The sequence below is a fragment of the Brevibacillus porteri genome, assembly GCF_003013475.1.
GTDB lineage: Bacteria > Bacillota > Bacilli > Brevibacillales > Brevibacillaceae > Brevibacillus > Brevibacillus porteri.
Window position 1 is genome coordinate 1 of the sequence record NZ_PXZO01000073.1, and the last position, 55034, is coordinate 55034.

70 protein-coding genes and 2 pseudogenes are annotated in these 55034 nt (G+C 45.7%); 20 read left to right on the top strand and 52 right to left on the bottom strand.

Going from position 1 to position 55034, the window contains the following annotated elements; all coding sequences use genetic code 11:
• Positions 1-69: 69 nt before the first annotated feature.
• On the bottom strand, positions 70-807 hold the full coding sequence (locus C7R92_RS30790) for a gamma-glutamyl-gamma-aminobutyrate hydrolase family protein (RefSeq protein ID WP_106836761.1): 738 nt from the start codon (positions 805-807) through the stop codon (positions 70-72).
• 27 nt (positions 808-834) lie between these two features.
• Positions 835-2460 carry a peptide ABC transporter substrate-binding protein gene (locus C7R92_RS30795; RefSeq protein WP_106836815.1) on the bottom strand — a complete coding sequence of 542 codons (1626 nt, stop codon included), beginning with the start codon at positions 2458-2460 and terminating at the stop codon, positions 835-837.
• A gap of 111 nt (positions 2461-2571) precedes the next feature.
• Between C7R92_RS30795 and C7R92_RS30800 the strand changes: the two genes are divergently transcribed.
• On the top strand, positions 2572-3384 hold the full coding sequence (locus tag C7R92_RS30800; RefSeq protein WP_106836762.1) for a serine hydrolase: 813 nt from the start codon (positions 2572-2574) through the stop codon (positions 3382-3384).
• Positions 3385-3491: 107 nt separating this feature from the next.
• Here the strand turns inward: C7R92_RS30800 and C7R92_RS30805 are convergent, their stop codons facing one another.
• From C7R92_RS30805 to C7R92_RS30820, 4 genes are all read right to left on the bottom strand, one after another.
• Entirely contained in the window at positions 3492-4787 is a 1296-nt protein-coding gene (locus C7R92_RS30805) for a phytoene desaturase family protein (protein WP_017247658.1), read from the bottom strand.
• 280 nt (positions 4788-5067) lie between these two features.
• Complete coding sequence (locus C7R92_RS30810; RefSeq protein ID WP_106836763.1) at positions 5068-6198, bottom strand: virulence factor; 1131 nt, start codon at positions 6196-6198, stop codon at positions 5068-5070.
• Between the two features lie 102 nt (positions 6199-6300).
• Positions 6301-7161 (bottom strand): GNAT family N-acetyltransferase, encoded by an 861-nt coding sequence (locus C7R92_RS30815; protein ID WP_106836764.1) that lies wholly within the window; start codon positions 7159-7161, stop codon positions 6301-6303.
• A gap of 22 nt (positions 7162-7183) precedes the next feature.
• A complete protein-coding gene (locus tag C7R92_RS30820) occupies positions 7184-7942 on the bottom strand; it encodes a DUF4931 domain-containing protein (RefSeq protein ID WP_106836765.1) in 759 nt (252 codons plus the stop codon).
• A gap of 201 nt (positions 7943-8143) precedes the next feature.
• Between C7R92_RS30820 and C7R92_RS30825 the strand changes: the two genes are divergently transcribed.
• Positions 8144-8389, top strand: a complete 246-nt coding sequence (locus tag C7R92_RS30825; RefSeq protein WP_007727802.1) for a hypothetical protein — start codon at positions 8144-8146, stop codon at positions 8387-8389.
• 68 nt (positions 8390-8457) lie between these two features.
• On the top strand, positions 8458-8838 hold the full coding sequence (locus tag C7R92_RS30830; RefSeq protein WP_170831621.1) for a L,D-transpeptidase: 381 nt from the start codon (positions 8458-8460) through the stop codon (positions 8836-8838).
• A gap of 47 nt (positions 8839-8885) precedes the next feature.
• On the opposite strand, the gene C7R92_RS30835 is transcribed toward C7R92_RS30830, so the two are convergent.
• The 4 genes from C7R92_RS30835 to C7R92_RS30850 all read right to left on the bottom strand — a co-directional run bounded on the left by C7R92_RS30835 (position 8886) and on the right by C7R92_RS30850 (position 12958).
• Entirely contained in the window at positions 8886-9107 is a 222-nt protein-coding gene (locus tag C7R92_RS30835) for a hypothetical protein (RefSeq protein ID WP_069850378.1), read from the bottom strand.
• A gap of 90 nt (positions 9108-9197) precedes the next feature.
• A complete protein-coding gene (locus C7R92_RS30840; protein WP_106836766.1) occupies positions 9198-11114 on the bottom strand; it encodes an ABC transporter ATP-binding protein in 1917 nt (638 codons plus the stop codon).
• Positions 11115-11385: 271 nt separating this feature from the next.
• Positions 11386-12099, bottom strand: a complete 714-nt coding sequence (locus C7R92_RS30845) for an NAD-dependent deacylase (RefSeq protein WP_106836767.1) — start codon at positions 12097-12099, stop codon at positions 11386-11388.
• 103 nt (positions 12100-12202) lie between these two features.
• Positions 12203-12958, bottom strand: a complete 756-nt coding sequence (locus C7R92_RS30850; protein WP_069850384.1) for a cupin domain-containing protein — start codon at positions 12956-12958, stop codon at positions 12203-12205.
• Positions 12959-13134: 176 nt separating this feature from the next.
• Here C7R92_RS30850 and C7R92_RS30855 point away from each other — a divergent pair, with 176 nt between their 5' ends.
• From C7R92_RS30855 to C7R92_RS30880, 6 genes are all read left to right on the top strand, one after another.
• Positions 13135-13920, top strand: a complete 786-nt coding sequence (locus C7R92_RS30855; RefSeq protein ID WP_106836768.1) for a metallophosphoesterase family protein — start codon at positions 13135-13137, stop codon at positions 13918-13920.
• Positions 13921-14091: 171 nt separating this feature from the next.
• Positions 14092-14520, top strand: coding sequence for a disulfide oxidoreductase (locus C7R92_RS30860; RefSeq protein WP_047072664.1), 429 nt, complete (start codon positions 14092-14094; stop codon positions 14518-14520).
• Positions 14521-14523: 3 nt separating this feature from the next.
• Complete coding sequence (locus C7R92_RS30865) at positions 14524-14994, top strand: thioredoxin family protein (RefSeq protein WP_106836769.1); 471 nt, start codon at positions 14524-14526, stop codon at positions 14992-14994.
• 177 nt (positions 14995-15171) lie between these two features.
• A complete protein-coding gene (gene ctaG / locus C7R92_RS30870; protein WP_106836770.1) occupies positions 15172-16041 on the top strand; it encodes a cytochrome c oxidase assembly factor CtaG in 870 nt (289 codons plus the stop codon).
• A gap of 34 nt (positions 16042-16075) precedes the next feature.
• A complete protein-coding gene (locus C7R92_RS30875) occupies positions 16076-16687 on the top strand; it encodes an SCO family protein (protein ID WP_106836771.1) in 612 nt (203 codons plus the stop codon).
• Positions 16688-16693: 6 nt separating this feature from the next.
• Positions 16694-17467: a FixH family protein gene (locus C7R92_RS30880; RefSeq protein WP_106836772.1), complete on the top strand. Its 774-nt coding sequence runs from the start codon at positions 16694-16696 to the stop codon at positions 17465-17467.
• Positions 17468-17526: 59 nt separating this feature from the next.
• Here the strand turns inward: C7R92_RS30880 and C7R92_RS30885 are convergent, their stop codons facing one another.
• Entirely contained in the window at positions 17527-17859 is a 333-nt protein-coding gene (locus C7R92_RS30885; RefSeq protein WP_106836773.1) for a transporter, read from the bottom strand.
• A 148-nt stretch (positions 17860-18007) separates the two neighbouring features.
• A complete protein-coding gene (locus C7R92_RS30890; RefSeq protein ID WP_412679008.1) occupies positions 18008-19174 on the bottom strand; it encodes a UDP-N-acetylmuramoyl-tripeptide--D-alanyl-D-alanine ligase in 1167 nt (388 codons plus the stop codon).
• Positions 19175-19323: 149 nt separating this feature from the next.
• On the opposite strand from C7R92_RS30890, the gene C7R92_RS30895 reads away from it, so the two are divergent.
• Both C7R92_RS30895 and C7R92_RS30900 read left to right on the top strand, forming a co-directional pair.
• Positions 19324-20391, top strand: a complete 1068-nt coding sequence (locus C7R92_RS30895; RefSeq protein ID WP_106836775.1) for a CapA family protein — start codon at positions 19324-19326, stop codon at positions 20389-20391.
• A 151-nt stretch (positions 20392-20542) separates the two neighbouring features.
• Positions 20543-21511 carry a GNAT family N-acetyltransferase gene (locus C7R92_RS30900; RefSeq protein WP_106836776.1) on the top strand — a complete coding sequence of 323 codons (969 nt, stop codon included), beginning with the start codon at positions 20543-20545 and terminating at the stop codon, positions 21509-21511.
• A 69-nt stretch (positions 21512-21580) separates the two neighbouring features.
• Here C7R92_RS30900 and C7R92_RS30905 read toward each other — a convergent pair whose 3' ends face one another.
• The 5 genes from C7R92_RS30905 to C7R92_RS30925 all read right to left on the bottom strand — a co-directional run bounded on the left by C7R92_RS30905 (position 21581) and on the right by C7R92_RS30925 (position 24456).
• Positions 21581-22084, bottom strand: a complete 504-nt coding sequence (locus tag C7R92_RS30905; RefSeq protein WP_106836777.1) for a CarD family transcriptional regulator — start codon at positions 22082-22084, stop codon at positions 21581-21583.
• A gap of 102 nt (positions 22085-22186) precedes the next feature.
• Positions 22187-22654 carry a DMT family transporter gene (locus tag C7R92_RS30910; protein WP_069850402.1) on the bottom strand — a complete coding sequence of 156 codons (468 nt, stop codon included), beginning with the start codon at positions 22652-22654 and terminating at the stop codon, positions 22187-22189.
• 21 nt (positions 22655-22675) lie between these two features.
• A complete protein-coding gene (locus tag C7R92_RS30915; protein WP_106836778.1) occupies positions 22676-23374 on the bottom strand; it encodes a Crp/Fnr family transcriptional regulator in 699 nt (232 codons plus the stop codon).
• Positions 23375-23397: 23 nt separating this feature from the next.
• Positions 23398-23823 carry a DMT family transporter gene (locus C7R92_RS30920; protein WP_069850407.1) on the bottom strand — a complete coding sequence of 142 codons (426 nt, stop codon included), beginning with the start codon at positions 23821-23823 and terminating at the stop codon, positions 23398-23400.
• 138 nt (positions 23824-23961) lie between these two features.
• Positions 23962-24456, bottom strand: a complete 495-nt coding sequence (locus tag C7R92_RS30925; protein ID WP_106836779.1) for a DUF1648 domain-containing protein — start codon at positions 24454-24456, stop codon at positions 23962-23964.
• A 314-nt stretch (positions 24457-24770) separates the two neighbouring features.
• On the opposite strand from C7R92_RS30925, the gene C7R92_RS30930 reads away from it, so the two are divergent.
• The 6 genes from C7R92_RS30930 (at position 24771) to C7R92_RS33040 (ending at position 27823) form a co-directional block, all read left to right on the top strand.
• Entirely contained in the window at positions 24771-24959 is a 189-nt protein-coding gene (locus C7R92_RS30930) for a hypothetical protein (RefSeq protein ID WP_017247634.1), read from the top strand.
• Between the two features lie 210 nt (positions 24960-25169).
• Positions 25170-25961, top strand: coding sequence for a DUF2935 domain-containing protein (locus tag C7R92_RS30935; RefSeq protein WP_106836780.1), 792 nt, complete (start codon positions 25170-25172; stop codon positions 25959-25961).
• 92 nt (positions 25962-26053) lie between these two features.
• The gene (locus C7R92_RS30940; protein WP_106836781.1) at positions 26054-26260 is read left to right on the top strand and encodes a hypothetical protein; all 207 of its coding nucleotides are present in this window, start codon (positions 26054-26056) and stop codon (positions 26258-26260) included.
• Between the two features lie 240 nt (positions 26261-26500).
• Positions 26501-26761 carry a hypothetical protein gene (locus tag C7R92_RS30945; RefSeq protein WP_106836782.1) on the top strand — a complete coding sequence of 87 codons (261 nt, stop codon included), beginning with the start codon at positions 26501-26503 and terminating at the stop codon, positions 26759-26761.
• A gap of 192 nt (positions 26762-26953) precedes the next feature.
• Positions 26954-27106: a hypothetical protein gene (locus C7R92_RS32160; RefSeq protein ID WP_158265786.1), complete on the top strand. Its 153-nt coding sequence runs from the start codon at positions 26954-26956 to the stop codon at positions 27104-27106.
• Between the two features lie 384 nt (positions 27107-27490).
• Positions 27491-27823, top strand: a complete 333-nt coding sequence (locus C7R92_RS33040; protein ID WP_244195877.1) for a hypothetical protein — start codon at positions 27491-27493, stop codon at positions 27821-27823.
• Here C7R92_RS33040 and C7R92_RS32165 read toward each other — a convergent pair.
• The 4 genes and pseudogenes from C7R92_RS32165 to C7R92_RS30965 all read right to left on the bottom strand — a co-directional run.
• Positions 27824-27997: pseudogene (locus C7R92_RS32165) on the bottom strand (glycoside hydrolase domain-containing protein); the annotation flags it as partial.
• Between the two features lie 54 nt (positions 27998-28051).
• On the bottom strand, positions 28052-28219 hold the full coding sequence (locus C7R92_RS30955; protein ID WP_106836783.1) for an XkdX family protein: 168 nt from the start codon (positions 28217-28219) through the stop codon (positions 28052-28054).
• A gap of 130 nt (positions 28220-28349) precedes the next feature.
• A pseudogene (locus C7R92_RS30960) lies at positions 28350-28640 on the bottom strand (sigma-70 family RNA polymerase sigma factor); the annotation flags it as partial.
• A gap of 175 nt (positions 28641-28815) precedes the next feature.
• Positions 28816-29589, bottom strand: a complete 774-nt coding sequence (locus C7R92_RS30965; protein WP_106836784.1) for a M23 family metallopeptidase — start codon at positions 29587-29589, stop codon at positions 28816-28818.
• A 115-nt stretch (positions 29590-29704) separates the two neighbouring features.
• On the opposite strand from C7R92_RS30965, the gene C7R92_RS30970 reads away from it, so the two are divergent.
• Both C7R92_RS30970 and C7R92_RS33045 read left to right on the top strand, forming a co-directional pair.
• Positions 29705-30397, top strand: coding sequence for a hypothetical protein (locus tag C7R92_RS30970; protein WP_106783910.1), 693 nt, complete (start codon positions 29705-29707; stop codon positions 30395-30397).
• Between the two features lie 300 nt (positions 30398-30697).
• A complete protein-coding gene (locus C7R92_RS33045) occupies positions 30698-31816 on the top strand; it encodes a fibronectin type III domain-containing protein (RefSeq protein ID WP_244195880.1) in 1119 nt (372 codons plus the stop codon).
• 58 nt (positions 31817-31874) lie between these two features.
• On the opposite strand, the gene C7R92_RS30980 is transcribed toward C7R92_RS33045, so the two are convergent.
• Complete coding sequence (locus C7R92_RS30980; protein WP_106836785.1) at positions 31875-32699, bottom strand: ATP-dependent DNA ligase; 825 nt, start codon at positions 32697-32699, stop codon at positions 31875-31877.
• A gap of 393 nt (positions 32700-33092) precedes the next feature.
• Here C7R92_RS30980 and C7R92_RS30985 point away from each other — a divergent pair, with 393 nt between their 5' ends.
• Entirely contained in the window at positions 33093-33833 is a 741-nt protein-coding gene (locus C7R92_RS30985) for a hypothetical protein (protein WP_106836786.1), read from the top strand.
• Between the two features lie 62 nt (positions 33834-33895).
• Here C7R92_RS30985 and C7R92_RS30990 read toward each other — a convergent pair whose 3' ends face one another.
• The 30 genes from C7R92_RS30990 to C7R92_RS31125 all read right to left on the bottom strand — a co-directional run bounded on the left by C7R92_RS30990 (position 33896) and on the right by C7R92_RS31125 (position 55032).
• Positions 33896-34402, bottom strand: coding sequence for a cell wall hydrolase (locus C7R92_RS30990; protein WP_063231077.1), 507 nt, complete (start codon positions 34400-34402; stop codon positions 33896-33898).
• A gap of 123 nt (positions 34403-34525) precedes the next feature.
• On the bottom strand, positions 34526-34741 hold the full coding sequence (locus C7R92_RS32525) for a helix-turn-helix domain-containing protein (RefSeq protein WP_146147644.1): 216 nt from the start codon (positions 34739-34741) through the stop codon (positions 34526-34528).
• Positions 34684-35016 (bottom strand): RNA polymerase sigma factor, encoded by a 333-nt coding sequence (locus C7R92_RS33480; protein WP_106836787.1) that lies wholly within the window; start codon positions 35014-35016, stop codon positions 34684-34686. Before C7R92_RS33480 ends, C7R92_RS32525 begins: the two co-directional genes overlap by 58 nt.
• A 289-nt stretch (positions 35017-35305) precedes the next feature.
• Positions 35306-36454, bottom strand: coding sequence for an RCC1 domain-containing protein (locus tag C7R92_RS31000; RefSeq protein ID WP_106836788.1), 1149 nt, complete (start codon positions 36452-36454; stop codon positions 35306-35308).
• A gap of 397 nt (positions 36455-36851) precedes the next feature.
• The gene (locus tag C7R92_RS32170) at positions 36852-36998 is read right to left on the bottom strand and encodes a hypothetical protein (RefSeq protein ID WP_158265787.1); all 147 of its coding nucleotides are present in this window, start codon (positions 36996-36998) and stop codon (positions 36852-36854) included.
• Between the two features lie 5 nt (positions 36999-37003).
• Positions 37004-37810 carry an N-acetylmuramoyl-L-alanine amidase gene (locus C7R92_RS31005; protein WP_106836789.1) on the bottom strand — a complete coding sequence of 269 codons (807 nt, stop codon included), beginning with the start codon at positions 37808-37810 and terminating at the stop codon, positions 37004-37006.
• Positions 37811-37812: 2 nt separating this feature from the next.
• On the bottom strand, positions 37813-38271 hold the full coding sequence (locus C7R92_RS31010) for a phage holin family protein (protein WP_106836790.1): 459 nt from the start codon (positions 38269-38271) through the stop codon (positions 37813-37815).
• Between the two features lie 97 nt (positions 38272-38368).
• On the bottom strand, positions 38369-38506 hold the full coding sequence (locus tag C7R92_RS31015) for an XkdX family protein (RefSeq protein ID WP_106836791.1): 138 nt from the start codon (positions 38504-38506) through the stop codon (positions 38369-38371).
• Complete coding sequence (locus tag C7R92_RS31020; protein ID WP_106836792.1) at positions 38506-38700, bottom strand: XkdW family protein; 195 nt, start codon at positions 38698-38700, stop codon at positions 38506-38508. Before C7R92_RS31020 ends, C7R92_RS31015 begins: the two co-directional genes overlap by 1 nt.
• Positions 38700-40886: a hypothetical protein gene (locus tag C7R92_RS33050; protein ID WP_244195881.1), complete on the bottom strand. Its 2187-nt coding sequence runs from the start codon at positions 40884-40886 to the stop codon at positions 38700-38702. Before C7R92_RS33050 ends, C7R92_RS31020 begins: the two co-directional genes overlap by 1 nt.
• 126 nt (positions 40887-41012) lie before the next feature.
• The gene (locus C7R92_RS31030; RefSeq protein WP_106836793.1) at positions 41013-41486 is read right to left on the bottom strand and encodes a VOC family protein; all 474 of its coding nucleotides are present in this window, start codon (positions 41484-41486) and stop codon (positions 41013-41015) included.
• Positions 41487-41620: 134 nt separating this feature from the next.
• Positions 41621-41893, bottom strand: a complete 273-nt coding sequence (locus C7R92_RS31035; RefSeq protein ID WP_106836794.1) for a hypothetical protein — start codon at positions 41891-41893, stop codon at positions 41621-41623.
• Positions 41894-42211 carry a hypothetical protein gene (locus C7R92_RS31040; protein WP_106836795.1) on the bottom strand — a complete coding sequence of 106 codons (318 nt, stop codon included), beginning with the start codon at positions 42209-42211 and terminating at the stop codon, positions 41894-41896. It lies immediately after the preceding gene.
• Entirely contained in the window at positions 42208-42780 is a 573-nt protein-coding gene (locus tag C7R92_RS31045; protein WP_106836796.1) for a putative phage tail protein, read from the bottom strand. Before C7R92_RS31045 ends, C7R92_RS31040 begins: the two co-directional genes overlap by 4 nt.
• Positions 42777-43592 carry a baseplate J/gp47 family protein gene (locus C7R92_RS31050; protein WP_106836797.1) on the bottom strand — a complete coding sequence of 272 codons (816 nt, stop codon included), beginning with the start codon at positions 43590-43592 and terminating at the stop codon, positions 42777-42779. The genes C7R92_RS31045 and C7R92_RS31050 overlap by 4 nt, the downstream gene beginning before the upstream one ends.
• Entirely contained in the window at positions 43580-44014 is a 435-nt protein-coding gene (locus C7R92_RS31055) for a DUF2634 domain-containing protein (protein WP_106836798.1), read from the bottom strand. The genes C7R92_RS31050 and C7R92_RS31055 overlap by 13 nt, the downstream gene beginning before the upstream one ends.
• The gene (locus C7R92_RS31060) at positions 44014-44262 is read right to left on the bottom strand and encodes a hypothetical protein (RefSeq protein WP_106836799.1); all 249 of its coding nucleotides are present in this window, start codon (positions 44260-44262) and stop codon (positions 44014-44016) included. Before C7R92_RS31060 ends, C7R92_RS31055 begins: the two co-directional genes overlap by 1 nt.
• Before the next feature lies 1 nt (position 44263).
• Positions 44264-45217 (bottom strand): XkdQ/YqbQ family protein, encoded by a 954-nt coding sequence (locus tag C7R92_RS31065; RefSeq protein WP_106836800.1) that lies wholly within the window; start codon positions 45215-45217, stop codon positions 44264-44266.
• A gap of 21 nt (positions 45218-45238) precedes the next feature.
• The gene (locus C7R92_RS31070; RefSeq protein ID WP_106836801.1) at positions 45239-45811 is read right to left on the bottom strand and encodes a hypothetical protein; all 573 of its coding nucleotides are present in this window, start codon (positions 45809-45811) and stop codon (positions 45239-45241) included.
• Positions 45808-49497 carry a hypothetical protein gene (locus C7R92_RS31075; RefSeq protein ID WP_106836802.1) on the bottom strand — a complete coding sequence of 1230 codons (3690 nt, stop codon included), beginning with the start codon at positions 49495-49497 and terminating at the stop codon, positions 45808-45810. Before C7R92_RS31075 ends, C7R92_RS31070 begins: the two co-directional genes overlap by 4 nt.
• A gap of 330 nt (positions 49498-49827) precedes the next feature.
• Entirely contained in the window at positions 49828-50217 is a 390-nt protein-coding gene (locus C7R92_RS31080; RefSeq protein ID WP_106836803.1) for a phage tail assembly chaperone, read from the bottom strand.
• Between the two features lie 30 nt (positions 50218-50247).
• Positions 50248-50697 carry a hypothetical protein gene (locus C7R92_RS31085; RefSeq protein WP_106836804.1) on the bottom strand — a complete coding sequence of 150 codons (450 nt, stop codon included), beginning with the start codon at positions 50695-50697 and terminating at the stop codon, positions 50248-50250.
• A 2-nt stretch (positions 50698-50699) separates the two neighbouring features.
• On the bottom strand, positions 50700-52037 hold the full coding sequence (locus C7R92_RS31090; RefSeq protein WP_106836805.1) for a phage tail sheath subtilisin-like domain-containing protein: 1338 nt from the start codon (positions 52035-52037) through the stop codon (positions 50700-50702).
• Positions 52038-52039: 2 nt separating this feature from the next.
• Positions 52040-52243, bottom strand: coding sequence for a hypothetical protein (locus tag C7R92_RS31095; protein WP_106836806.1), 204 nt, complete (start codon positions 52241-52243; stop codon positions 52040-52042).
• Positions 52240-52707 (bottom strand): hypothetical protein, encoded by a 468-nt coding sequence (locus C7R92_RS31100; protein WP_106836807.1) that lies wholly within the window; start codon positions 52705-52707, stop codon positions 52240-52242. The genes C7R92_RS31095 and C7R92_RS31100 overlap by 4 nt, the downstream gene beginning before the upstream one ends.
• Positions 52707-53189 carry an HK97 gp10 family phage protein gene (locus tag C7R92_RS31105; protein ID WP_106836808.1) on the bottom strand — a complete coding sequence of 161 codons (483 nt, stop codon included), beginning with the start codon at positions 53187-53189 and terminating at the stop codon, positions 52707-52709. Before C7R92_RS31105 ends, C7R92_RS31100 begins: the two co-directional genes overlap by 1 nt.
• Entirely contained in the window at positions 53189-53515 is a 327-nt protein-coding gene (locus C7R92_RS31110) for a hypothetical protein (protein WP_106836809.1), read from the bottom strand. The genes C7R92_RS31105 and C7R92_RS31110 overlap by 1 nt, the downstream gene beginning before the upstream one ends.
• The gene (locus C7R92_RS31115; protein ID WP_106836810.1) at positions 53512-53892 is read right to left on the bottom strand and encodes a DUF3199 family protein; all 381 of its coding nucleotides are present in this window, start codon (positions 53890-53892) and stop codon (positions 53512-53514) included. The genes C7R92_RS31110 and C7R92_RS31115 overlap by 4 nt, the downstream gene beginning before the upstream one ends.
• The gene (locus tag C7R92_RS31120) at positions 53858-54097 is read right to left on the bottom strand and encodes a hypothetical protein (protein WP_106836811.1); all 240 of its coding nucleotides are present in this window, start codon (positions 54095-54097) and stop codon (positions 53858-53860) included. The genes C7R92_RS31115 and C7R92_RS31120 overlap by 35 nt, the downstream gene beginning before the upstream one ends.
• Positions 54097-55032 (bottom strand): major capsid protein, encoded by a 936-nt coding sequence (locus C7R92_RS31125; protein ID WP_106836812.1) that lies wholly within the window; start codon positions 55030-55032, stop codon positions 54097-54099. The genes C7R92_RS31120 and C7R92_RS31125 overlap by 1 nt, the downstream gene beginning before the upstream one ends.
• Positions 55033-55034 lie beyond the last annotated feature (2 nt).

Below are 55034 nucleotides of genomic sequence, written 5' to 3' on the forward strand. Positions count from 1 at the left end.
TCGCCCATGCTGGGCGCACTGCAAAAAACCGCTCTGGGCAACCCCAGAACGGTTTCTCTCATTTCTATTCTATTTAGTCGCTTGCAGCTTCAACTGCTTTACCCGGGCAACAAATGCCTGGGCAATCTTCAACATGTCGTCGTCGTGTGCCCACATCCGTTCTGGATGCCACTGTACACCTACATGTAGCCCGTCGAGGCTTTCCATCGCCTCAATCACACCATCAGCCGCGCATCCTGTGACTTTGAAGCCCGGTGCTATGTCTTTGACTGCTTGGTGGTGGGAGGTGTTCACGAGCACCTCTGTCTTTCCGAGGGCATCCGCTACAAAGCCAGGCTGCAGCGTAATCTTATGCGCCCCGTATTGCCGTGAACCCTTCTGCGCATGCTGTAATGCTCCTGGTACTTGACTCGGGATATCTTGAATGAGGGTGCCGCCACACGCCACATTCAAAATTTGCATCCCGCGACAAATGCCCAGGATTGGCTTTTTCAGCTCCAGCGCAATCTTGATAATCTCAAGCTCTGTGATGTCTCTTTCGTAATTGATATCGCCCAGCCCTTGCAGCGGGTCTTCGCCGTACAAATGCGGCGACGGATCTTCACCACCGGACAAAATCAAGCCGTCCAGGGATTCGATCATCTCACGAAACGGAGCTTCCTGAATCGTCAGCAGTGGCAAGATCAGTGGAGTACCGCCACTGCGCGCAATTCCGTTCACATAGCCTGAACCTACATAGAAAAACTGGTCGAGATCGTTCTTCGGAAAATACATTTTCGTACATGCCACACCAATGATCGGACGCACGCCAGTCACTCCTTCATACACTCATGATTACTTTTGATTGGAAGCGTACTTGAAGTCGATGAACCCGAGTGCATCTACCACCACATCTTTTACGCTATCCTGCTTCACCCACGCATAGGTGAAATAGTAGATTGGCAACGCAGGCATTTCATCCATGACGATTTGTTCAGCTTTCTTGAGGATTTCCTTACGCTTCGCTACATCCCCTTCTTTGGCAGATTGCGCGAGCAAATCGAGGAACTCCTTGTTTTCCCATTTGGATGTATTCAGTCCACCCTTGAAGACTTCCAGGAAGTTAATCGGATCGTTGAAATCGCCAATCCAGCTTCCACGACCGATTGTGAAGTTTCCTTGCTTCATGTCCTCGCGGTGAACCTTGTTCTCTTTGTTAACCAGTTTGACTTCGATGCCAAATGCTTTGCGCCATTGATCCTGAATGACTGTCGCAATACGTGAATTGACCTCTGACGTATTGTATGCAATCGTGATCGGTGGCAACTCTTTGATCCCCGCTTCTTGCATGCCTTCTGCCAAGAGCTTCTTCGCGGTCTCTACATTGCCGTCTTTGATGTATCCCTCTGGTGTGAGTGCCATGGTTGGTGGGAGAATCCCCGTCGCTGGCGTGCTCTTGTATGGTACGACATTATCGGAGATTTCCTGACGATTGACTGCCGTAGCAAACGCCTGACGAATCTTTTTGTTGTCAAACGGCTTTTGCGTCGTATTGAAAATGTACCAGTACGTACCGGCTGTCGCTTGAGCTTGCATCTTTCCAGATTCTTTCAGAGCATCCAGCGCATCCAGTGGCAAATCGCCCAGTGGTGAGCCTGCCCAATCCAGGTCACCTTTTTCAAACATCGACAGCTCCGTATTGGCATCCTCGATCATGTTCAAGGTCAGCGTGGACAATTTGACAGCGTCCTTATCCCAGTAAGAATCGCTCTTCTCGAATTCGATCTTTGATTTGTGCTCCCAATTTTTCAAGGTGAATGGCCCGTTTGTCATGTACGTCTCTGGCTTAGAAGCCCACTCTTTGTTGCCCTCAACCGCTTTTTTGTTAACCGGGAAATAGGTGACAGATGCAACCAGTTCCGGGAAAAACGGCGCAGGGTTTTCCAGTGTAACAACCAATGTCTTGTCGTCGGTTGCCTTCACACCGACATCTTCGGCTTTTGCCTTGTTGGCGTTAAAGGCTTGCCCATTTTTCAAATAGTACATCTGGTACGCGTAACCGGATGCGGTTTTCGGGTCAAGAACCCGTTTCCATGCGTACTCGAAGTCATGAGCGGTAACCGGATCTCCATTGGTCCATTTGGAGTCCCGCAGATGGAAGGTGTACGTGAGACCATCAGCGGAAACCTCGTACTTCTCTGCGACCGCCTCTTTCAGCTCGCCTTTTTCATTCAAGCGCAGGAGGCCATCAAATGCTGCACGGGCAACAGACATCGAAGGGATATCTTCTGCCAGTCCAGGGTCGATCGTGCTTGGCTCACCAGAATTCAGGTTGACCTGCATCGTTTGAGGGGCGCTACTCTGCTCCTGCTTTGCACCTGTCGTCTCCCCCGTGGTGCTTGCTTGCGGTGTTCCACAACCAGCGAACGCTAAACTGGTTAATAGAACAGCACAAAATGATAGTTTCTTCCACTTTTGCAACAGCAAAACCCCCATCTTAGGAATAATTCTTCTTGATTGTTAGGAGCATGACTAAATAATATTATCTTGAGAAAATTTTGTCTACATCGAAACAAAAGGAGATGGGTCTACATGTTATCCAGTCTTTTTGCCCAAATATCCAGCCTGATCAAGGACGCTGGAGGGGAATGGGGAATCTTTTTCGAAGATTTGCGAACCGGTGAAACCTTATCCATCAACGAAGATCAACGCTTTTATGCAGCCAGTGTGATCAAAGTCCCGATCATGACAGCTGTTTTTGCAGAGGCGTACGCAGGCAAGTTTGCCTTAGAGGACAAAATCAAGCTGCGTGCAGAGGATCTCGTTGGCGGTGCAGGTGTTCTTCAGCATATGACTCCCGGCACTGAATTTACGATTCGCGATCTGGTTACCCTGATGATCATCCAAAGCGACAATACAGCAACGAACATAATGATTGATCTCGTCGGAACAGAGAGCATTCGCAACGCGATGCAAAAAACAGAAATGACAAACAGTCACTTCTACAATAAGCTCATGGTCATCCCAGCCGAATTAGAAGGATACAATGAGGTGACGGCAAAAGACATGGGAAGCCACCTCCGATACTTGGCAACAGGAAAAGTGATCTCCTACGACAGCTGTTTGAAAATGGTCGCCATCTTGAAGACTCAGCAGCACCGTGACCGCATCCCTTTCCTTTTGCCTGACCCAGACGGTGATGTGATCGGGATGATTCCGAAATGGGAAATCGCCAACAAGACTGGCTCTGTGACCAAAATCACGCATGATGTCGGCATCCTCTACATCGGTTCTCATGCTGTCACCTTGTCCATTTTAAACAAGGGACTCGAGCAAAAGGATGCTGCCGACGTCATGGCGCAAATCGGCAATCTCGTTTATCACGTATATAGTCAGAAAGCATAATCCATGTGGCCTGCCATCTCCATTGGCGGGCTTTTTTCTATGTAACTTTGCATGAGAAAAAACAAGCAGGCATTCCTTTCTCCAAGGAACACCCGCTCGTCATCGACTTATTCTTTTTCCAAAATCAGCTTGGCAACGTTCATCGCGCTAGAGAAAGACAGCTCAGACAGCTGACCTTGTCCTTCACACCAGTCACCCGCGAAGAACAGGTTGCGGTAATCTGGCATGAAAATCGGCATTGGCTTCTGATTCATGGTCCACTTGATCTCCTGTACGACTGCACGAGCAGAAACGCGCGGCACAACCAGTTGCTCACGCCAGCCTGGGAAATGCTTGTCATACAGGTTTTCAATCTCTTGTTTGCGGATTTCGGCCGCTTCCTTGTTCCCTACTTCATCCTGACGCATGTAAGCAGTCGCCTGCAGCAGCTGCCCGCCTTCAGGTACACAAGTACGGTCATAATACGAAATATCGGTAATGAAAATATTGTTTGCTTTTTCGTAGATGTACGAGTACGGTACGTCAATTCGCTCTTTCAAGCCAATGTCATACACCATAACAACCGTTGGCTCGTATTCAGCATGCTGTGCAACCGCATGCTCCAGGCGCGTCTCCGCAAAGACCTTCGCCATCTCCTTCGGCGGAATACAGCAAATAAATTCATCCGCCGTAAATTCGCCCTCCGGTGTCACCACTCCAACCACACGATCATTCTCTACTTGGAACTTCTCTACTTTGGTTTTGATCAGAATCGTACCTTGATTTGCTTCAATGATACGTACGAATTCATTGATCAACGCTTGCCAACCACCACCGATATACGCTACCGGTTTATTCGTTGTAAACAAACGACTGTAGTACGCAAAGAATACGTCAGAAGGAATCTTTTCAGGCTCACGTGTGAAGAAGTTAGAAGATGCAAGCGTCAACATCATTTCTCGCACTTCTTCGTTGACTTGCTTTTTCTCCATCCACTTTTGAATCGACATATGTGGATGGCCTTTCTCCATTTTTAGCATCGTTTTCAAAATCTCAAACGTGAACAATACTTTGTCCATGCCTTTTAAGAGCTTCGTTTGGAAAAGTCCTTGTACATTCGCCGGAACTGCAGTCAGATCGCTACCAATATCGTACTTGGCTTTCGTCGGATTGAAATCCTGCCAATCGATGTTCAGACCCAATTCTTTTTCAAACGTTCTCAAAACGGAGCTGTCGCGAGCATAAATGGCGTGGGCACCGAAGTTGAAGTTAAATCCTTTGATCTTCAGTGTAACGGCACGTCCACCCAATTGACCGCGTTCCAAAACTGCAACTTTTTTGCCTTTCGACGACAGGTAGGCGGCACTGGAAAGACCAGCAAGTCCCCCACCTACAATAACAACGTCATAGTGATTGGTTGTCATACACAATCTCCCCTACGCACTAGCGATGTTGAATACATAAGCTAAACCCTATCCTAGTCTAAGGGATGGATAAGGTGGAAGTCAACTATTATTGGACTGTGTCTATTTTTATACTGACTTATACCAATATTTACCTAATGAACCAACTTGTTTACCGCTCTTCTTGAAGCAGTATGCCCCGCTATTCGCCGTATATCCAGCCAATGAAAACACGACAAAAAAGCCCTCTATAGCAGTTATCCGCTTGATAGAGGGCTCTTGCGCCATTGCAAGCAGCGAATTAATCGTTTCGGCGAGTCATTTGCTGCCAAACGGTACCACTAGCCGCCTCGCCGCTTTCAATGCGCTGCACGGCCATTTGGACTTGCAAGCTGACCTCGAACTCGGGATCATTCTGTGCGGCACGCAAAGCGTCCAAGGCGGTTTCATCCCCCACCTCAAACAAGTAGCGAGCAGCGCGCCAGCGTACCAGCTTGTTTTTATCCTTCAACGCTTCACACATCGGTAGAATCGCGCGCGTGTCTCCTAAGTCAGACAAGGTATCGCCCGCTGTGCGTCGTACAGAGACGGAATCATCCCGGAGCGCTTCAAACAACAGCGGGAAAACATCATCGCCGCCGATCATGCCCAGATATACAACCGCCAGCCTGCGAATCGACGGTTTGCCATCACGAAGCGCTTTTTCCAAAACAGGCAAATCCTCTTCGCTAGGCTCCATTCGATCCAGCACTTCATATCTTTTTTGCCAATCCGGATCATCGAGCATCTCCAGCGTAACGACTTTCTTTTCACGCACGACTGGCTCTGGGGTTTCCCCGGGACCAAGCGCCATGGCCTGTTCCACGATTTCTTCTACACGACTCTCCGGATAGGAGGCATCGACTTCCAATGCGACCTCTTCACCAATCTCACGCAAATCGCCGTAACGCACGCCATGCTCGACCCATTTTCGCTCCATGATAAGGTTGGGCGACGCAGAGCCTGCACGCACGGCTGCCTGTCCAAAACGCTCTGGCAGGGCTGCACGAATCTGTTCTGTTCCCATGGTCACCTTGACCTGCATCGGTACACCGCGGAACATTTGAACGTACACTTGCGCCTCTCCAAATGCCCCCGCTTCCTCCGCAGACAGGTCAGGAACAGCCGCTCCTCCACCTGCTTGCAAAACCTCGCGGGCGACTGTCAAAATACGCTGCCAGTCTGCATTAGATTTTCGCTCCAGCGCGAGAAAATCTGCCGTATGAAAAATGGAGGTAACCCCTTCGATCTCCAAGAGCTTGTTCATGAGTTCTGGTGCTTTACTCGCATCTTTCTTTGTATAGACATGTTGGACCCCATCCGGCAAACGCTCGTCTACATTCAGCTTCATGACGTTTGGACTCGGCGTCGGTTCGATGGACAACAGTTTCATATTGAGTCACTCCTTTTTACAGCACACTTGCTTTCTCTTCTATCGTAGCATGTATCCTGATACGTTTTCCAACCCGAGAGATAGGGAAAAGCAGTTTGCCCACTACAACGCCAGCTTGTAGTAATCATTGGCCGACTTTACGAAAAAGCCGCATGATTCATACAGTCCCAAAGCATTGCTGTTTTCACAGGCTACCTCCAGTGATACGTTCTGGTATCCTTCTTTCCCCAGCATCTCGATCGTTTGTGCCAATGCCTGGCGTCCATATCCTTTCCCTTGGTAATCCGGGTGGACACAAAACCCATAAATAAACGCCTTGCCCTCATCCTTGTTCACGCTTATTTTGCCAATGGCCTTATCATCGACAATCATCAAATGTGTGGTGGCCTTGGGATCACCCGCCATGTTTTCGGCCATTTCCCTCGCGCGTTCTTCCTCCATTTGAAAACCATGGACGTTCAGCCAAATCAACGTTTCGTAGTCACTGGCGATCTCCGGTCGAAGCAGCACCTTTCCAGAAACCGTTGCTCTTTGCTTCTCTCCCAAATCCATCCAATATTCCGAGAATTGATATTCCCCACCGATTCGCTCCATAGATGACTTACCGTTTTCTGAATCTCGCTGAACGATAAACAACTGCGCCGGAATGCCTCTTCGTCTGCATGCATCTGCGGCTTGTGCTTGCAACGCTGTGAATATGCCTTTTCTTCTGTAGGCTGGGTGGACCATGCCGCTCACTTCTGCCTCACCGCCATGAAACACGTAGAGCCCCAGAAAGCCAACCAGCTTTCCATCTGCATAACATACAAAATCTTCTTCATGCTCTCCCGAACGCTTTTCCAGCATACTCGGGTTTACTTTGAGATCAATCCCATCCTGCTCATTGCAAATCCCAACCAATTCTTTAATTTGTGCCAGTTCCTCTGAGGTGAGTGTTTTTCTTGCCGTGATCGTATACGTCATAGCGTAAGCACCCTTTCTATGATTAGAAGTATCGGCGTTGCAATTCAGCGACCATATCTTCCAAATTATTGGCGACCTGCGGAATAGAATAGCCTACGTAAAGAGGCGAGGTAACAAACCGGGGAACCACTTTGGCGATCAGCTTTTCTCCCCAATGGTAGAAGAAAAAATTGTAGCTTTGGTTGCGCGGATTGACATGAGTCAGTATCCAATGTGCTAAAATTTGTAAGTAGTCTGCCATTTTCGCCAATCGATCAAAGTCCGATAGAATGACGTTGTATTCAAAAAAACCTGCACGGGGATGCGTAGACAGATTGCATTCAATCCCTGCCTCTTGATCGATTGTCATGCCATTAAAATCACTGTCTTTTACCTGATCCAGATAGTTATAGTCATTTAATCCGACGATCTGCATGTGCGGATGACGGATGCTCCCTCCGGAATACGGGCCGTGGTTTTTGAAAAACAGAACGGAACGATAAGAGTTGCTTTGCTCCATTTCCAGCCACTTCTCTACCCCGAATGCCAGCAATGCTCGTACATGCTCTTTGGAATAGACAGACCAATCCCCTTGGCATTCATCCGTCTCAATCAAAACAGTCTGATGTGTCTCCTCCAGAACAGGGAATTTGTTCATGAGCCAAATCATGGAGCCCCGCTGCTCCAAAACGTCTGTGAGACTGTTTCGATCACAAAAAGGACAGGCCGTTTCTGTGTTGTTTACACTCACTGGCTTTTTTCTGCCTATTTGCATGTTAAAGTGCAAGTGCGTCTGCTTCATTCCCAAGTCCCTCCAGTTTGTGCTACTTCCACTTTACACGCATTTCCTGGGAAAATCATGACGTTTTTTGCCCAGACGACACTTTTGAAACCTCAATTGGACTGCCTATTTTTCAATGTCTGTGGCGTTTGTTTCTTTTTTTATCTCAAATGTTTTACATACAATGGAAAGCAGTGAAACCTGGAAAGGTGTTGGAATTGGATGGAAAAATCATTTTATTATCCTGTTAGCTGGAGCGAGGCCCAACATTACAAAACGTTGCTTGATCAAGAAGGAGTCCCTTATGAAATTCAATCCCCGCTCGATTTGCCTGTCTTGGAAGAAGGTAAGCTGGCCATCGTCTTTCCTTCCATTCCTTTACGGATGTACGTCTGGGTGCGAACCTTGTTCTATCGTGACGGCCTTCGCTATCCGGATACGTTTTCGTTAGATTTCAAACTACATTAATCATGAGAGGAAAGGGACCGGTATCGTCGGTTTTCATAACATAGTAAGAGCGGCATTTCGTATCGTTTATGGGGGAGGTGAAGAAGCTGCCGTCCTACAACATCCGTATCTCGATTGCGAGGCTACGTCTCGATCTGTTCGATGGGAACCGACTCATCCGTTCTTATCCTGTTGCCTTGGGCAAAATTGCCACATCGACGCCACGAGGGGATTTTACCATCATCAACAAAGTCCCCTATCCGAATTCCTATCCGGGAGGTCCTCTGAGTGTATTCGGAACCATCTGGATGGGACTAAGTAAGCCACACTACGGCATTCACGGCACGAACGATCCTTCCTCAATCGGCAAGTATGTATCTCACGGCTGTATTCGCATGTACAATGAGGACGTGAATGCTCTGGCAAAAATCGTGCCCATTGGTACGCCCGTTCGAATCAGACAGCAATAAATAAACATGCAAAGACCCGCCTCTCTTAAACCAAGGGCGGGTCTTCTTTACATAAGATGAGTCTTTTTCGTTCTTTCTGCTTCCGTTTCATCCGCTTCCAAGAATATAAGATATCTTCTTGCTTGCTTGTACATGATCGATAACGTCATTTCCCTGATCTTGTTCATGATCACTTCTTTATCCTCTGGATGCACTTCGGAAGAGAGCTGTTGTTCTTGTAGCTCTAGGTAAGACATCACCCATTCCGGGTCTAACTTATAGGCAGGCAACGACAGCGACTCCTCTACTCTAGTAATCTACTCTAGTCTACAGGTGGAAGCGTCGCATTCCCAGCCCTCAATTACTGGCTACGCCACTAATTATTTCCCTTGCTCCAATTCCTCTACCAATGCAGATAATTCCGCCCAACGCTCAATGGTTGCTTCCAGCTCTGCCGCCACTTGCTGTTCTTCAGCATAGAGCTTTTCGATTTTGCCGTAATCGCTGCCAGACGCTGCAATCTCTTGTTTTAGCTTGACGCTGCGCTCTTCCAAAGCCGCGATCTTTCCTTCAATCGCATCCCATTCCTTCTGATCCTTGTAGGATAGCTTGCGCGTGCGGTTGTTGCCGCGATTAGCCCCGCTGTTGCTTTGCACCTTTTCTGCCTGCTGATCCGCTTCTTGCACCTGTGTTGCTTTTTCCTGACGTCTATCTTCCAGGTACTCGGAATAGTTGCCGTAGTACTGACGAATGTTTCCTTGCCCCTCAAAAGCAAACAAATGGTCAACTGTACGATCGAGGAAATAGCGGTCATGCGATACCGTAATGACTGCGCCTGGGAATTGCTCGAGATAGTCCTCCAAAATACTGAGCGTTTGAATATCCAAATCATTCGTAGGCTCATCTAAAAATAGCACATTCGGCTCTCCCATCAGTGTACGGAGCAGGTAGAGACGACGACGTTCTCCACCAGACAGGCGGGAAATCGGTGTCCATTGCATATGCGGCGAAAACAGGAATCGCTCCAGCATTTGCGAAGCCGTGATCGACTCGCCATTGCTCGTCTGAATGACCTCTGCTGCTTCCTTTACATATTCGATGACGCGCAGCTTTTCGTCCATCTCGACGCTATCCTGCGTGTAGTAGGCGATTTTAACGGTCGTCCCGATTTCCAATGAACCACTATCCGGTTGAATTCTTCCTGCGAGCATGTTCAAAAGTGTCGTTTTTCCACTTCCGTTTGGCCCGATAATTCCCACACGATCACCCGGCAGGACAATATAGCTGAAATCGTTGATCAGTTTTCGCTCACCGTACGCTTTATTGATATTTGTAAGCTCGATCACCTTTTTGCCGAGACGACTGGCCCCGAGTGCCATTTCCATCTTGGCGGCAGGTCCATCTACGGCTTTATCTCGTAACTCCTCAGCCCGTTGCACACGCGCCTTTTGTTTGGTCGTTCGCGCTTTTGCTCCACGACGTAGCCATGCCAGCTCGCGGCGAAGCAGATTTTGCCGCTTGCTTTCTACGGCCGCTTCATTTTCTTCACGCTCTGCCTTTTTCTCTAAGAACATCGCGTAGTTGCCTTCATAGCTGTACAGCTTGCCGCGATCCAGTTCAAACGTGCGGTTCGTCACGCGATCCAAGAAGTAGCGATCATGGGTGACGAGCAGCAAAGCACCCTTGTAGCGTGACAAATACTCTTCCAGCCACTCGACTGTCTCATTGTCAATATGGTTCGTAGGCTCATCCAAAATGAGCAGGTCTGCTGGTTGGATCAAAGCTCGTGCCATTGCTACCCGCTTTTTTTGTCCACCAGAGAGCTCTCCTACCTTTTGCGAGAAATTGTGCAGGCCAAGCTTGGTCAGGATCATTTTGGCTTGTGTATTGCTCTCCCACGCATCAGCCGCATCCATCCTGTTTTGAACAGCAAACAATCGCGCCTGCTTTTTCTCGTCGTCAGGCGACTCTTGAACAGCCTCTAGCGCTGTTTCATAATCACGCAAAAGCTGAATGAGTGGAGAATCGCCGTAAAATACTTGTTCCAGTACGGAGGAGTTTTCGTCGAAATCGGGATTTTGCGGCAAATACTCCACATGGAAATGATTCGCATGAATAATTTTCCCGCTATCCGCTGTATCCAAGCCCGCCACGATTTTCAAGAGCGAGGATTTTCCCGTACCATTTACACCGATCAGACCAATGCGCTCTTGCTCGGCAATATGAAAGGAAATGTTATCAAACAATACTTTTTCTCCATAGCCTTTGGAGAGGTTTTCTACTGATAATATTTGCATGAACGTCACCTGTACTTTTCTATTTGCGTATCGAGAAGCCATATGAATCTTACACTCGATGGTATCATGTTTTTCGCGCAAGCTCTAGGGTGATTCAATGGATTGCACAAATATTGGAATACAATCTCATTAATGGTAAAATATTGAATATAAAGTAATAATGACACATGTACAAAAATAAAATAGGAAGCGTCACCAGCAATCAGGCATGTCAACAAGCCCAAACAGAAGAGGCGTACTCTTTTCATTGAGCACACCTGCTTTTACTCTCCTAACGACGTCCTACTCTTTGCAGCACGCTGCCAATCCGTTCATTTTGGATGACCTCATCTGCCCACGCATCCAATGGGGTTGGTTCCTGATTGACAATGACCAGCTTGGCTCCTCTTTCTTTTGCATGCTGCGGAAACCAATTGGCAGGACTCACCGTAAGCGAAGAACCTAATACGATGAACAAATCGGCTTGTTCCGTCCACGAGATGGCCTGATCGACTTGTGATTGCGGCAAAGATTCGCCAAACAGGACAACACCCGGACGCAAAAATCCTCCGCATGCGCAAATCGTCCCTTGATCCTCCAGATAACGTGTATTGGCATACTCGGTCCCGCAGGCAAGACAGCGGATTTTCGCAAGGGAGCCATGGAGTTCGGCTACAGCCAAGCTTCCCGCCTCTTGATGAAAGCCATCTACATTTTGTGTAATGACCCCATGAACCAATCCACGCCGCTCCCATTCAGCTAAGCACTCGTGTCCGGTGTGTGGCTTGCAAGACAGTAGACCTTGAATGCGCATCTGATAAAATTCCACAAACGCTTCCCGATTTTCCATCATTGCGCGTGTACTCGCGAGTTGCATCGGATCTTTGCCTCGCCACAGCCCAGACTGTGAACGAAAATCAGGCAAGCCACTCTCTGTCGACATGCCTGCTCCGGTGAATACAACGGTAAAGGAAGATGTCCGCAACCAGTGTGCCAGATGATCCATCATGGTTCTCCCCTTCATCTTTGAAAATGTTCTTCTCCTGATTGTAATAGAAGAATGCCGAATTTGGGAGACCTGCCCATCAAGGCACTATCTGTCTTGCCATTCAATAGGATGGATAAACGGGTTGTGGCGTATATCCGGTATGGTAGGGATTCGTGCCATATTGTGGATAACCGGTCGGCTGTTGATAGACTGGGTGCTGTCCATACCCACCCTGCTGCACATAGTTGGCATCGTAATAACCGTAACTGTCTGGCAACTGACTCGAGTAGCCATAGTACGGGTACTGGCTTGAGGCAGCTCTATCTGGCAACTGCCCCTGCTGCTGACATCCTACCGGCGGGCCAATCACGACTGTTTTGGTAAGAGGCGCAAATGTTTCTTTTACCTTTGCTTCATCTAAACAATACGTATGTGCCCACACACTTGCTGGAGTCAACCGCAAAATATCGGAGCCAAAGATCACCTCAGGAGTTGGCGCATCAAAAATAGCCAGTAAGTGCGTATCGTCAGTCAAGGCCATTTCATAGTGCCACCAGCCCAGCGGGATATTGGCAACTTGTCTCGGTTTAATATTATAGTTGAGCAATTGATTGGTAAAAGGATTGATTAGGGACACAATGGCCTCACCAGCGATGCAATACACCAGCTCCGATGCATTTTGATGGATGTGTGGCTCGACAACATTTCCGGTTGTCAGGAAAATATCCAGCAACGAACTGTTACCTAATGTATTTAACTGTGCGATTCCCAGGGAATCGATGAAGTTCTGATCGTCCTTTTTAAAAAACAGATTATTTCTCATATCGTACGTAAACTGAGTATTTGGCGATGTATAGTCGCGATAGGAAGTAGCCATCGTCGTTTGATCCTCCCACCGTATGGGTATTTGACTCATTCTGTATCTCTATTCCCGTTCACAAAATATGTGCACCCATCTATTCCATCGAGAAAGAGACACACCTTTCACCCTCCCCTTTACACAAACATATCCTACTAAAAGGCATAACGGGTACTCGAGGAGGGTGATCTTGTTTGGCTACTTATTTGGTCTCGGACATACATGGTCAGAATCAAGCTTTTCAAAAGGCGCTGCGGGACGTTTCCTTCTCTCCCCAAGCTGGTGATCGTCTATACGTATTGGGGGACATGGTCGATCGAGGACCTGAATCAAAGGAAGTATTGCTCGATCTACTCGCTCTTCGGCAGGCGTATCCGAACCAAATCTATCTCATAAAAGGGAACCACGAGCAAATGCTCGAGGATTGGCTGTCCGGCAACGGCAATCCGGAGCTATACCTGCGCTACAATGGCGGCGATGCCACCATACGTTCTTTCTTAGGGAATCACCCGCTGCGGCGAGCTTTTCTTGACCGGATGCCTTCTTTGCAGGAACAAGAAGAAGCGCGGCAATTCATCCTTTCTCGCTATCCAACCATTTTGCCAGCCTTGTCGTCTCTTCCTTTATATATCGAGCTGCCAGCCGATCCGCGAACAGGAGCTCCAGCCGCACTTTTGGTACACGCAGGCATTCGACCCGGCATCCCCTTGCAGGAACAAGATCCGCAAGATTTACTATGGATTCGCGAGCCTTTTTACCTTTATTATGATGGAGAACTCCCTGTCATCTTTGGCCACACCCCTGTTCCAGGATTACCTCAATACTCAGGCAGCGGTCCTTGGCGCAGAGACAACATAATCGGCATTGATGGTGGCGCAGGATATTGGCGAGGCGTCATGCTCGTCGAATGGCCTTCTCTTCAATCCATTTTCGTACCGATTCGGGATAGGCAATCCTCTCCACAAGTACGGGTCTACTGATCGTGCTAGGGAAAACCGGGAGCTTTCGCACTGGTGCTCCTACCTGCTGCAAGCGCATCGGGTAGTGCATCCAGTATGATGCGAGAGACAAGCCCATTCGTTCAACAAATTATTACTTTTTATAATCTACTTTCGATTTGTAATATGTTAAGATATGGACGAGGTGTTTATATGAAACGTCAGCAAATCGTGGAACAAGCCATGTTTGCCGCTTGGGGAGTGTCCCTGATCGCAACAGGAGGTAGTTTGTTTTTTTCAGAGGTATTAAAGTACATACCATGTGACCTGTGCTGGTACCAGCGAATCTTGATGTACCCGCTCGTCATCTTACTCGGGGTGGCCTCCGCGAAGAAAGATGACAAGATCGCTTCGTACGCCTTGATTCTCTCCATCATAGGAGGACTCACATCGCTGTATCATTACTCGATTCAAAAAATACCTGCCCTGCAAGATCTGGGTAGCGCTTGCGGCATTGTGCCATGCAACACGGACTATATTAACTGGCTAGGCTTTATCACTATTCCGTTCCTTGCTCTCATTGCCTTCACATTGATCAGCATCCTGCTTGTCATCGTTATGAAAAATGCAAAGGAGAAATGATTCATGAAGAAAGTCATCTTTCTATCCATCCTTGTGGCTGCGCTCCTGATCGGTGCGATCGTGTATGCTGACATTTCGAACCGTCAGCTTGCGGAAGGAAACCCTTACGGTAAAGCCAATTTGCACCCCGCTACTCTCGAACAATTGAGTGACCCGCTGTACGATAATCTCATTATGCCTAATGAGCTCAAAGGTAAGCTCAATAATCAGGAGGACGCGTTTGTTTACTTTTACAGCCCGGTTTGTGAGCATTGTAAAGCAACTACCCCCGTCCTTGTACCGATCGTGAAAAGCTTGGACATCGATATGAAAAAGCTCAATTTGCTAGAGTTTAACGCCAGCTATGGTGATTACAACATCGAATTCACCCCGACCCTCGTTCATTACAAAGGCGGCAAGGAAGTAGCTCGACTCGTCGGTGGTCGCGAAGCAAGCGAATGGAAAACATGGTTGGAAGAACAGAAAAAATCATAACATTTGGTAGCCTCCCTCGATTCTTTGCGGGAGGCTCTTTTCATATTGGACATACGTGACAAATATGTGAAGATTTCTGTTCCCTTGGAAGAAATAGCCCGAACGAGTCATTAGGCTTTTCCAGTTATTTGCCTATAATGAGTACTGGGGATAATCCTTGAAAACGGAGGTAATCGAATGACCCTCACTTATTTCACTGAAACCTTTGGCTTTCGGGCTACATGGAATCCAGAGCTGATTCTTCTGACCTTTTTGATCGGTCTGGCTTATTTCTCACTGACCGGACCACTACGCCAAACTTTTCAAGATTCCACACCTGTTACACGAAAGCAACAGACTTTTTTCACTCTCGGCTTACTTGGTTTTTACTTTAGTATGGGGAGTCCTTTGAACGTAGCTGGGCATTTTTTATTTAGCGCCCACATGCTGCAGCAATCGTTACTCTATCTCGTAATGCCCTTGCTGCTCTTGGCAGGGACCCCGTCATGGTTGATCCGCGGCCTGTTCTATCGCCGGGGGCTCAAGCTTTTCATGCGAATAGCGAGTCACCCGATACCTGCTATTCTCATGTTCAATGCCCTGTTCTCGTTTTACCATATGCCTGTTATTTTAGACTTGGCAATGAACAACCTAGCCCTACATAATTTGATTCATTTACTGCTGCTGGTGACTGCGATATTGATGTGGATGCCTGTTGTCGCACCGATACCGGAAATTCACCGCCTGTCGGAACTGCAAAAACTTGCCTACATCTTTGCTAACGGTGTTTTGATTACGCCTGCATGTGCACTGATTATTTTTTCAGCCACACCGTTGTATGCGACATATGTAGACGGTCCTTCCATGCTCTGCGCGCCATTCTTTTCCACGCCGATCGACAAATCGATGTTTGCCGTTCCACTGCTCCCTCTGGAGGATCAACGGCTGGGCGGAATTGTGATGAAGCTCATGCAAGAGCTGACGTACGGAGTCGTCCTGGCTTACATCTTCTCTACCTGGTATCGAAAAGAAAAGAATCAGGAAGAGGACGGACTCATGACGCCATAGCCAAAAAGAATCAGAAAGGAGGCGCCACACACAAGTGAATATCGCCCCTGCTACCGCTATCCGAATCCGTCGGTTGCTCTTGTTGTTGCCCGTCCTTGTCCTTGTTGCTCTTGTCGCTTCTTGGGTTTGGTTCGGGCCCAAAAACACCCAGGCGAAATTACCTGATGTAACTCTGCAAACCATCGATGGACAATCCTATTCGCTAGCACCACAAAAGAAAACGTTTCGCTTGGTGGAGTTGATTTATACCCGTTGCCCGGATATTTGTCCCACGACAACGGTAAAAATGGTTCAGCTGCAAAAACGCTTGCTCGAAGCAAACTTGATGGGGCAAGACGTTGAATTTTTGACCATCACGATTGATCCGCAAAACGACACCCCTGAGGTCATGGGCTACTATGCCAAGCAGTTGGGCATTCAAGACCAAGGCTGGACCCTGCTTCGGGGTGATGACGAAACGATCAAAACGGTTACAAATTCGCTTGGCTTTTTTGCCAGTAAGATGGATGATGGATTCATCTCTCATACATCGAGTACGTATCTCGTGGATGATAACAATGCCGTTATTCAAAAATTCGGCATGGGTGACGATTTCGATCCCGAACAAATTTATCAGGAACTGTTGAAATTGAAGAAGGAAGGGTAATCCAACATGAAACGTACGATGATTCTGCTCTTATCCATGCTCATGCTCCTTTTAGCCGCTTGTGGAAAAGAGAACGAGCAACAAGCCTTGCTACCCGGATCTCCCGTCGAGGCTGCCTTTACATTGGAACCAAAGGAGCTAGTAGCGGGCGACACCGTTACCTTCTCCGTTACAGTTACACAAGATGGCCAACCCGTGGATGATGCCAAGGAAGTGAAGTTCGAATGGTGGAAAGATGGGCAAGAAAAGCATGAAACGATCCCAGCTTCGCTGCAAGGAGACGGTGTTTACACGGCCCAACAAACCATTAGCGAGCCAGGTTCTTATTTTGTCTACTACCATGTAACGGCACGTGATTTCCACAATATGCAGAAGACCCCATTTACCGTAAACAGCAAGGCTGGTGAGACGCCTGGGGTGACGCCATCTGCGCCGCAAGCTGACGCAGGTCAGGCACACGATCATGGGGCGGCAGGTCACGCGAATGGTGAAACAGTTGATTATCATTTCTCCCCAGCCGACAATATTCAAGTAGCATCACCTGCTGCTCTCACTGTTCATCTGATGAAGGACAACAAAGCTTTGGACAAAGCGACAGTCAAATTCGAGTTCTGGCTGGGAAATGACGAGAAGCACAGCTTCGTCGATGCAACGGAAACTGCGGCTGGCCAGTATGAAGGCAACGTACAGTTCCCGACAGCCGGAGATTATACAGTGAAGGTCCATGTGGAAAAAGGAGATATTCATGATCACAAGGATTTCTCACTCTCCATAAAATAAGTCCTTCAAAATAAAAAGGCCATTCCCTGGGAGAATGGCCTTTTTGCTCGTAAATGAAGTTAGCAGGTAAAATAAGCGATTCGATCCAAGTCTGTCCCGTAATACTCCCATCGATATCCTGTCCAGCGGTATCCAGATACAGAGTGACGACCGACATGAACGGGGTAAAACCAGAAAGAGCGACCATTTCGCAGCCAAACGTATGTGTAACGATATAAACAGGGATAGAATCCGCCAGCATCAATCCGACGTGTTCCCCCATAGCCTCTTGCTCCCGGTGCACTTGGCGTTCTGCTCGGTGGAGGGCCCGGTGGTGGAGGGGGGAAACCTCCGGGGGAGCCTGGAGAGCCTGGGGAACCATCTCGGCCGCCAGGTGGAAATTCATATGACATGACGTGTCACCTCCTACTAGTCTCCCTATAGGAAATGCAGCAAACACACAGATGGTATGTGCGTTTGCCCGCCGTCATTCACCTATTTTTTCCGCAATAGCCTGTATAGTAATCCCTTGTCCGCCACCCCGCAGGCGTCCCCACTCTTTCATCCATTCCGATTGCTTTGATTGGCTGTTACTCTGCACAAAAATTGTACAGTCTCTCCCATTTTCAATCGATTCGATCCTTTTACGAGGAAGGCTGTATTTGGCTTCAGCTGTTTTGCTAGACGACGATGCAAGCCTGCCTTACTCAAGCAATGCCTGACTCGATTTGCCGGAAAACCGGAGAGAATCGCTGCTCTGGCAATATTCCTAGCACTTCTTCCCAGCGTATATAAGTAGTCTACATTTTTTTGACTCAAATATTTCCCGACATCCTCATGACCCTTCACATCGTATTGGCCCATTTCCAGCATACTGGCGAGCACCGCGATCTTGGTGGTATGCCCTGCCTGGCTTAATACATCAATCGCTGCCTTGGCTGCATCTGGATTCGAGCTGTAGGTATCATCCAGCACCTGAATGTTATTCGCGAGTCGATAGCTGGTTAGGCGTTTTGGCTGTCCGCGAAACAGACTTAATCCGCGACGAATATCATCGACGGGAATCCCCATCGTATGGGCGACTGCTATAGCAGCCAATGCATTGTACAAATTATGCTCGCCGGGAATAGGGACAAAAAATGACTCCTTTTCTCCACGCAAAGAACAGTCGAACCGAAACCCATTGCCCTCTATTTTCGTTCGCCCCGCCTTATAGTCCGACTCCTGCTCCTTGCCAAATGTCACGATTTTTCCCGTGAACGAACCCAGGTAAGGCTGTTGAACAAACTCGCGAGAATAGGGACAGTCCCCATTCAGAAAAATGGTTCCTGTGGGTTTCATATGACGAATTAACTCCGTTTTTGCTAATGCCAGCTTCCTAGCATCACCTCCGAAATTTCCGATATGAGCCGTGCCAATATTCGTGATGACTCCCATCGACGGCTGTATGATTTTGCAATGCTGTCGCAAATGACCACTTCGATAAATACCATACTCAAGCACTACGGCTTTGTGCTCGTCCCGAATTCTTTTGGTATGCGCTCTTGTATTTCCTAGGAAGTTCTTGTTGTACATCGATTTATATGTGGGCATGCGTAGATTCAGGATGGTATAGATCATTTCCTTTGTCGTGGTCTTCCCTGCACTTCCCGTCACAGCGATAACTGGCTTGTCGAGAATCAGTGTCTTTACCGGTACAGCAGCTCTTCTCTTCTTTTTCACGGGTATCACCCCTTTGCCTCGTTCTTCTCGATCAGCTTTCCTATTGTATGAACGGCATAGACAGCCTGTATAGACCATTATCTATGAAAACGTTCCGCTCCTATCCAAATCAGACGGACGACTTCTGGAATAGAGTAGGAGGGGAGGTGAAGCACATGAAAAAGAAGGCCACCATCGCCGCTGTAGGCGACATCCTGATGTGGAAAGAGCAGGTGGCAACTGCCAGACTGCCTGGTACAGATCAATTCTCTTTTACGGATATGTTTCACCCCGTGACACCGATTCTCTCAGCGGCAGATCTCACGATTGGCAATTTAGAAACCACCTTTTCCGGGAAAACACAGCCCTATCAAATCGGTTCGGCACGAACCGGTTACCCTCGCTTCAACTGTCCAGATGAATTGGCTCGAGACTTGAAAACATCTGGCTTTGACGTATTGACTACAGTGAATAACCACTGTCTGGATGGCGGAGTAACCGGACTATGCCGAACCCTTGATGTTTTGGATCGATACAAGCTTGCTCATACCGGAACCTATCGAAGCCCCGAGGAGGCAAATACCTTCCTGATCAAGGAGGTAAACGGCATTCGCATCGCTATGCTTGCTTACACGTACGGGACAAACAAGCAGGTGATCCCCGCTCATACGCCATGGATCGTCCGACTACTTCATCTTGACACGATATTATCCGACCTGAGAAAGGTCCGTCCTCACGTTGATGTTGTGATCATCTCCCTCCACTTTGGGATTGAATTCCGCTATACACCGACGACTCGCCAGCGACAGCTCGTACAAAGCCTGCTCGACAACGGTGCTGATGTCATCCTCGGAGCTCACCCACATGTTCTGCAGCCTGTTGTCACCCCGAGTATCATGACTGCTCACGGAACAAAGAGACAAACACTAGTCGCGTATTCTTTGGGCAATTTCACATCAGAGAAAATGCTCTCGTTTGATCAATCTCAGTGTGGAGCTATTCTGCGATTTACTGTCGAGAAGGATGAAAGGAATCAGATTTCACTCGAGCAAATTTCAGTCATCCCGACGTTTTCGCAACGATATGTAAGTCAAGGGCGCATTTGCTTTCGTGTCATCCCCATGCGTTCCTATTTGAAAAGCCCTGATCTGTATGTACGACCCCTGCTGAGAAAAAAGCTCCTGTTGCTGTGGAATCGCGCCATCCGTATTATAGGCAGGTCGCGGGGCGTATTGATTGAATAACACCGGAACAAACGAGGGAGCGGGTAGTTTGCTCCCTGCCCTTCCTCTTTTCCTACATAGCCCACGATTGACGATTCACAGAACATTTTGGTAAAATTCACTTGTAACTAACAAAATTAATTTAGATGGTTACAAAGGAGAGATGACTTGCATGATCACCGTTCGCCGTATCCACCCGGAAGATTTACCTGCATTTCTTGCCTTCCCGGATCACCCTGCTTCCGTTCGGGATGATATCGCTCTTTACCTCGACAAAATGTTCACACAAGGAGCCATGCGTCAGGACTGGTGCTTCGTTCTGGAGGTACAGGGTAAGATCGCTGGTCGTCTTGCCTTCTGGACATTGCCTGGCAGTAAACAAGCGACCGATTTGGTATTGTGGGAGCTTCCATGGAAAGAAGCAGAATGTCCTTCGCTCGGAGCTCATTTCTTACGCGAAGTCTACACACTCATGGCAGGGAATCTTTCGGAGAAAATCGGCTATATTCTGGATTCACCTTCCTCCTCTCCCCAATGGCAAACGGATCACCAAGAGCGAAGAAATGTTCTGGAAGCGCTCGGTTTTCGAATTAGCCGGGAAACAAACCGCTTCGAATGGCATGCACCGATTGAGGCAACTGCTATACCGTCAGACGGAACGCATGATCTGATCGTCTACCGCAGTCTTCCTGAGGTTGGTGAGGCTGCATTTGTGGATGCCATCATGCGCGTCTCGCAATTCACCCATGATCAACAAATTACAGAGGAGCGCTTGGAAAAAGGCCCTCAAGCCCAAGCACAGGAAATGTTCCAAGATTTGCAACAAATGAAATACGAACCGGAATGGTGGCAGCTCGCCTATACAGAAAAAAATGAGCTTATTGGTTTCTTGATGCCTACGGTCAGCCCCACCTTTGCTACAATTGGATACATCGGTGTTCTCCCCGAGCAGAGAGGACACGGCTATATTGATCGATTGCTGAAGCAGACCACTGACGTTCTTGTACAAGCCGGAGAAACATACATCCGCGCAGATACCGATGTCAAAAACACGCCAATGGCTAAAGCCTTTTTACGGGCTGGATACCACCAATTTGCCAGTCGCCAAGAATTTTCTCTAGATTCTGGCTTGTTGCTGTAATGGACATACAAAAAAGGGGGGCGATTGTAGTAACAATCACTCCCCTTGCTTACCTCATATGAACAAAATTTATGGCACAATCTCAGACATTTCTTCTGGGCATACAGCTTTCTTTAGCATCTCTGTTGCCCGATCGGTATTTACGTCTTTTACCAGTTCAATCTCACTAATGAGGAGCTGCTGCGCATTATCCAGCATCACTTTGTCACTCGTTCCCAATACTTTTTCTTTACTCATACCAACCAAATCACGAATGACCTCAGATTGCTCGTAAATATCGCCACTCTTCATTTTCTCTGTATGAAGCTTGTAGCGCTGCGCTGCATTCAAGGTGGTGTCGCGTTGCCCCTCTCGCATGGCGGCCAAAACATTCTTCAGAATGTCGGCTTCGACCACCTTTCGAATACCAAGAGCGGACATCTTTTCAACCGGGACCATGATGTTTAACTCTTTCAGCAGCATGTTGAGCACATAATAGAGGTGTTTTTCACCCAGAAATTCTTTCTCCTCCATCGCCTCGATTACGCCTGCCCCGTGCATCGGATAAAAAACCTTGTCTCCAACTTGAAACATACGTCCACCTCCTTCAAAGCAATCTAAATCCATTATAGCACAAATATTGAATTTGAAATTTTTTATTTTATCATGACGTTTAAAATTAAGTCAACAAAAAAATTACTTCTTACTAATTGAGCAATTCTGTTGCCATTCGCCGCCTAGTTTAAATACGATCACACCTCCGACAATGACCAGAACCCCTAACAATTGCGTAAAAGTAATCGGCACTTGAACCAGCCCTAACCAGCCGATTGAATCCGACCATAAAGCGAAGCCAAGCTGGGCAGTGAGAACGATGGAGATGGCATACGTTGGGCCAAGCAGTCTCATCCCTTGCACCAGACAAAAGACCACCCCAACGCCGATCATGCCACTGAACCAGTACCACGGCTGCATAGATGGAAGTGAAAACAACTGAGTTCCTTCGAAAAGGAGACCCATCGTCAAAGAAGACAGAAATCCCATCCCAAGCACAAGTGTCGTCGTAGACCATGTTCCTGCCTGTTCACTTACTTTCCTGTTGAAAATATTTTGCAGGCTGACCAACAAGCCAGCCAGTAACGCGAAGAATAGCCCGACTACCATGATTTTGACACTCCTGTCTCATTATTCGTTCGGAGTCTCGCTCGCCAGTTTAGCTAAACCTTCCCGATCCTTGATCAGAAGGAATCCATTGGCACGCTCAATCAGTCCCTCCTTGCAGAACTGCTGGATGACCCGATTCAAATGTCTGTAGCTCGTTCCAATCATATTCGCTGCATCCAAGAGATTGCTCGTACTGATCTGTTCTTTGTTGGCAGGATTCCACTCTTCTATCGAAACGGACAACAAATAACGAGCGAAACGTACTTCTACTGGGTACAGAAGGTTGATACTTAATGAGTTGGACTTTACACAAAATTTATGCGTAATGATTTGCAGTAAAAATTGCAGGAGTGGAGCGTAGTCTGTTCCGTATTTTTTCAACCAGCGATAATGAATTCCGATCATCAGAACAGTCGAGGCCGCTTCCACCGAATTTAGATAAGGAATTCCCCTTACATACTCAATATCTCCGATCACTTCAAGCGGTTTTTTAAAGGAAAGGATCAGGGTTTTCCCTTCGGGGGAAGTCGTAAAAATCTTTACTTTTCCCTGCACCAAAACGTACAGATGACAGGCTGATTCGCCTTGAGCACAAATGAGCTCCCCTTGATCAAATTGATACAAGGACAAATGCGACAGAAAAGGCTCATGAAAAACAGACGCTAACTGATGGGCATGGAGATAATCTTGCAAAAGCTCACGATTTTCGATTTCCTTCATTCCTCTGTTTCACCCTCTCGTCATCAGGCCCTCAGTATCAGTACCCCCAGAATCATCATCCCGATCCCGATAAAATGCGGTAGCCTCATCTTTTGTTTATCAACACCGAACCACCCATTACTGTCAATGAGAAAAGTCAGGCTAAGCTGCGCAATCAAGAGGGCTGAAATCGTCATGGTTACCCCGATATGGTGGATAGCAGTAACGTTGCTAAAAATGATAAACGCGGCGAATGCCCCACCTGTCAAATATAACGGTTTCACTCGCCTGTATGCCTGCCATTTTCCATCTCGAAAAATCAACAGAAGTAAAAAAGCCGTGAGGAAGCCCGTTAACTGCGTAAGTGTCGCGGTTTGCCAAGTACCAATATCTTGACTGATTCTTGAATTCGCTACACCTTGCAAGGTAATGAAAACACCGCCCAATATAGCAAAAATAATTCCTTTCATCCTCTCACCTCACACTGATCTGTTCCTAATTAAAAAGGATCGCAAGGTGGATAGGGAAGGACATATGTCCTCATGATTTTCGTTGCAAAAAACAAAGGAGAGGACCTTCCCGTTAGAAGGACCTCTCGCTCATTCTTCTCATTGAATCTTCTTTTGTTTCACGATTCCTATCACAAGCAGAACGATCATCCCAATGATGGTGATCGGCAGAAACCACTTCCCAAAGCCGCCTCCCCATCCTAGAGCAATGGAAACCGACTCCAACAAGATTACGGAAAAAATAAGTAAGCAGCTATTTTTTATTTGGTTCACGATTTTTCGACTGTGCAAATAAAACTGATCGGCATTCGATTCAGTGAAGCGTGCCGGATAGTTATGGAGCTCCGGATGTTTTTCGAGTACCTGCATGAGGAAAATGATAAAGACGCCAATCCCAGGTAAAAGAAGCAGTTCCCATTTTGAGCCCCAGCGATCTACTTCCCCCAGAGCATTGTAATGGGCAGGCACCTCGTCAGGAAGCTGATTCCAGACAAAGACTAAAAAGAGAAGTGATCCCACGAAAAATAAACAACCAACTACATCCCATAACCATTCGCTGCCTGTCTTTGGTATATCTATGATTGGTCGCTTCATATTCTCCCCCCTTACTGCTGCTCCTCCTACAAGTATTTTACCATTAATGTTTATTTGCGAGTCAAGGTCAATCCGTCACACACTTCTGGGCGATTATGCCCGCTTTATTTTTCAATCACTCACTCCGAATGAAGAGCAGGCGATTGAAAGAGCCGTATACATCGAGTAAAAGATTAACCTTTTTCAGAACAGGGCGAAAGCTAAAGGCTTTACGCCTCTTTTTCATTCCTTCTTTGCGATATCCACTCATGCATAAGCAAGCAGGAAGCTGTCCTCATATCCTATAAAGTACCAACCGTTAAGGGGGAAGTGTCATGGATCCGATTGAGCATCATCGACAGCGAATGCATCACCACATGAGGCAAGCAGAACGTTATCGCTCTTTAGCTTTTGAACATCGCCATGATCGCATGCGTCATCATACCTTTAGAGAAAGAGAACACTTCCATCGCATGCGGGCCCATCACCACAGAACGCAAATGCATTCGATGCGTCGTTATTAACTTGGAAAACTCCCGTTATTGGGAGTTTTTTTTATGGGACAAGCGAGAAAACGCCCAAAACAATCGTATGGAGAAATGGGCTTGGTTCGGATGTGGATTCTGTGCTCATGCCCATTCACGAAACTGGGTAAACGCATAGACATACATCATGTGTGATCAAAAGTGGAAAATGGGCTGTGATCCGCCCACATTCTTATGCGGAGGTACTATATGACAGATGTTTTTGTTGAACGCTCGTTAGAGGAAATACGTTTTTGGTCTCGCATCATGAAAGAACACTCCCTGTTTCTCAAATTAGGCTTTAACTGCGAAGACACAAAATTGATTGAAGAAGCGAATCGCTTTTACAGCATTTTTGAAGAAATTGAAAGCCAAGCCCTGGCCTTTTCTTCTGACGTAGACCCCCAACGAATCTATGACTTTAATCAGATGGTTCACAATGCCGTTTCCTATATTTGGGCCTTTAAACGCAAAGTACTCGGACTCATTATTGGTTGCAAAATCGGTGGTAACAACTTTCCGCTGTTGGTCGATCACACAAGTAGGGAGGCTGCCTATTTTCGGAATCGATTAGAACAACTGAATACGGGAAACCTTGATCCCTTACCTGATGCGGTGATTAATGAAAATGTCTTCTTCCTACGAATCATGGCTGACCATGCGAAATTTATTAACCATTTGCTCGATCCTTCCGAAAGAAAGCTAGTGGATCAGGCTAGAGAGTTTAGTCATGATTTTGATCAATTATTGTTCCAAGCTCAGGATCTAGATTCCATGCGCCCCCAGTCTCAAACGAAACCGCTACTGAATCAATTTGTCGATCAAAATCGCGTATCCGTCCGTCAATTGCGTGACTTCAAAAAAACAGCTCGTGATCTGATTGAGGAATGCAAAATTAAGAGCATAATCCCCCCATTGCTCGCTGACCATGTGTTTAGAGAAGCCTCGCATTTTCTAGAGATTTTAGATGCCTTTGAGGTATCCCTTACACACACAAAGTAGCTATCAGAAATAAGAATAACCCGTCTCCTATAAAAACAGGGACGGGTTTTGTATTTCTTGAACGAACTAAATACAATTCAGGGAGGTTTTTGATGTTTTTAGCAAAAAGGTATCGTAAGCAAATTTTTAGTTTGGCACTCATGTTTTCTATTCTATTTTCTGGTCAAAGCATTGGGCATGCAGAAGATCAAAACTCAGTTGATTTAATTCCCACGATGATGAAAAAACCTCTTGGCATCCGGCCGATATTAGTCAATTCCCCTATTATTTGGGGTATGAGTTTCCAACTGAAACAGTAGTTGGAAAGTATACGATAAAATTAGCCTCTGACATGACATATAGACATTTAGAAGCTCCTACCACTTGGACGTTTGAAGGATGGAAGCTTGGTGAGAAAAGAGAATTTACATTTGATAACTCCAAGCCCTATAAAGCGTATCGCTTCAATATTACTGCCAATAATCGGCATGGCAATACTCATACCGTAATTAGTGAAGTTGAATTCATGCAAGGAAATGCTGAGATGCTGAGATGCTGAGATGCCAGATCCAGATCCTCAGCCATCCGGTGATAACGCACTTCTTGTTATCAAGATGATCAGTGGACTCGAGAAAGAGTTTGAATTAACTACATCCGAAGTTCAAGACTTTATCGACTGGTATAATGGCCGTGCAGACGGACGTGGAAAAGAAACTTATATGTTCGATAAGGACTTTAACAAGGGGCCATTTACCGCTAGAAAAGATTATGTAGTATTCAGTAAAATCCAATCCTTTGAGGTCATGGAATATACCAAATAATACAATGAGGCACCTCCTATAAAACAGGATGGTGTCTCATCGTGTTGATATCTATACTGTCGATATTATCTGTGGCGACCTTCCTAATACCTTTTTTTGCATCCATTTTCGTCACTTGAGAACACTCGTACAGTCAAAAGGGAAATTATGTTAATACCTTATTTTAGATCATCATAAAGGAGGAAATATCCCATGAAAAAGAAGAAATCTAATTCTAAGAAATACAAGAAAGTAAAAGGTCAATTGGTACAACATTCATCTTATTATCCAGCTCAAGCTGGAAGTTGTATCTGGATTTGCATGCGTCATGGGTGCGGTTGGTGGTGCCCAGAACCCGTTATGTAATGTGACCTTCTCCAAGAACCATCATGCTAAACACATTGGTTGCATTATCACCACTCCCTGATTATTAGGGAGTTTTTCTTGTTACAATTCCTGGCACCATTTTAATAATCTTGTGTTTAGTAAACATTGACAATCAAACAACAGACTGATGGCATTCGCTGTAGTGCATACAATCAAATCATCTGTTAAAATTGTTACAAAAAGGAAAATACTGGTGATCCTTCATGAAAAATAGACCTCTTTGGTTCAATATCTTTTCAGTAGTTGCCCTTTCCATGGCAGTAGTGAACGTTTTTACACATGTGGCTTTGTTACGAATAGTAACGATGCTATGCCTCGCCGTTTTCATGGTTACTGGTATTCAACATTATGAGGATGATAAAAATGAGTAAAAAGTTTGTCTTATACACGTTCATTACAAGTTTCCTTTTAATCGCTTTCACTCCGCTTATTTTTCCAGTTACCATTACTGATGTTAAGCAACTGAATCATGTGCTTATTGGAGCGCCATTTCCTTTTATTCAGCAAGATGTTTCAAGTATTATTCTTTGGGATTTGATCGATTACAAAGTTTATATCAAGAATCCGTTTGAATATCCGACAACCATCCTTTTTGGTAATTTAATCCTTTCATTATCAATCGTTTTCTTTGCTTTATTTGGAGTACTCAAAAGTGTAGTTTCTTTGTCTCGGATTAAACGACCTCATAGAAAGTAACTAAAGGATTTGGAAAGCTGCTGCTTTTCCGTCCCTTCTGCCATTGATTGCTCCACCAGCAGCATCGTTTGTTCCCCGCTGAAAGACGGAGACAATTTGCATCCCAGCCACCGTGATCGCCTCCGCTTCTGCTCGTGTGAGACGTTTCCATTCATACTGCACAGGAACAAGATAGCGGCAGACAAATTACATACCCCACCGCCCGCTGCCAAAGTCACTACAAGACGCTTATTGCACCGTTTCCTGCTGTTCTACTACCGATGCATCATATTTTTCACAAGTAATCCCTTCATATTGTTCGGGTGTTAATTTTCCTAGCTCTACAAAACGGGTGACATCTTCTGCCGTATACTCGCCGAAACGATACAGCAAGCAAATAGAAAAGCCACCCGGCATCCGAGTGGCTTCATCCCATTCACTTGTCTGTATTTTACTGGAATAAGCTTTTGTAATGAAATGTCATTTCTTTGCAGAGAACGAACTACGAAATGCCTCCATCAAAATAGCGTCCTCCGCTGCGAAAAAACTACCGATTCTGCGGCTGTTTCGTCCGATAAAACTCATTAAACAACTTCATTAACGCTCGCTTTTCGATACGGGATACATACGAACGAGAGATGCCCAGCTCACGCGCAATTTCGCGCTGTGTCTTTTCTTTGTCCTGATCCAGCCCAAACCTGCCGATGATCACTTCTTTTTCGCGCTCATCGAGGATGTGTATGTGCTGGTAAATTTTATTGGACTCCAGCTTGAGCTGCACAGCGTCGACCACTTCGTCGGTTTCTGTGCCAAGGACGTCGATCAAAGTGATTTCATTCACCCTATGTGTTTATCCGTATTCTAAATAAGCTTCGCTTACTAAAAAATACACGCGATAGTCGAAGTAAATTCTCAAAATGGATATAGTTCCAATAATCAAGAAATAAGAAAATCCCGTCTCCTCAATACAGGGACGGGTTGTCATTTGACATTGGGTTATCTAATTTCTGCGGCTATTCCCTAGCTTGTTTCTTTAATTTCTTTTCTTTTTCATCAGAGATATTAAAAGCCTTTTTAAAATTTGGTACTGTTTGATCTTCCAACGGTTGTGAATTAATCCACTTCATAAATTCTTCTTCCCCTACATAATTTATAAGGGTGTCTTCAAAAAAGTATTCTTCACTGTCAAATTTACGTAATAATTCATCTTCCGTTTGATGCTCTTCGGTTTCATGCTCTTCATGTGGCGCAAAGGTCGGGCCATCAAAGTAGTGAGGCCAGAAGTATTTAGGGTCTATTGTATTTGAATAGTTAATATCCTTCCCATCATACTCCCCTTCATTATTTATATCGATATGCAAATGAGGACCAGTACTATCTGTACCAGTATTTCCTGATACCGCAATTTCTTCTCCTTTGCTCACAGAATCACCTGTAGATACAGATTTGGATTTTAAATGAAGAAACCTAATTACTAGTTTAGAATTCGTGTCAGGGTCCTTGTCTCTTGTTTCAATTGCCACATAATTGCCTGCACTTGTCCAATAACCTGCACTTAATACGGTTCCTCTTTGTGGACTGTATACAGGCTCTTTATTTACTGCAATATCCATTCCTTTATGACTCTTAGAATATCCCCTACTTAATTCAGTATCAGTAGTAACCCACTGCCAGTTAAAATCATCGTATGGATTTATCCCTTCTGCGTAAGCTGTTCCATTGCCAGCACTGACTACAGCTGATACCGCGAGAGCTAAACCAAGAATACCTGCCCTTATCTTCTTCATACATACTTCCATTCCTTTCATTTTATGGTATATTATTACCAATACGATTATAGTATTTATTTGTCAAATTTTCAATTAATTTAGATAATAAATATGTAAAAAGGTGGTAATTCAAGTGTACAAAAAGTTAACGTTATTTATTTTGCTTTCTGCCGTTTCGATAGTTGGCTGTTCGACTAGTAGCAATGCAGTATCAAAACAGGAAAGTCCTCAACCTACGCCCGCAGATTATAGTAAAAAGCTAGAAATTCTTGATCGATTAGAGAACCACGACTCTACCTTAAGTCGCATGACAGAAATACTAGCAATCGAATGGCATCATTTATTTACACAAAAGAATGAAGAGGATCTATGGAATACATATTTTTATCTCACTTGGAATTTACGTCCTGACGAAAAAGAACGAGTAAGGAGCGAATTATCTACAACCCATAAAGAGCTTGCAACATACTTAGATATGCAGAAACAAGGCACACTTCCCGCAAAAGAAGTTAGTATTAAAAATATTATGGCTGAGAGAAACCCCAATAATGACGGTTATCTCGTGAAAGCAAGTTACCTTCTAACACTAAAAGACGGTACTACCAAAGAAGTATGGGTTGAACTTAACGCAGACGACTACATGGAAACTTTTAATCCTCGTTTTAACACTATAGCTACAGGAGAAAATCTTCCTGAACCCAAAAATGAACAAGAACGATTACGTCGTGACTTTATACTTAGAGCACTTGACTATAATGTGATTAAAAAAATGACTTATGATGAAATTTTAGAGATGATCGACATGAAATCGGTCGATACAAAGTAAACCTATGTACGCTTACTGCTTAAAAGTGAAATTAAGTTTCCTACTGGAATCCCGGTCGAGAAAAGTATTTGTTTCGTGTACCCGCAGATTCCTGATCGAATAAACATTCACAGTAAAAAACCCGTCTCCTCAAAATAGGGACGGGTTTGCTATTTCTTGAACATAATTTGAACATTCCGCTGACTATTCCGTTGATTTGAATTTATTCCTTTTAATGTTTTGCTCAAATCAAAGAACTGTAATATATTTCAAAGGTGATTTGTTCTATTATCCATTTTTAACAATTAGAGGAGGATTATCATGGTTTTGGCAAAATGGTTCAACAAGCGATTTTTTTCCTATGCACTTATGTTTTGTGTTTTATTTTTTGGGCAAAGTATAGTTCATGCGGAGGAACAATACACCAAAGATTTAATTCCTAAAATGACAAGTAATACTGCACCTAGTGGAACAGCCTTTTCAAATTCACAGTATTCTAGTAAGTACCAAGCATGGCGTGCATTTGATGGGCTGAATATTGAAAATAGCGAAAATCCGTCAGGAGACGCTGGTGGCGCTCAAAGTGGGGATCTGGGTGATCTAAAACTTAATCCTTTTCTTCTTGGATATGAATTTCCTACAGAAAAAACTGTAGTAAAATACGCTTTAGAATCCCCGAATTGGTCAAATGGTGTTACTCAAATGGCTAAAAGCTGGACTTTTGAGGGATGGGACGGAACCTCGTGGAACATTCTCCATACTGTAGAGAACGAGACAAACTGGAAGATAAATGAGGTTAGGAATTATCAGTTTACTAATGAAAAATCCTACAAAAAATATCAAATTCGTGTTACTGCAAACAATGGCTTTAAAGGCTACGTTTATATTGGAGAGTTAAAAATGTTCGGATATGAGGAAGACCTTAATTTAATTCTTAGTGGTAATACACATGATCTATCTAATGTCCTTTCCTGGAACTCAATTAATGGGGCAACTATTTATAATGTAAAACGTTCTATAAATACTGGCGGGCCATACGAAACCATCGCAACAGTGACAAATACAACTTACACTGATGAAGACGTTGAAAAAGGAATTACATACTACTACATCGTAACAGCAGTTAATGAAGATAGTGAGATTAAAGACTCGAATGAAGTAGCTCTAACCCCATTAGGCAATACCGATCCTGTTGATCCCATTACTGGGGATAGAGCACTGTTAGTTATCAAGATGATCAGTGGTCTTGAGAAGGAGTATGAATTAACTGCATCAGAAGTACAAGACTTTATCAACTGGTATAATGGCCGTGCAGATGGTCGTGGCAAAGAAACATATATGTTCGACAAGGACTTTAACAAAGGACCATTTACAGCTCGAAAAGATTATGTAGCTTTCAGCAAGATTCAATCCTTTGAAGTTATGGAATATACCAAATAACACGACGAGGCACCTTCCTGTTAGATAGGAGGTGCCTCAAATTTTGAAAGACGCTGATCTACGCTGAAAGAATAAAATCAACAAACACTGGTGATCGTAGCACGCCGCTCTTTGTCCAGTTTCGCATTTTAACCTTGGCTTTTATCTGCGGTTGTATATACACAAAATCGCGATCCTCACCAGTAATCAACTGTTTCGCCACACCGTAAAACGCCTGCTTGTGAGTTGGCGGTACACCAAGCTCAATCAGGCCTGCTGGTCGTCCGTTGTAATGTGCCAACCATCCGAAGTCTCCCTTACGCCAGCCCGCAATATGGACATCAGCATAAGTGTAGTTGATTACCTTTATGAAATCGTTTGTACGTTTATCCGAGTGGTATCGCCCGTCCTTATGCTTGGCGACTATTCCCTCCATGTTTCGAGCAACAATTGCGTCCCATAAGTCCTCACCGTATCCGTCAATGTACGCTATTTTGCTCATGGTTGGGGTATCCGGTATTGCACGGTCTAGGACGGCTTTGCGCTCCATGAGAGGAAGTCCTTTAAGGTCAGCACCATTATAATGTAGGATATCGAACACGACGTAAGATATCGGCAGCCGCGACCTCTTCGACTGGAAACGCTGCATAGTCAGCTCAAAGTCAGGGATACCCGTTTCAGGGTCCATTACCGCCAGCTCGCCGTCCAGCACGTTGTCAGGACCATCCGTAATGAGTTCGGGGTACTTCGAGGTCACATCGTTGTTATGCCTTGTGTAAAGGCGCGTCTGTCCATTACTTCGTGAAAAGATTAGACGGTGGCCGTCTATCTTTGGCTCGAAGAAGTATCGTCCATCAGAGAAGGGTTTATCGACTTGTTCGAGTAACATCGGAGATATAAACATTGTTGTCACCTCAATACTAAAAAATCCCCGACGAACATGTCGAGGAGAAAATGTAAGGTTATGGTCGTTTTATATATTGTAGTATATACACCCTGATATACTCAACAATCAGATATTTACAATTACTTCGTGACGCTTACGAGGTCGTCTACTTTGATCCAATCTGCTGCCCAGTCGCTCACCAACCTGAATCGCTTCCGTACCGAATCGATTTCACGAACAACTCTCAACGCTTCCTCCAGTGTTCCGAGCTCCCCTTTCTTTAATTATGATTTTTTGAAAAAACAGGTCAATTCGTTGTGTAATGGATTATATTCCCATTAACTTGTAACTTTTTCCGTTTTTGTACGTCTAACAGTTGAGTTAAATAGAATTCTATGAGGTGACAAATCCGTGATAAAAAAAGGGATCACACTTGGACTAATCCTATCTCTTGCGAGCATACTTTCAGTTCCATCACAAGCAATAAATGCTTCGAATCAACCTCAAGCCATAGCCACTCCTCCTGTCAAAAACAACGTAAGTCCGAATATTACTACCGACAAAGTTAAGCAGTGGATCAAGGAACAAAGTAAAAACAAAGCCACTTCTCAAAATGAGCTTTATTTGGACTTTCTATACTACAAAACACTCAATCTAGATGACGACAAAGAAATGGAACTTGTAGTCACAGCGCCAGGAGGGGCTCACACAGGGGCTTTCTTTGTTTTTGATCAACAAAACGAACAATATCAACTGATATTTGAGGAAGAGTGGCATGTGCCAAAAGATGGTCTAGTGCAACCTGATGAACTGGATGATTTCATCCCCTATAGTACCAGCAATGGCAAACGAATCTATAAAACGATTGATCATTCTGGCGGAACAGGTATACATGTCGAAACCGCGCACCTATGGTACATCGAAAATGGAAAAGTAGTAATCGCTTGGGAAGGAGAAATGAAAAAAGTCACCTCCTTTCAAGGCATCCTAACCGTGACATTGGGCACTTACCACATAGAAAATGATACCCTACACTACTTCGCAAACTCCTATAAACAAGATGTAGAGCAAAAGCAAATCAAAAAACCTGACTCGCAAACTGAAGCAAAGATGTTCCAATTTAACGGGAAGATTTTTGAAGAGAAATTGTAATTTCACAAAGAAACAGGCTGTACACATGTAACCATCTTGCACACGTGTACAGCCTTGTCCAATTACTTCGTGACGGAGTAACCTTCTACTCGGAAAAATACATGGTCACCAATATCTTCTCGTTCTACGATCTTGGCCTTGCCACCCCAACCTGTGTAATACTTTTCGTTAGACGTTGTATTTTTTTGGAATACTTTAACACCATTAAACCATAGGCAGGTTCCGATTGGATTATCTTGATCACTCAGATTTTGCGCAATATCCAATGAGTCTTTCCAAGCTTTACTTTTAAGAACTGGCTTCAGCATCTGATCGGATTCCGCACCATTAAACTGACCAGGGTGGAGAATCACAGACTCAAAAGTGGCTTTTTTCCCAAATTCTTTATGATGCGGAGCCTTATTTCTCACTAATTCTTTACGATTCTGAATTACGAAAGCAACTCCTCGTTTTCCTTCCTTTGATTCTGTACTCGCTTCAGCGTAAATAATGCGTGCTAGTAAATCTACACTATCACGACCTTCTAACTCATCGTAATTTTCCAATGGTTCACCGTATGGATATGCCATGTTTCATTTCTCCCTTATTGTGTGATAAGCAACTTTTTTTGACCGGTCATCGTCGCTTTCACCTATCTAGGAAAAAAACAGGGGTAAAACGGAACAGCTTTGCAAAAAAAAGTAAAGAATTTTTCATCCCCTGATTTTCTCAATAAACCGTGTCGTAATCTCCTGAACTCCCTCTTCTTTTGGGAGCTTGAGAAAACCCGCTAAGTTGTGAATTTCAGGTTGCATTTCTTCTAAGACTTTGAGTAACGCTTCATTGTCTCCAGATTTTGCTCGTTCGACCATTAAACTGAATGCGTAATTACATAATGGTGTAGTTTCTTTAGGCTTCGATTTTTGCATTGATTCACGCCTCTTTCTCCCATATTTAGTTCTTCTCCGACCTCTTTTGCTGTGAAGCCTTCTAAGACGATCTTGCGGATAACGTGCCTTTCCTTTTCATTGGATAGTTGCCGTAACAACTCTTCAACAAAAAGGCTTCCGTCGTGATTAACCGTGCCCAGATGCCTTCCAAAGTCGTCCAGAATCGGGCATTCATTACGCAGCCTCTTTCTTTCTCGATAGTTCAGGTTCCAGGCAATGCGTCGCAAAATTGTTCTGCATTCCTCTTTCGTCAAACGCTCACCTACTTTTTAAGAGTTTCGCAACCACAAAACCAAAAACAGGATCGTACGTTCGCTTTTCAAACAAAAAATAAACGTGCCAGATTCACACTGGCACGTCTCGATCTACTGTATCCATTTTACTAAATAATCCAGCTTCCTTGCTGATTCCTCCTGTAATGTAAACTTTTGTAAGTAAGTGTATTGTTAAATGCTTTCAAATTGCATTTTAAGACAAATAAAACAGCCCTCCCCGGATCGCTCCAAAGTAGGGCTTCGTTAATTTAGTAATCTTTGAAATGATTTATTGTCCTAAAACTTGAATTGGTTGTTTTTTGTTATTTTTGGTTCCATCTCCAATTTGTCCCCAAGGATTGCCTCCCCATCCGAAAGCAGCTCCTTCCGCACTTACCCCCAAAGAATGAACATTTCCAGACGATAAAGTTTTATAACCCTTTAAGTTAGTAATTTCAACCGGTAAGGAGTAATTAGTTATCTCTCCATTACCAAATCCTCCATGTCCATTGGAGCCCCACGCCCATATTGTTCCATCCTCTTTTTTGGCAAAAGAATAATATCTACCAGCTTCAACTTCTGTTACATTCTCAAGATTCATAACTTGTACTGGAGTATATTGGGTGGTCTTATTATTTATACCTAATTGTTCATATGAATTCTCTCCCCAAGCCCATACTGTCCCATCACTTTTCAAGGCCAAGGAATAATTGTAACCTGCTGAAATATCAATAATATCCGTCATCCCTTCGATCTGCACAGGTACCTTTGAATTATAAGTACTTTTCCCCAGACCAGATTGGCCATATTGATTATCTCCCCAAGACCATACAGTTCCATCATTTTTTAAAGCAAGTGAATGGAAACTCCCTGCTTTGATTTTTTTTACATCATCAAGATTTGCAACCTCAACAGGAATCTTAGAAGCTTTAGTTAAAGCTTTGTCGCCTAGCCCTAGTTCATGTTTCCCCCAAGCCCATACCGTTCCGTTCTCTTTCAAAGCCAAGTTAAATTCAGATCCCGCTGTGATATCTTTTACTTCATTAAGTCCTTCAATTTGAGCAGGTACAGTTATGGTGCTTCCATTTGCACTACCAACTTGCCACTGTCCATTAGCTCCCCAAGCCCATACCGTTCCATCTTTCTTTAATGCCAGTGAGTGTGATCCAGAACCTGCATCAATCTTTATAACATTACCTAGTTCAGACACTTGTTTTGGGACTGTACTCTCTTTAGTGGAGCCATCCCCTAATTGTCCGAATAAATTATGCCCCCAAGCCCATACTGTTCCATCTGATTTAAGAGCAAGTGAGTGATAACTACCAGCACTTACTAACTCAATCTTTTCGTGATCTTCACATGCAAATGCTTGTCCTACAGGCATCAACAGCAAAGCGGAAACTAGAAGACTTACTGATAATTTTTTGATCTTTTTCATGATTATCCCCTTTTAGTTATGATTTAACACTTTTTAAGTTTATTTAAAGTGTTTGAAAATGTCAAATTTTTCCATTTTAATGATAATTTGTATATATCTTGATATTACTAGTATAAATTCTTTAAACATCATAATTAAGCAACGCTTTCAAAGTTCTTAGAATTTCTTCCTCCTCTCAGTGAATCTGCTTTGAAATGTGCTACATCCCTCGCTTTCAATTCTGGGCTTTATGTTGTATAAACTCCTGCTGCCCAAGTTATTGAGTTTCTATTTTTATTTTACCGATTATTTTTTTTCTAACCGAAAACTCCGGAAGTGTAAACTTCTGTAAGCTTGTGTCCTTAGAGATATGTTATAGCCCTCCCCAAGATTGCTCTCCAAAGGAGGGCTGTTCCTATTAGAATGCAGCTAATAGTAATTCAAAAGCCTTCTGGATCGCCTGAACTTGCTCATCTGACAAAAACCCGTAGCCTGCCCCAATAATTGCAAGAACTCCCCCAACGAGCATCAATACACCCTGTTTCTTCTTGTTTGTTTTATCCATGAAACTCATCCTCTCAATTTTACTGTATTTGTACTACCATCCCACTCAATCTGTAGACAAAGCGCGGCAGCCAGCTCACGAGCTGGAGCATAAGCCGAACCCGTTAAGATCTGTTCATTTAGGTCTTTGCCATTAACGCGAACGTCCTTCGTCTGTTCAATCCACTCCACTTTTCCACCTGCAGCATTTGCAACCGCTCTTACAGGTAGCATGGATACACCATCCTGTAGGAAACCAGTCCCTGATAACAGCGAGCCATTCAGGCTGATTGCAACCGGGACTTGCTTTGGCTTATCCACTTTACCCACAGCTTTTTGCAAGAATTGTGAGTAATTTGTTCGGAATGTACCCATCGGGAATGCAGGACAGTTTTTCGATGCATAGCCGGGGTACTCCTGGTGACCAAACACCTGCTTCATGGTAGGAATCTGTACCTGCAGATGCTGGATCAGGCGATTCGCCGCATCAAGTTGTGCTGCTGTTGGTTGCTGTGTCCGGAAATCACCTACAAGACAAATGCCTAGCGCATGACGGTTGCTATTGCCAACATGGTAGGAGATTACCTCTGGTTCATTGCACCAGTAAATAACACCGTCTTTTTGGATCACAAAATGATAAGCAATGCCCGGCCATCCGTTAGTGCCTACATGATAGCGAGCAAATGCCTCCGGTGATCCGCTCAAGGTAGCCGAATGATGGATGGCTGCCGATCGGATGTCAGTCAGCTTACGCCTTCCATACCTTAGTGTTTTGTGTCGTGGCAAAGAGGCGCGAACGTCAACGACACGCGCACCTGGAATCGTCAAATTCATTCTTATTTTGTCTCCTTTCGTGCAGCACGCTCAGTCTTGGCTTTGATCTCCGAACCGACCAAATTTACGACCGACTTCGGCACAGGCCAACCTGCTCGGTGTGCATTCGCTGTGAGGCTGTTCCATGTATGATAGAGTAGACCGAATGTGACGCCATAAAACAGAAAACCGGGTGTGCCCATCACCCGATCCAGCAAATTTGCTACGGCCGGCAATGCAAAAAGAAACAGCGACCGTGGGATTCGGGAAAGGCCATAATCAGACGAGTAGGTATGGTCCTTTTTCGCTGCGGAAATACCAGTGATCCAATCGAGTGAAATCATAAGAAAAAGCACGATTAAAATATCGAGCCGCCCCTTTCCATAGAGGTACTGGAATATCGGGGTAAGAAACACTCCCGTGGTTGCTGCTATTCCGTTTGCCGGGGTAACTACGTTCTCTAAACTCTGTAAAAACTTCATCAGCTCATCTTCCTCCTCACCCCCCTCGGGGCAACAAAAATAGCCCCGCTAGGAACGAAGCTTACTCAAGGTCTTGTTGAAATAAAAAATCACCAACCTAGAATTCTTGGTTAGTGATTTGCTTGAATTCTTCCGGGGAGATTTCTCCGAAAGGATTTGATGTTGTTTTTACAGCCAGTCGCAACTTCTCAGCTGTGACCCACTTCATGCTAAATGCCACTGACCAAAATGCCATCAGTTACCACCTCCTTTCAACTGGATTAGCTCCAGTTTTACCATGGCCAGCTGCTCCCCCATTGTTTGGATTAACGCATCCTTTTGGATATTGCTAATTTTGAGTGTGGAAAGCTCCTGTCCCATTGTCATAACTGGATCTGTTTGTTGCTGTTCCCTAATCACTGAGATAGCCTTCTTATTTTGCATATCCATTAATCGAAAGCACCTCCGTAGCCGCTCATTCTGACTCGCTCTGTTGCTGTTCCCTTGGCAAGAATGACCCATAGATTGATTGCCCAATTTGCGGCAGTCTTCGTTTTATTTGTAAAGAGATAACCCCGATTTCCCTTTACCGCACCCGTGCAGTCTTCCCATGTTGGAACAGCATCCAAGTAGTTATTACAAACTTTCACACTTTCAATTGACGAGCCTTCTGGTAAATATCTCTCAAGTGTCACTAGTACACGTAACGGCATACCGTCTAATGTGAAGTCTGCTTTAATATCTGGATTTCCGTACTCTAGCATAAATTCGATATGAGTCTCTTTTCGGGTAAATGTGAAAATTCGCTCGGATGAGATTCCTGCGCTGTCCGTGGCAACGATCTTGATTTGATGCTGTACATCCAAATCCAATCGAATCCAAGCGTCATGACTGATTTCTACCGTGTATTGCTGCCCTGCCACACCTTGGAACGACCTGATTTGTTTCCCGTTCAGGTACTCGCTAAAAGTGAAATTGTTGCCTTCTGGATCGGTGGCAGAATACTTCACCGTGGGTGGCTGCATAAAGGAGCCGAGGTCTTTATTCTCGCCGTCGATTACTGGTGGACGGTTCCAAATGATCCGGAACTTCCGGATAACTTCTGTGCTTTTCCCCTGTTTGTTGTCCTCGGCCCACACTTTTAAGGTGTGATCCGTATTCTCCGCCAAGTCCGCGCCGACTAGATCGGTTGTGCCAGAGTAGACCCGTTTGTTTTTGTAGGTCAGTGTTTTGGCAAAAGGAATGGCTGTAGCTCCATCTGATACATTGGAATCTACAGCCAATATGGTTCCGTTATTAATTTGCAGGTAGATCGTAACGGGATCATTGGCGTCAGTATCAGTTACTGATCCCTGAATAGTCATTGTGTTGCCTTCCGATAATGTCTGATTTATTGTCGGGTCGGTAAACGGGAACTTTTGTCCAAGTCTTTCTCCAGTGTATTCAGGATCGACGTCTATCTTATTGTAAGTATCCTGACTTACTTGGTATATTCGGAATCCGTCAAAATACGCATATTCCCCTTCGTCTGCTGTTACAACCCCCCATACAGTGAGTGCATTAGCATTAGCAGTAGCAAGATCAGTAGGAGAAATTTTTACATGAGATGTATTGAATTGGGTACTATCAGTTAGTCTATTACCATCCTTATAGACAGAACCGTCAGCCTTGAATGACACCTTACAGAACGCAGAATCAGCATTACCGTTTTTCACATCTACCAGTGCAACGTAGTATTGACTCTTGTCCACAAGGGTTAATAAATCTCGACTCCAAAACCCGCCAGTAGCCTTGCTACCATAACCAGAAATTGAATATCTGATACCGTTGTTCCCATATTTCTTATTGTTTGATTCAAGAGTCAAAGAAATATAAACTGAACTCTTTGTCCATTTACTTGTGTCCTCACAATTGCCATCTGCCCCTAGAAGATTCTCTGGTGGTGAAGTAAGTTTTAGTGTTGGTGATGTATTTAATGCCTCGAGCACCGGTCGCCATCCACCCATTGCTTGTGAAGATTTAGCTGTATCATTTAAGAATCTAGCTGAGTAGTAACCTCTTATAACACGACCTGCAGCTGTAGCATCTTGTCCCCATGTATGAGCGTAGAACCAATTCCAATACTGATTATGCGTACCATTCAAATCAGAGCTATTTTGTGTGTTGTCAAGGTCAGAGCTTGTAGGCACAGGCAATCCACTGATTCCAGCCTCGTTTACAATAATACGGTCCCACTCATTACTCACAGGAGAACCACCTGCATAATTATCTGACCCTCGTCTGCTAGTCCCCCCTGTAAGTAGTCGTAAAATATATTGTTGACCATCAATCGTAATATTTTTTCCGCTTGCTAAAACTAGAGAATTTAAGACATCCCACGCAATGCCCCAGAGTATGACCCTATCTGAGATTAGCAATCTTTTTCCGTTGTCGTTAACCTCTCGCCATTGTATTTTGTAAGCATCATCAGAATCTGTATCTCGTATTTCAATCGACTGATTGCTATACATTGGTATGTTACCACGCCCAGGCGCTCCTGATGGAGTTACGTAAATATCCCATGGTCTCGTGGGTCTTTCCCTCTTTGTCCCACCTAGATAAAGCGTTCCGAGTTTAATTAGGTCTCCTGTTGCCATTGATACTTGCCTCCCTTCTGCAAATGGCCGTTATTTGAAGTAATAAAACTCAACTTCAGGTCACCTCCTCCACAAAAATACACCCCCGTCCTAAAAATAGATGGGGGGGGTAATATCAACGTGTTTTCAATTTTGACTTGTTGTTTTTACCAACAATTCTTCCCACTCAGGAATTAACAACTTATTTGTAATATGTTTTAAATCATCGGGTACAACAACATTACACATCAATTCTAAGCTGTTTCCATCTGGGTCATCAAAATATACTGAAGCATTCCCTAGATACGGACGAACAAATGGTTCAACAGAGTTTCTCCTCCCAAATGGCACAGCCTTTACTTGAATTGATTCCAACCACTGCAAAGATTGCTTTAGATCGTCATAAGATACCTGAAAAGCAATATGCCGCAAAGAAGGATGGTAAGGAGTCTGATGCTCTTTCCCTTCCCATAGACCAAGCCAGCTCTTTCCTTCCTCAATCCAAAAGAAGGCAGTTTCATCATCTCGCCAAGCAAATTTCAGCCCAAGTCTAGTATAAAATTCTATTGAAACTTCCAAGTTTTTCACAGGCAAATGAGCCTCGTACAATCCTTTAATCAAGTAACATCACTCCCATCCACACGAGTTATTATACTTTTTAATATCATATATTTGCTTATCATCAATTGTAAATAATAATTTTCTAATTATTCCAATGATAATGGCTGTTATTGGCAGGTTTCCTCATTCTGGAGTTACACCTCCAACCGACTTTGAGCCTCGTTATAGTAGCCCCGAATCACCCTGATTGAGCTGATAGTGGACAGGTCATCGTTAAAATTGTTGTGTACAAATCCGTCAGGCAAGGTGGATTCGATCGTATTCACTCGGACTTTCAGGTTCGAGACATCTGCTTTTAACACCGCAAGCTCTGCGTGAGCATCCGCAATCCCTCGCTCCCAACGGTTTATGTCATGCTCGGTAACAGGATCGTCATGCTTCCAATCCGTTTTTGCTACATACGACACCTACACTCCTCCTCTCGTTTCAATAACAAAGGTCAGGTTTACAAACTGTGCCCCGTTCATTTCGATAGTCTCTGTTTTCTCAGCAACTACAGCTCCCGTCCGAGTCCTCAACTTCACATCCGTGATGACTGGCACGCTGGCTACATGTTGAGCAGATACTTGTAGTGCTATCCCGTCTTGAATGCCCGCAATCGGATGTGAGGAAATCTCCACAGCCTGTACAGGCACCGAAACTGTCCCGTTTATTAATATGTCGCCGCCAGATACCCTAGCTAGCAAGTCATTCCGAGCGGTTTGCAGATAGCTTGGCAGGATCATTTCACGACCTCCTCATAACGCTTGATTGGTGTCATTCCTACTCGAAACTCATAGACCTTGTGATACTCCTTTATCCCGACAACTAAGACGTCTCGCAACTCGATTTTTTCGGACACCACAGGTTCAAAGGCGACACCATTACAATGTACTGGTCTGATCCTCTCAACCGCATGTACCGCGTTCTTTGTATCGAATCGATCTTCAATCGGGTAAACGTACCGAATAACCTTCTTCCCGAAATCTTCAACCATCTGGACTTGCTTAAATGCGGATGAACTCAAACCAATTGCACGTAGCACGCTTGGGGTAAATCCAAGATACGACCAGTGCTTTTGCTGGATGTTTTTGCGCCGTTCTTCAATGCTCAGCAATTGCTTTCTTCCAAAATAAATCCAATCCCAGACATCCAACCCCCAGGTAGCTGACCATGGGCTAAACTGCTGTAAGATGTCCTCGTGCTGCGTATTGAAAGCATCGATTGCTTCTGCCGATCCTTCAAAATGGTACTCTGCTACGTCATTCTCGTACCACTGGGGCGGTAACTTGCGTCTATAGCGCTCAGGTATCATGTTGTCACCGCCATGGTTAGGGTCGATACAGAATCAGCAGGAACCGTTAAATTCAATTCCCCGCCGTTTAGGATGTAGCTCGTGAAGTCGGTAACGCCGTCTACGAAAAAGAGCGCCCCGATCTGCTGGTACACGATCTGAGAACGCCCTTTTAGGTAGGTTTTGATTTGTGTGGTAATTTGGTCTTTGACCTTCTCGAATTCCGCATCAGGCCGCAAGACAAGTTTTACAGCGATAGTCACCGGATAAACGTTCGCTGGCAGTACCTGCAAGTCGTGCAAAGCCCTTCGTTTGTCTTCCAGTTTCGTCCGCACACTCGTAGCCAGTTCCTTCCCCGCAGGGTTGCCTGTCAGGTCTGTGATATACAAGTCGATAGATAGGTCATGCCGCGCCTTCTCGATTGCAACTGCTCCGCCTACTCCATCAATGTTTCGCGCCCACCGCTCGTAGTCTTGGCGCCTGCCGTCTCCTTCTTCGGTACGGGCTCGGTCGATAAGGCGTTGTCGGTAGGCGTCGTCCGTTTCTCCCTCGTTACGAGGTAAGCCGAAGAACACTCCTGTAGCATCCAAGAACTCCCCATCTGCCCAAGGCAGGAACCGCTGGAGAAACCCGTACTCCAATAGCTGTTGTTGATCGCTTATTTCCTCCGCAATCGGGTATCCGAGGTCATAAAAGATTTCTCCCTCTTCTGTCGCTGGGGGCGTGTCTCCGCGCAACTGTGCGATGGCCAACATCCGGTTAGCCATACGCTGATAGATTTGATCAGGCGTCTCACGTAGAATGGGCATGGTCGGTTTTTCTATCGTTGCCATGTATCCACCTCCAATCGGGTTTTACCCCTTATGCCTTCAATTTCGAGTGAAAAAACCAATCGGTTCTCCTCAAACTTTATTCCGAATACTTCCACATGCTCAATCTCACCATGAGCCTCAAGCGCTTCTTGTACCTGTGTCTTTATAGTTGGCACCGAAATCACTGAGCGCATTCTCCCCACTTCAAAGAGGAAATCCACACCATACTGTTCTGAATAAATCTCGTACCGGAAACGACGCGTATTCAGGATTTTCTTTGCAGTCTCCTCCAAGTACTCCGCGTATGTAGTCGTCCTCAAATACCGACCATCCGGTCCTTGCATTAGTTGTTTTGTGGTCCTGTCAAATTTATATGTCCATGGAATAGGATCGTCCACAGACTGAATGAGTTGTGTCTCATCACCTTCCAGAGTGGGAAACATCACTCCACCACCCCAATGAGGAGATATTGACCGTTCGTGCAGGAAATTAAAGCAACCATTTTCCCTATATCCTCTTGGCGTAATTGGGCTGAGCGCAAGGTAACAATCTCATCTCGTTCCAACGGTGCTGGGTCCTCATCCAGTTTTACAGACAAGGGTGAGAGCGACAAAAGCTTGCCGAACTCCCCTTGCGTATTCTCAATGCCGTCCTGTGTCAGCCCTCTCAGTTTTGCAATAGCTGCATGCATACTATGTCCTCCTTTCCAGTTGCAAGTCCATCGTATATTGGCCGCCCTTCCATCTGGCGTTGCAGTTTGTCACAATCCAATCGGTTACTGTTTTTTTGTCCTTTTCCGTGATCTTGATGAGCCAGCCCGCGCGAAGTCTTGCAGCGTTATTGTCTTCATGCCTGACGGTGATTGTGCGTGTTTTTGGTATCTTCGATAATTCGGAGAGTTGCTTCGAAGCAAGGGAAGATATGTTTTTCTCTTCTCCCGCATCGATCATCTTTTGCATTCTACCGATTTGCTTGATCAATCCCGCGTTCTCTTTGGTGACACTAGATGCTAGGCTATCCCCTTTGTACTTCTCAACGGTGACCACCGTATAGACTTCCTCAATACTCTCCCCTGTGGAACTTTTCTCTAACATGCTCGCCTGAAACATAGGGACAACTTTGTTCCCGCCTTCTGGTAGTACAGTCAGTTTGTCGCGTAAATGCTGAATGAAGTATCTCTTTCCTGTCTTTTCATAAGCCTTCTCCGTTAGAAACGTAAACAAGGACGCGTAAGACTGAGAAGAGAGGCGTTCCTTGATGTCAAAACCAAAGGCAGGACAACTAAACTGGATACCCGTTGCCTTCACAATGCGCTCTAACTCCCTTCCAGCATCGCCATTCAGCTTGATCCGTGAAGTCTCGTTCTTTTGCAAGTACCAGCTCAACTCGTAGGCGGTGGCAGAGAGGTCGCTTGTCTTTTCGTCTCGTTCAAACCGGACGATCGGACCATGAAAAAACTGCATCGACTCCTTCGGTTCAAAGCCCGAAAAAAGCATCAAAAAACCCGCCGATTGTAGGGGCGGGGCTTGGCGTATGTTGATATCTGCATTCTGTGCAATTTGTCCTCGTGATGAGGTCCACGATAGTTCCAGCGTCGCCTTTGTAAGATCGACCCTTGAAGCATCTTGGCCATAGATTACTTTCATGCTGCGCCCTCCCCCCCTTGTCTACGGAGTAAATCCGGTTAATTTCTGGCTAATCTTTTGCTTTTGTTGTTCCTGGACAACAGGTTCAATAAGCGACACCTTCTTTTTTGCTTTCTTCCCTGTTGTATTTGCACGTTTACTCGTTTGCTTGGTGATGACTTTGCTTGGTTGTAATACCTGCTTGGAATTTGACCAAGAAACAAAATCCGATTTGATATAGATCGGGAACTCAATCGTCCCTCTAAAGCTCCCATTGATCCCCGAGAATTTGCCTTCACACGGGCCAATGAGCACGTTCCACGCCAGATTCAATTCGTCGATCGTTAGCAAAACTTCCGCATGCGACAATCGATCCAAGCCAGCAAGCCACTCCCTCGGCCCCTGATATCCTTCAACCTCCACCAGTGGATTTTCAGGGTCGCCCGGGAGCAAAAATTCAAATGCAATAGATTTTGCTTTTCTGCCCGTGTAACGGTTTAATGAGTCCAACGTGATGGACGTTGTTGCCTCTACATCACTCCCGTAACCCTTGAACTGTACTTCTCCGGGTGTGACTGGAAAGGTCAGCCTGTATTTGCCTTGTAGACGGATCATGCGGCACCCCCGTTCGTTTCCACTGCATCAACGATCAATTTTTCCACCGACTGTGATAGCTGGTTCATAACTGCGGGTGACTTCAACAATGCGATGAACTTCTCTTGGTTGATATCGCCCGAGATATGCAGATGGAGTTGGATAGGCGCGTCGACTTTCACCTGGACAACTTTCGGCTGATTGGAACCAAACGAAGAGCGCAACGGCCCGACCATACCGCCATTTGCATATGGAGTTACCCCGAGTTTCCTTGTGGTATGACCCAGCAACTCCAACGCGCGTTTTCTTCTACCGGCTGAAAGAGGGATGATCACTTCTGGCCCGGCTTCACCGACGAGTCCCAAATGCGGTTTGTTGATCATTCCACCGTTGGCGTACTTCTTCCCCCAGCCAAATAAGTTCGAGAGACCAGCACCCACACCAAGGATGTTGTCTTTCGCAGATTGTACCTTGTTCCCCAGCCAATTTCTCGTATTTGCGTAGCCGTTTCCAATCATGCTGCCTATGTTATCAATAGCGCCATCAATCGGTTCTTGGTACTTATCATAAAGGGTTGTAGCTAACCATTCGCCACCTACCGTACCTGCCAAGCCGCCAAGAGCTCCACCAGCCATTGTTCCCGCTCCCGGAGCCGCTATGGACCCAAGTGCTGCTCCAGCTATGACACCACCCAACGCGCCGCCTCCCATACCGCCGATCACTTTCATGATCGTCCGGTTCCTTTCTTGCTTATTATCCGCGTTAGCAATGTCCCATACGTCCATGGCATAACCGATAGGCTTTACTGCCTTTCCCACAAACTTTAAAGCTTTTCCGAACTTTAAGTCTAAATTTCTCGTACGGTGTGCGTCTGCTCGTAACCGCATAGCATCGTCGATACTCGTTGCTGACGACATGCTGGCATGGTAGTTATTCCAACGCTGCTTGATCATCTTTTTGAAAGAGTTGCTCGTGCCTTCGACTACTCCTGCTGCATAACCGATCGGATCGTTATTGTCGTCAATGAATCCCTTCACGGCTGCAACACGGTTTTCCCACTTGTTCGTATCAATCCCCAGCCGAGCCCCAACTTGCTTCCACAATTCGTAGGCTCGATTCTTTCTACCAGATGAAAGCGGTATGATTGCCTCAGGTCCAGCTTCGCCGACCAACCCAAGGTGGGGCCTGTCGATTACCCCGCCGTTTGCATATGGCTTCGCTTTGGCTGTCGTCTTCCCAAGAGTAAAGCCGCTGGCCAAATCTTGGAACGTGCTTGTGATACCAGTTTCGATGGTGCTAGGCAGATTGGAGAACCACGTCTGCACGTCAACGATGAACTGATCAAACATTTTTGCGGCTTCGTCCAGCCATTTTTTTATCGAGCCAGGCAAGGTGCTGACCCAACCAACAAACGCGTCTTTGATTTCTATTCCTTTTTGGCCCATCGCAACTGCAAGTTCCCCAGCTTTTTGCCACCCCATGTCGCGGAGTTGACTGAACTTTTCACTCCCATATCCGACGATGTAACCAAGAGAAGCAACAAATCCGTCAGGCATGTTGCCCCAAAATCGGTCAAACTCTTGCTTTGCTGGTGCGAGAAATCCATCTATCTTCGAGGATATTCCAGATGCGTACTGACTAATCGCCCCCATTCCATCTTCTGCAACGTCAAACAGCCACTTTCCGAAGGCTTCCCCACCGATAGCTCCACCGATTGCACCTACAATGCCTCCGACAAATGTTCCGATGGGGCCAGCTCCCACACTACCCAATGCAGCACCAGCTAAGGCACCTCCCCCGACTCCTCCTAGCCACCCGCCAATTGAACCCCACAGGTTCTTGCTATTTCCTTCGGTAGCCGCTGTAGCAGCCACGTCAACTGCCCCTAACAATGCGCCAATCATGGGAACCTTCTTCATCACTTTCGATAGCATAGAGAATCTTGAGCCCATAGCCCCAGCTCTCGATGCAATATCGGATGCAGACTCCCCGACCGTACCACCAGCGCGTCGAATTGCTCCCCTTCGAAGGTCTTCTCTCCTTATCGTTCTCCGGTGCCTATTTCTCCGGTTTCCTGTCTCTCCGGTTCCACCACCACTCGCTGCGTCACCAACATCTTGTGCGAATTGTCCTGCTGCTACATTCCATAAAGCCCTTCCCGCAGCAAAGGCGGCAGCTTTCAATCCCCACAGCCCTGCTGCTATCCCTACTCCGACGACGCTAAGTGTTCCAAGTGCACCTTCTGGAGACATGCCGTCCAACTTCTCTTTCAGCCACTTCACTTTGGCAGATAGGAATTCCATGGCTGGGGCAAGGTCTTGTCCCACGACGACACCCAACTCAATAAACTCATTGATCAGCGTGTTTTTTGCCTGTTGAAAACCATTGAGTGGGTTACTGTCCTTATAGACTTGAAAGCTTTTGTCCAGCTCGCCTTTTAATTTGTATTGATCATGCTGACTTTGACTGATTCCCCCGGCTTTACGTAATAGTTCAGCAAACGCCTTTGTGCCCAGGTCTTCACCCGGCCCCGAACCAATCTCATTGAGTAACGCTTGCCGCACTTCTTCATCTTTGATCGAGCCGAATGTCTGCATCAGCATACCGACAGCGCTTTGTCTTTTCGCAATGTCCCCAGAAGAAATTAGCTTTTGTACAGTCTTCGCTTCCTCTTCAGCTTGTTTCTGTGCTTCTTTTGACTCGATCCCCATGGATTCGTATGCTGTTTTCAATGCATTTGTCAGGTCGCCTTCGTTGTACAACTTCAGTGTCGTTTCCTTCAGTGCATCAAAACCTTTATCGATAGACCACAGGCCGTTCATTTCTTCCATCAACGCGGCCAGCTTCTCCGGTGTATCCAAAAACTTCGTAACCTGTACGCTGTACTCGATCAGGCTATCCAGTGCCTCACCTCGAATGTCCGTGGTGTTCTTGGCGACCCGTGCAAGAGAATCGCCGAATCGTCCAGTGTCATTAATGTCTTTCCATGCGTTTTTCATGGCAAACATCGTCTTTTGGTACTCTTCGACACCACCCATGTCTGGCCGAATTGCATTTAGCTTCAATGCTTGCTGAGAAATTGAATAGGCGCTTGCTTGATCTAAGCCAGCCTTGCCTGAATAGCGTTCTGAATCGGTAAGCAAATCGGATACCGTCGCTCGATCTACGCTTTTATTTAGGGTAGTCAGCTCGGTCACTTGTTTTCTGTATCTGGCCATCTCTTCTTTGGTGGCTCCGATCACAGCTCTACGCGCTTCCGCCTCCGCAGAAGCCACGATTTGGTCGAATAACCCGATTCCACCCACCACTCCAGCACCAGCAGTAGCACCCGTTACAGCAGCCGTTAAAATGACTTCGGCTTTCGTGCCGTTGAGGTCCCTTACTTCATTTCTTACCCTTGCGATTTCTCGCTCTGCCTGATTATCTGCGGTGATCGTTGGCCTAGCTCTGGTACTGCTCAATGATCGTAACTCGGTCTCAAGCCGCTCAACTTCGCGTCGCATACCCTGTATTTCTTGTCGAAAAGCTTGTTCGCTCTGCTCAGCTGCCCGTCGTACATTTCGCAACTCATCCGCAACATCTTGCGTGGACTGTTCCAAGTGTCCAAGTTCTCTCCTAGCTACACGTGAGGCCCGGACAATATTTAACAGTTCCGGTGATATTCGATTCTGTGCGCCAAGTACCGCTGTTACGCCTAGACGGTTCATTCGGTCCACCTCCAGCCCAAGAAACGAAAAAGACGCCCATCAAATAGGCGTCTGATGTCTCGTATTCATAATAGTAATACTCCAATGAGCGACAACACATGAACCCCTCCTGTGAAACTTCTCTCCCCAATGACATGATGTCATGTCGCTCGGGAAAGAAGGAGACAGAAGACATCTAACCTCCACTATCTTCTACCTCTACTCCTTCACAAGCGAACAAAAAAAGCTTCTGCATATATGGGTCTACTTCATACTCTACGACTTCCGAGGGGAGTCGGTTTCGATTAAGCCATATTCTTGCAAGTAAATTTGCCTCCCCATCGGAACGGATTAGTTTTTTAGCTCCTCAATAGCCTCTTCTTCCGTTTCTGGCGTATCTTTTGATAGTTCTTCAACTGCTCCGAGTAACGCTTTGTACCCTTCTGGATTATTCTTGAAAAGTCGGGCGGGCAAATCGTACTTATCTTTGGCTTTATATGCCTTTAGCAGCTCCTTGTCATTCCAAGGAAATGCGTGTTCCGTTGCTTTTACGATTCGAGCATCACTATATTTTAAAGCATCGAAATCACCGTCTTTTTCTGCCATTTTGAGGCACGCTCGGCTATCCAATAGATTCAGCTTCCGAACAGACCATTCATCTCCATCGATTATCACCGTCGTGGTTACGTGCTCTACTGCTTCATTTGCCTTTGCCAGATATTTTTGCAACAGATTACTCATACTGTTCACTCTCCTAATTGTTTAATAGATTTAGTCTTCATACTCCGTAAACTTCTCAAGGAAGTCCGGTTTATCGTTGGTTTTCCCTCGCAATTCATAAGTGCCTTTGTCATTTCCTTCTGCCTTTGCCTCAAAGATCGTGAGTTCTTCCGGAACCAAGCGAATGTTTGTAAGACGCACGCGTTCTTTTACATCATTCTCTTTATCCCATTGCTCACCAATCAGCATAGGTATGATAGGAGTCTTCCCTTGCGTGATCTTGTCGATGATAAAGTATTTCAGATCAGCGTTTTGGGCTGTAAGGATCATTGTCACCTCAACATGATAAGAGACGATATCTTCCGTCTCTCCTTTTCGCAAGCGGTGAACAGGTTCTACTTGCGTTTTAAATACCGCTTTTGCCTCCAAGATGCCCTGAAAAGGGTCTCCGTCCTCATCGTAAACTTGTGTGTTTTTCAGATACAGGTTATGTGCTGCCACTCCTAGATCACCTCCCAGTCGATTTCGAAGTATTCAATGGCATCCAAAGGACGAGCTGACAACAAGAAGCCTCGACGATCCCCTTCACCATTTTTCTTATCAGTGAAAGTCCATCCGGTATCAATGGCTCCTTGTCTTTCGCGTTCTTCCAAGTACAGCTTGCAGCCACCTACGAAGACGGCTCCGCCCAGGTCGTTATTGCTCAGCTTACCTTTGTACTTTTTGCCCACAGCATTCATGTCGTTTACAATCTGATCCATGGTCATGCTGACGCGAATTTTGCCGTAGTCCTCCCGCTCATTTGGCCCGATCACGGACAGCGTGTTGACGGCACTTTCGATGATGTAGACATCACCGTCACGCGTGGCAATTAGCGTGCCAGAGCTAAGGGCACCTATGATATCACCATGGCCCCAATCCCTTAGTGCTTTTTTCAGTGGAACAATGACTCCGGTCAAAGACTGATTTGCTGGGGTTGCTGCTAACATACCAGCTAACCATGCCGCCCATTGAAGGCTGCTGTATGACTTCCCGTTGGTGTGTGTTCCCGCAATAGCGCAATTGACCACATAGCGAGCATTCATGGAAACAGAACGCTCGATGTGCTTCGTCATGTTTTCGTCATCTGCTTCCTTGCCCGCAATAACCAATGTGCTGAGCTTCTTGCTGAGTGAACGCCGATCCTTAATGAACTGCTTGGCTGAAATCGTAATCGCTGGATCGTCAAAAGGCAGATACATGGTGTCGAAGTCAGCTCCGGAAACAGCAGTAAAAAGCTTCGTAGCGTCTGTTGAAGTTAACCCTGTGTTACCAGTAGTTCCCCCGGTCAGGGCTGTCTCTGCAACATCAGTAATCGCAACATCCCCCGTTTTGGTTGCTCGAACATAGAGTGATTGGGATGTTTTTGCGACAAGCTCGGCTGCATCTGCAAAAGAGAATTTCTCGATTTTGATCGGCCCTTTGACTTGGATCTCCTTTTTCCCCGGTTCAGCCGTGGATGGGGAAATTGAAATTTTTAATTCATTGCCACGAAGCCCTGGATAAAGCGCCTCGATCTTGATTGCATCCGCCTGTGTATACTCGGCTTTTTTTGCATTTCCATTTGTGATTCGGTACGCGAGAATCGTAGCGCCGCCTTCTGAAGCAAGCTCGATGTTATCTACTTCTCCAAAGGTTTCTGCGACACGTTCGTCATAGCTGGTTATCTTGACCAAAGTATCAGGAGCTCCCCACTCTGCTTGATAGGGAACCAAGACAACGCCGCTTTTGGGCACGATACGTTCCTTCGCTTTTGTGATTAGTTCGACCATTGTTCCCGGACGTTCTCGTTGAATCGTCATCTTTACACACCGCCTCTATATTTTGTTAACCGACGAGCAACGTCTTTCTCGGTCAACATGTGATGATCGGAGACATCAAAAAGAGCGCCAGCAATTTCGAACCTTTCGGCTCCAAACTGTGGTGCTCTTTCAATCCACTCCGTTTTCAGTAGTTTCGGTTCGGCTTTAGCAGCCTGCCGCTCTCGCGGTTCTTGCTGAGTTGTCACGATTTCCAATCCTCCTCGATTTCGAATGTGTGGACTCTCGGCATATCGGTTATAGGAATCGGGACGGTATATTCAAAGCGAAAAGTAATCTCTGTCCGGTCTTTTTTGTCAGACCGAACCCGAAAAGTGGTGTTGTCGATGTTGATATACAGCCCGTCCGTCTTCCCGCGATAACTGTACCGCTCACGCCTTAATAATTGTCGGAGTGGCTCGGTAAAAATCGGTTCATAAACCTCTTGGCCTCCCTTTATCACTTTTTTGTGATGCAATACAATCCCCGCGTCGGAAATGATTTGGTACGACGTCAGAGTATTGCCACGTTCTGAAACCTCTTGGGTCTGAATGAACGCCACAGGTGGTTTAAAATTACCCGATAGCCACACATCCAAGCTGTACAGGATAGCGAGGGAAGGGAATGCCTCGTTGATTAAATCGATAATGCATGACAAAGCCCGGTTCTCCATCACCTCAACATCCTTTCCAGCTCAGTTTGTAACATCCGTTCGAGCAGGGCCTTCATACCGCCTTGGAAATCTCTCAAGGCGATATCAAAATATTTGCGGCCGATAAAACTACGAGGCTTGACCATGAAGCCACCTTTTGCAGATGGGTCATAGATGAACTTACCTACTCCATTCCAATACCCCGGAACGAAATACGACTTGTCGATCGTATAGCCTTCATTGAGGTACTCTGCATAGGTCAGATTGGAGCCGACTTCCAGCGACAAAGTGTTCCGGTCTCCATCGAACTGCCAAACGTTATTCTGATCGCCTTGCGTGAAGGAATTCCACAAGGTCCCTGTATCAATCAGGTCTTGACTGTCGAGCTCATCAATAACATGGTTGAGTAGTTCTTCCCCCAACTGGTAATAGATGCGCTGCATGATGTCAGGTAGCTCCCTGTTAAATTGCCCCATGCGCTCTTCAAACTGTTTGAAGTCCACTACTCCGCACCCCGTTTTTGTTGGATCGCTGTCACAGCCAGAAACCGTCGCCCTGGTCTGGCATCAACCACAACAAACTCCCCAAGGTTAGGTAAATCAAGCCGATCATCTTTTCGTACCTCCTGACCCAATAAGAAGGCGAGTGACGCTTTATAATCCCATTCCACCGGATCGGTATTCGCTGGACGTTGCCACGACGATTCCACAGCACGCACACAGCCGACAACTGTCTGTGGGGGTAACTCGGTAGTGGAAACTATGTTGCGCTCACCCTGAATCGTTCCTGTACGTTTCAGAACGATCTGATCATTCATCCGATGGTTCATAAGATCATCGCCTTCACGTTACCCCCGTCAGTCGTTTCGGCTGTGAAGGACATCCACTGACGAAGCAAAGAATCGACCAGCGGGCTTCCTGTTGTGACAGCAGCTCTTTCAACCGACCAGGAGTAACCCTGATCACTTTCGGACATGATGCCCCGCGCTTCCGCACCCAGCACCTCGTCATTGTCCGTCAGGGCCATCCCCTCAACCAAACGGAAGTGAGCCACTTCTAGCCTTGCGTCATCGTCCACAAACGGCCGTGACGTGAAAAGCTCGATCCTTACCCTTGCCTCACTGATAAGATAGGAAAGCCGCTCAGGTGTCGAATCCCGAACGGCTCGTGTGCTACTCTGCTTCTTGACCTTCTCCGACGTCAGCATCTAATGACCCTCCTTCTGGTGAGGAAGTATTTGTGGTCCCTTTTTGCTGACTGCTTGGTTTGTCTGGCTCATAAATCTTGAAGTCATCACATGTCTTTAATTTATCCAGCACTTTTTTATCCTTTATCTCAATTGGCTTGTCCTTTTGAAAACGAAACCCGAGAGTCTGGAGCGAATTATTCTCCCCAATATATGTGACGAGCATTAAAACTCAACCCCTTCAACGTAGGCAACCGCTGCCGGCTCCTCAAAGATTGGGTCGAAGTCGGAATGGATAGCATAGAAGCGCTTGTCAGCATAGATTGCCTCTTTACCCTCTGTCGTCTTCCGGATTTGCATGGCGTAGGTGTTAACCATCACGAAGTTAGGCTGATATGTGAAAATAACAGCGCCTTCTGGCATATGAGCAACTTCTTCTACATCATAAGAGTTGATTTTCTTTACGCCGCCAGTGATCTGCAACTGAATAGATGCGCTCGTGTCTTTTTCCGCCAGTCGTTGCAGACGCTCAGAGAACGTATTCGGATGCATGAAGTATTTGAATTGGCCTGCTGCCCGATGACGGGTAGGTACAGCTCGCTCCAATTCGAAAAAGATACCTAGTTTTTCAGCAGCAGTAATCGTTGCCCAATCGATGTAATTCCCTTTTGTTTTGGCAAGCTTCAGCCATCCGTCATTGAGCTTCAAGAAATCATAATCGGGGTTCGTATTCGGTGTAACTGTATCACCGTTAAATCCGATGTCCTGCATATTGTCACCGTAATTCAGAGTCATATGTTTCAGAATGATCTGCTCAGCATTTTGGCCACGTATGCGCTCGGTTTGTCGGATAAACTCCTCTGTAATTTCAAATGGCAGGACAGCAGGAGTAACAGAATAAGGAACTTGTGGGAAGTTTGGTGTTTTAGTGTTTGTTGCTTCTTTGTCCTCCACCTTTCCTCGAAGGTTTCGTCCGGTTACACCTATTTTGTCAATGGTCCCTTGAGCCGATGTGCGGGTTTCGTGTCGGATTCCTTTCAAAAATGCAGTGGAATCGTACGCCATTTCCATAAATTTATTGACTTGCTTGTAATTTAAAGCAGAAGTATCAACCGACGTTGTTGTTGCAGCTTTAGTAATGATTTGTCCATTTGTTCTCATGT

What these genes read in the sequence shown, in the direction of transcription:
- C7R92_RS30800 (WP_106836762.1), top strand. Translation starts at nt 2,572, where the DNA reads ATGTTATCCAGTCTTTTTGCCCAAATATCCAGCCTGATCAAGGACGCT.
- C7R92_RS30805 (WP_017247658.1), bottom strand. Translation starts at nt 4,787, where the DNA reads ATGACAACCAATCACTATGACGTTGTTATTGTAGGTGGGGGACTTGCT.
- C7R92_RS30810 (WP_106836763.1), bottom strand. Translation starts at nt 6,198, where the DNA reads ATGAAACTGTTGTCCATCGAACCGACGCCGAGTCCAAACGTCATGAAG.
- C7R92_RS30815 (WP_106836764.1), bottom strand. Translation starts at nt 7,161, where the DNA reads ATGACGTATACGATCACGGCAAGAAAAACACTCACCTCAGAGGAACTG.
- C7R92_RS30820 (WP_106836765.1), bottom strand. Translation starts at nt 7,942, where the DNA reads ATGAAGCAGACGCACTTGCACTTTAACATGCAAATAGGCAGAAAAAAG.
- C7R92_RS30825 (WP_007727802.1), top strand. Translation starts at nt 8,144, where the DNA reads ATGGAAAAATCATTTTATTATCCTGTTAGCTGGAGCGAGGCCCAACAT.
- C7R92_RS30830 (WP_170831621.1), top strand. Translation starts at nt 8,458, where the DNA reads ATGGGGGAGGTGAAGAAGCTGCCGTCCTACAACATCCGTATCTCGATT.
- C7R92_RS30840 (WP_106836766.1), bottom strand. Translation starts at nt 11,114, where the DNA reads ATGCAAATATTATCAGTAGAAAACCTCTCCAAAGGCTATGGAGAAAAA.
- C7R92_RS30845 (WP_106836767.1), bottom strand. Translation starts at nt 12,099, where the DNA reads ATGGATCATCTGGCACACTGGTTGCGGACATCTTCCTTTACCGTTGTA.
- C7R92_RS30850 (WP_069850384.1), bottom strand. Translation starts at nt 12,958, where the DNA reads ATGGCTACTTCCTATCGCGACTATACATCGCCAAATACTCAGTTTACG.
- C7R92_RS30860 (WP_047072664.1), top strand. Translation starts at nt 14,092, where the DNA reads ATGAAACGTCAGCAAATCGTGGAACAAGCCATGTTTGCCGCTTGGGGA.
- C7R92_RS30865 (WP_106836769.1), top strand. Translation starts at nt 14,524, where the DNA reads ATGAAGAAAGTCATCTTTCTATCCATCCTTGTGGCTGCGCTCCTGATC.
- ctaG (WP_106836770.1), top strand. Translation starts at nt 15,172, where the DNA reads ATGACCCTCACTTATTTCACTGAAACCTTTGGCTTTCGGGCTACATGG.
- C7R92_RS30880 (WP_106836772.1), top strand. Translation starts at nt 16,694, where the DNA reads ATGAAACGTACGATGATTCTGCTCTTATCCATGCTCATGCTCCTTTTA.
- C7R92_RS30885 (WP_106836773.1), bottom strand. Translation starts at nt 17,859, where the DNA reads ATGTCATATGAATTTCCACCTGGCGGCCGAGATGGTTCCCCAGGCTCT.
- C7R92_RS30895 (WP_106836775.1), top strand. Translation starts at nt 19,324, where the DNA reads ATGAAAAAGAAGGCCACCATCGCCGCTGTAGGCGACATCCTGATGTGG.
- C7R92_RS30900 (WP_106836776.1), top strand. Translation starts at nt 20,543, where the DNA reads ATGATCACCGTTCGCCGTATCCACCCGGAAGATTTACCTGCATTTCTT.
- C7R92_RS30905 (WP_106836777.1), bottom strand. Translation starts at nt 22,084, where the DNA reads ATGTTTCAAGTTGGAGACAAGGTTTTTTATCCGATGCACGGGGCAGGC.
- C7R92_RS30910 (WP_069850402.1), bottom strand. Translation starts at nt 22,654, where the DNA reads ATGGTAGTCGGGCTATTCTTCGCGTTACTGGCTGGCTTGTTGGTCAGC.
- C7R92_RS30915 (WP_106836778.1), bottom strand. Translation starts at nt 23,374, where the DNA reads ATGAAGGAAATCGAAAATCGTGAGCTTTTGCAAGATTATCTCCATGCC.
- C7R92_RS30920 (WP_069850407.1), bottom strand. Translation starts at nt 23,823, where the DNA reads ATGAAAGGAATTATTTTTGCTATATTGGGCGGTGTTTTCATTACCTTG.
- C7R92_RS30925 (WP_106836779.1), bottom strand. Translation starts at nt 24,456, where the DNA reads ATGAAGCGACCAATCATAGATATACCAAAGACAGGCAGCGAATGGTTA.
- C7R92_RS30930 (WP_017247634.1), top strand. Translation starts at nt 24,771, where the DNA reads ATGGATCCGATTGAGCATCATCGACAGCGAATGCATCACCACATGAGG.
- C7R92_RS30935 (WP_106836780.1), top strand. Translation starts at nt 25,170, where the DNA reads ATGACAGATGTTTTTGTTGAACGCTCGTTAGAGGAAATACGTTTTTGG.
- C7R92_RS30940 (WP_106836781.1), top strand. Translation starts at nt 26,054, where the DNA reads ATGTTTTTAGCAAAAAGGTATCGTAAGCAAATTTTTAGTTTGGCACTC.
- C7R92_RS30945 (WP_106836782.1), top strand. Translation starts at nt 26,501, where the DNA reads ATGCCAGATCCAGATCCTCAGCCATCCGGTGATAACGCACTTCTTGTT.
- C7R92_RS32160 (WP_158265786.1), top strand. Translation starts at nt 26,954, where the DNA reads ATGAAAAAGAAGAAATCTAATTCTAAGAAATACAAGAAAGTAAAAGGT.
- C7R92_RS33040 (WP_244195877.1), top strand. Translation starts at nt 27,491, where the DNA reads ATGAGTAAAAAGTTTGTCTTATACACGTTCATTACAAGTTTCCTTTTA.
- C7R92_RS30955 (WP_106836783.1), bottom strand. Translation starts at nt 28,219, where the DNA reads ATGCCGGGTGGCTTTTCTATTTGCTTGCTGTATCGTTTCGGCGAGTAT.
- C7R92_RS30965 (WP_106836784.1), bottom strand. Translation starts at nt 29,589, where the DNA reads ATGAAGAAGATAAGGGCAGGTATTCTTGGTTTAGCTCTCGCGGTATCA.
- C7R92_RS33045 (WP_244195880.1), top strand. Translation starts at nt 30,698, where the DNA reads ATGGTTTTGGCAAAATGGTTCAACAAGCGATTTTTTTCCTATGCACTT.
- C7R92_RS30980 (WP_106836785.1), bottom strand. Translation starts at nt 32,699, where the DNA reads ATGTTTATATCTCCGATGTTACTCGAACAAGTCGATAAACCCTTCTCT.
- C7R92_RS30990 (WP_063231077.1), bottom strand. Translation starts at nt 34,402, where the DNA reads ATGGCATATCCATACGGTGAACCATTGGAAAATTACGATGAGTTAGAA.
- C7R92_RS32525 (WP_146147644.1), bottom strand. Translation starts at nt 34,741, where the DNA reads ATGCAAAAATCGAAGCCTAAAGAAACTACACCATTATGTAATTACGCA.
- C7R92_RS31000 (WP_106836788.1), bottom strand. Translation starts at nt 36,454, where the DNA reads ATGAAAAAGATCAAAAAATTATCAGTAAGTCTTCTAGTTTCCGCTTTG.
- C7R92_RS32170 (WP_158265787.1), bottom strand. Translation starts at nt 36,998, where the DNA reads ATGGATAAAACAAACAAGAAGAAACAGGGTGTATTGATGCTCGTTGGG.
- C7R92_RS31005 (WP_106836789.1), bottom strand. Translation starts at nt 37,810, where the DNA reads ATGAATTTGACGATTCCAGGTGCGCGTGTCGTTGACGTTCGCGCCTCT.
- C7R92_RS31010 (WP_106836790.1), bottom strand. Translation starts at nt 38,271, where the DNA reads ATGAAGTTTTTACAGAGTTTAGAGAACGTAGTTACCCCGGCAAACGGA.
- C7R92_RS31015 (WP_106836791.1), bottom strand. Translation starts at nt 38,506, where the DNA reads ATGGCATTTTGGTCAGTGGCATTTAGCATGAAGTGGGTCACAGCTGAG.
- C7R92_RS31020 (WP_106836792.1), bottom strand. Translation starts at nt 38,700, where the DNA reads ATGGATATGCAAAATAAGAAGGCTATCTCAGTGATTAGGGAACAGCAA.
- C7R92_RS33050 (WP_244195881.1), bottom strand. Translation starts at nt 40,886, where the DNA reads ATGGCAACAGGAGACCTAATTAAACTCGGAACGCTTTATCTAGGTGGG.
- C7R92_RS31040 (WP_106836795.1), bottom strand. Translation starts at nt 42,211, where the DNA reads ATGATCCTGCCAAGCTATCTGCAAACCGCTCGGAATGACTTGCTAGCT.
- C7R92_RS31045 (WP_106836796.1), bottom strand. Translation starts at nt 42,780, where the DNA reads ATGATACCTGAGCGCTATAGACGCAAGTTACCGCCCCAGTGGTACGAG.
- C7R92_RS31050 (WP_106836797.1), bottom strand. Translation starts at nt 43,592, where the DNA reads ATGGCAACGATAGAAAAACCGACCATGCCCATTCTACGTGAGACGCCT.
- C7R92_RS31055 (WP_106836798.1), bottom strand. Translation starts at nt 44,014, where the DNA reads ATGTTTCCCACTCTGGAAGGTGATGAGACACAACTCATTCAGTCTGTG.
- C7R92_RS31060 (WP_106836799.1), bottom strand. Translation starts at nt 44,262, where the DNA reads ATGCATGCAGCTATTGCAAAACTGAGAGGGCTGACACAGGACGGCATT.
- C7R92_RS31065 (WP_106836800.1), bottom strand. Translation starts at nt 45,217, where the DNA reads ATGAAAGTAATCTATGGCCAAGATGCTTCAAGGGTCGATCTTACAAAG.
- C7R92_RS31070 (WP_106836801.1), bottom strand. Translation starts at nt 45,811, where the DNA reads ATGATCCGTCTACAAGGCAAATACAGGCTGACCTTTCCAGTCACACCC.
- C7R92_RS31075 (WP_106836802.1), bottom strand. Translation starts at nt 49,497, where the DNA reads ATGAACCGTCTAGGCGTAACAGCGGTACTTGGCGCACAGAATCGAATA.
- C7R92_RS31080 (WP_106836803.1), bottom strand. Translation starts at nt 50,217, where the DNA reads ATGAGTAATCTGTTGCAAAAATATCTGGCAAAGGCAAATGAAGCAGTA.
- C7R92_RS31090 (WP_106836805.1), bottom strand. Translation starts at nt 52,037, where the DNA reads ATGACGATTCAACGAGAACGTCCGGGAACAATGGTCGAACTAATCACA.
- C7R92_RS31100 (WP_106836807.1), bottom strand. Translation starts at nt 52,707, where the DNA reads ATGGAGAACCGGGCTTTGTCATGCATTATCGATTTAATCAACGAGGCA.
- C7R92_RS31110 (WP_106836809.1), bottom strand. Translation starts at nt 53,515, where the DNA reads ATGAACCATCGGATGAATGATCAGATCGTTCTGAAACGTACAGGAACG.
- C7R92_RS31115 (WP_106836810.1), bottom strand. Translation starts at nt 53,892, where the DNA reads ATGCTGACGTCGGAGAAGGTCAAGAAGCAGAGTAGCACACGAGCCGTT.
- C7R92_RS31120 (WP_106836811.1), bottom strand. Translation starts at nt 54,097, where the DNA reads ATGCTCGTCACATATATTGGGGAGAATAATTCGCTCCAGACTCTCGGG.
- C7R92_RS31125 (WP_106836812.1), bottom strand. Translation starts at nt 55,032, where the DNA reads ATGAGAACAAATGGACAAATCATTACTAAAGCTGCAACAACAACGTCG.